Genomic DNA, 56,071 nt, shown 5'->3' on the forward strand with positions numbered 1-56,071 from the left:
CTTGAACTTGGTGTCGTATTTGGACATGAAAAACCCCCAGAGGTTGGATCGATGTCCAACTTCTGGGGGTCAGTTCATCGGGTCGCCTTTTTTTAAGGCGCATCGATACAAACGGCGCCGTTGGGCGGCTGTGATAAAATTTCCGCTTTCCCGTCATCCGTGAATGCGAGAAGCCTCCATGCCGAAGTTTGCCCAGCGCATGAGCCGCGCCAAGCCCAGCGCAATCCTTGCCATTGCCGAGCAGGCCCGCCAGCTCAAGGCGGACGGTCGCGACATCATCAGCTTTTCCATTGGTGTACCCAATTTCCTGCCGGGGCCGCACGTCTATGAGGCCGCGCACAAGGCCATCGACAACGACTCCGGGCAGTACGGCTCCAACCGCGGCGATACCGCGCTGATCGACGCCTTCCTCGGCCACATGGAGCGCCTGGGCCTTTCCGGCTACACGCGCGAAAACGTGAATATCGCTGTCGGCGCCAAGCACATTCTCTACAACCTGGTCGAGGCGCTGATGGACGAGGGCGACGAGATCGCCTTTCCGACGCCGTACTGGACCAGCTACGTCGACATCGCCGAGATGCTCGGCATGCGCATCAAGCTGCTGCCGTGTCCGCCCGAGCAGGACTACAAGCTGACGCCGCAGCAGCTGGACGAAGCACTGGCCAGCAAGCCGAAGATTTTCCTGTTCAACAATCCGTCCAATCCGACCGGCATGGTCTACACCAAGGACGAGATTGCCGCGCTGGCCGACGTGCTGGCCAAGCATCCGGATACCTGGATCGTCACCGACGACATCTACAACCAGATGATCTTCGACGGCGTGGGCTACCACAATTTCGTGCAGGCCCGCCCAGAGCTGGCCGAGCGCCTGATCTTCATCGACTCGCTGTCCAAGACCTATGGCATGCCGAGCTGGCGTGTGGGTTTGATGGCCGGTCCCAAGGACGTGGCGCATGCCTGCCTGGTGCTCAATTCCAACCACATCACCTCGATTCCCGAGGTGGCGTCAGCGGCCGGCGCCGCGGCGCTGTCCGGCCCGCAGGATGTGCCGCAGGCCAAGTGTGCCGAGCTTGCGCAAAAGCGTGAAGTGGTACTGGATGCGCTGGCTGCGATTGATGGGGTTACTTGCCCGCGTCCCAGCGGCGCCTTCTATGCGTTCCCGGATATTTCCTGCGCCTTTGGCAAGTCGCACAACGGCCGCAAGATCGAGAATGACCTCGACCTTTGCGCCGCCCTGCTGGACACCAAGGATGTGGCCTGCGTACCAGGTTCGGCCTTCGGTGAGCCGCGCGCCATCCGTATTTCCTATACCTGCCCGACCGAGCAGCTCAAGCCCGGTCTGGAGCGTATCCAGGCATTTTTCGCCGAGTTGAGCTGATAAGCCAAGGGCATCGGCAACCGCGGATGGCGGCGCGCTGTCATCTGATGCCGAGGCCTCGTTCTCCATCCCCATTCCCATCCCAAGGAGTCACGCCATGAAAGCCCCTGTTCGTGTTGCCGTCACCGGCGCCGCTGGCCAGATCGGTTACGCCCTGCTGTTCCGCATCGCCTCCGGCGACATGCTCGGCAAGGACCAGCCGGTCATCCTGCACCTTCTGGAAATCACCCCGGCTCTGGACGCGCTCAAGGGCGTGGTGATGGAGCTCAACGACTGCGCCTTCCCGCTGGTGCAGGACATCGTTGCCACCGATGATCTGAACGTGGCCTTCAAGGATGTGGACTTCGCGCTGCTGGTCGGGGCCCGTCCGCGCGGCGCCGGCATGGAGCGCAAGGACCTGCTGGAAGCCAATGGCGCCATCTTTGGCCCGCAGGGCAAGGCCATCAATGATCACGCCAAGCGTGACGTGAAGGTGCTGGTGGTCGGTAACCCGGCCAACACCAATGCCCTGATCGCCCAGCAGAACGCGCCGGACCTGGATCCCAAGTGCTTCACCGCCATGGTGCGCCTGGACCACAACCGCGCCATGAGCCAGCTGGCCGAGAAGACCGGCAAGCACTCGACCGACATCAAGCACATGACCATCTGGGGCAACCACAGCTCCACGCAGTATCCGGACCTGCACCACGTCACCGTGGACGGCAAGAAGGCGCTGGATCTGGTCGATCAGTCCTGGTACGAGAGCGATTTCATCCCGACCGTGCAGCAGCGCGGTGCGGCCATCATCAAGGCGCGTGGCGCCTCGTCGGCCGCCTCGGCCGCCTCGGCCGCCATCGACCACATGCGTTCCTGGGCGCTGGGCACCGCCGAGGGCGAGTGGGTGTCGATGGGCATTCCGGCCGACGGTTCCTACGGCATCGAGCCGGGCGTGATCTACGGCTACCCGGTTACCTGCAAGGATGGCAAGTACACCATCGTGCAGAATCTGGACGTGAACACCTTCTCGCGTGAGCGCATGGACGCCACCGACAAGGAGCTGCGTGAAGAGCGCAGTGCCGTGGAGCATCTGTTCGCCAAGTAAGGCTGGCGCAACACTGGCTTCAAGCGAAAAGGGCGGCCCGTCGGGCCGCCCTTTTTGTGTCAGCAGGCGGGCTTGGCGCCGGGGCTGTCGCTTTGGCCCATGCTTTCCAGCGAGGCCCGCACGTAGAGAAGAAGCGGCTGGTCCACTGCCGAGCCGCTGCGAAGGTCCGGTTCGGCGGCATAGGCCTCACGGATGCGGGCATGGGTGGCCGGGTCATGCCCGGCATAGGCGGTAAACAGCGCCATCCAGCGGCGCGCGAGTTGTTGCACGGTTGGATCACTAGCTGGCAGACCAGCGTCGCGAGCCTTGAGCAGAGCCGAGATAAGTGGTGGCCAGGCGTACATTTGCTTGCCGTAGTGCTCGCGCATACGCGCCATCTCGTGTTCGTCCAGATAGCGCGAAAAGATATTCAGCCGCGCCGCCACCACGGCGTTCTCGATGAAGCGTTCCAGAGCAGGTGTGATGCCGTTGCGTCGACGCGCCTGCGGCTCGCGTTGATTGATGGCATGCAGGCGCATCAGAAAGTCCGGGTTGTTGCCGGTGCCCAGGCTGGCCTGACGCATCCAGCGAAGCGCCAGTGCATTCGCTTGGGCGTCTCCGGGATGTAGACCCTGTTCCATGGCCGTTTGTACCTCGGCTATCAGCGCGTCCCAGCCGCTCTTGATCCGCGGATCGGTATGCACGGGCAGGGCATCGAGTTCTTCGGATGAAAAATAGTTCTCATACATAGTCATCAACTCCAGCGTGTCCAGCCAGAAAGCTGGGTCAGGGTGCTGTCCGTTCGCGATATGCTCGCGCAGGTGGCATAGCTGCCGGTGCAGGCGGCGGTCGCGCTGCATACTCGCTTCCAGCGCCTGTATCTGACGCTCGATAACCGCGCCGGGCGAAGTCCGTGGATCGGACAGGGTGATGCCGATATCGGTCAGCGACAGGCCCAGCCGACGCAGTGCGACGATGCGGTACAGTCGCGTCACGTCGCCGGGGGTATAAAGCCGATAGCCGGCGTCCGAGCGCGCCGAGGGCTCGAGCAGGCCAATGCGGTGGTAGTGGTGCAGGGTGCGCACGGTCAGGCCGCTGCGCCGGGCCAGTTCACCTACTTTCAGTTGCATCGCCAACCTCTCGATCGATTCGGACGGGATCACGCTACGGCCTGACGTTGCGTCAGGGTCAAGCACGATCTGCCGACATGCTGAGCGCCGTGAAGGATGGCATGGCCGCCATGGTGCGCCATAGCCCAGCTGTAGCAGACCATGTGGCTTTTGCACGATCATCGCCGCCCGATAAAAGCGTATGCTCGCCGCAGGGGCATGCCGACCCTGACACCTCACGCAACCCTGGGAGAAATGCATATGAAACGCTGGTTACTTTGTCTTCCCGCCCTGATGGCGCTTGTTGCCCTGCCGGCGCTGGCCTCGCTGCCCGATGGCGCCAAGGCGCCCATGTTCACGACCCAGGCTTCACTGGGTGGCAAGGTGTTTTCCTATTCGCTGGCCAACGCGCTCAAGAAAGGGCCGGTGGTGCTGTACTTCTATCCGGCCGCCTTCACCAAGGGCTGCACCATCGAGGCCCATGACTTCGCCGCGGCCACCAGCAAGTACAAGGCGCTGGGGGCGACGGTGATCGGTGTCTCGGCCGACAAGATCGGCACGTTGAAGAAATTCTCCGTCAGCGAGTGCCGCAGCAAGTTTGCCGTGGCCTCCGATGCCGATCAGCACATCATGAAGTCCTACGATGCGGTGCTGCCAGGGCACGACCAGTACGCCAACCGGACCTCGTACGTGATCGCGCCCAACGGCAAGGTGATCTACAGCTACACCAACCTCAATCCAGCCAAGCACGTCGCCAATACCCTGGCAGCGCTCAAGCGCTGGAAGGCGGCTCAGCACTAAAAACGTCTTCAAGTTGTTGCCAAGAAGCCCGGTTCGCCGGGCTTCTTGCGTTAAACGTGACGCATACCGTGGCATGGCTTGTTGTGATCCGATTCACGGTTCAGCCTGAAGTTATGCATTAACTAAAAAAGCTATGTTATTGTCTTGCGGTACTAATTGTTGCAGGACAGGAACATGAACCGTCGGGGGTTTCTCGGGTTGCTGGGTGCGATATCGCTGTTGCCATGCTCGGCGAGCATGGCTGCGGAGCTATCCACCTCCAGACGCCTGAAGGCCTACCGCGTCAGCAAGCAGGCCGATGCCACCAGCCTGGTGCTGGATCTGTTCGGCGATGTGTCCTATCAGGTGTTCACGCTGGACAATCCGCCGCGCGTGGTGATTGATCTGGATGGCGTGGTGCCGCACCTGCCGGTCGAGCACATGGATTTTTCCGGCACGCCGATTGCGGGCATCCGCCATGGCCGTCACGGCAATGGCATGCGGCTGGTGCTGGATATGCGCAAGGCGGTGACGCCGCAGTCGTTCCTGCTCGATGGCGCGCACGCCGGTCAACGTCAGCTGGTGATCAACCTGCCGCATACGCCGGCGGCGGCGATTCCGGCCAGCCAGGTGGCATCGACGCCGGTGCAAACCCACCACGACGCGTCGTCCGGCGGTGATTTCCATCGATCCGGGTCACGGCGGCAAGGATCCTGGCGCGGTCAGTGCCGGCGATCAGTACGAGAAGTATGTGGCCTTCACCATCGCGCACAAGCTGTACGGCCTGCTCGACGCCATGCCGCAGTTCCAGCCGGTGATGACGCGCGACGACGACACTTTCATTGCCCTGCGCGAACGCGTGCTGCTGGCGCACCAGAACAAGGCGGACATGTTCGTGTCCATTCACGCTGACGCCGCGCCCAATCGCAGCGCCCGCGGCGCCTCGGTCTATGTGCTGTCCGAGCATGGTGCCAGTTCGGCGATGGCGCGATTCCTGGCCGAGAGCGAGAACAGCGCCGACCGCTACGATTCGCTGCGCGACAGTGCGCTGTACTCGCACGACAAGCGCCTGTCCGAGGTGCTGGTGGACATGTCCATGCGCACCACCAAGCGCTACAGCCAGGACCTGGGCAAGCTGCTGCTGTCCGATCTCAAGCGCACCTCGCGCATCCACCAGCACCGTGTCGACCACGCCGCCTTCGCCGTGCTCAAGTCGCCGGACATTCCGTCGGTACTGGTCGAAACCGGTTTCATGAGCAATCGCGACGATTGCCGTCTGCTGCACACCGATCACCACCAGCAGGCGCTGGCCGAATCGCTGACCAGCGGCATCAAGCAGTATTTCGACAAGTATCCGCTGGCCTATCGCGCCGCGTAATCGGCCGGCCGCAGTGCATCTGCGTCAGCTCACGTGCTGGCGCAGGCGTGAAACCTCGTCGTGCCGGAAGCAGGTTTGCAGGTGATCGTTGATCATGCCGGTGGCCTGCATCCAGGCATATACGATCACCGGGCCAACGAAGCGAAAGCCGCGCTTTTTCAGGGTGCGTGAAAGCTGCTCGGAGGCCGGTGACTGCGTCGGCGTCTGCGACGGATCGGTCAGTGGCGAGCGTTCGCGCACGCGCATGGCGTGACGCCAGCAGAAGGTGGCAAAATCCTCGCCGTCGGCCTGCATGGCCAGATACGCGCGCGCATTGCCGATGGTGGCCTCGATCTTCGAGCGTGAGCGGATGATGCCGGGATTGGCCAGCAGGCGCTGCACGTCGCGCTCGTCAAATTGCGCCACGCGCACCGGCTCGAAACCGGCGAAGGCGTCGCGAAAGGCTTCGCGCTTTTTCAGCACCGTCAGCCATGACAGCCCAGCCTGAAAGCCGTCCAGCATCAGCTTTTCCCATAGCGCGCGGCTGTCGCGTACCGGCACGCCCCATTCGGTGTCGTGATAGTCGCGCAGCAGCGGGTCGCTCTGCGCCCACGGACAACGATGCAGGCGGCTGGTGTCGGACTCAGTGCTCACGGCGCAGCAGGGCCAGGTAGTGGGAGATGCCTCCATCTTCGCCGGGTACCGGCTCCAGTTCCATGACCACGCTCAAGTCACCGGACATGGCGGTATGCACCGTGACATCGATGTGCAGCACCTGGCCGGCTTCGTGCGTGTCGCCGTCGGAAGCTTCGTCCGGCACCTGCACGAAGCGCGAAAACAGGTGGCCGATCACCTCGTGCTCGTCCAGCCCGGTCAGCCGGGTGAAGGCGGCATTGACGAAGGAAATGGGCATGTCCGGCCATATCGCGCCCGGCGCGGCCTCGACGATCAGCACCGCATCCTGCAGGCGCGACAGCGAGGCGCGCAGCACGCCGGCATCGTTCTGGTGGTGCTTGCGTTCCATCACCTCGATCAGCACGCGCAGTGCCCGCGCCGATTCCAGATGCTGGCGATCCCAGGGCCGCGAGCGGCCGCGAACTTCTTCCTGCCAGGCATCGAAGCTCTTGCGCGGCGACAGGCGGGCGCCGGGAATTTCCTGCAATTTGGAAAGGTGCGGGTTGCCACCCCAGCGCACGTCGCGGATCTGCTCGCGGCGAGTCCACAGCAGGGCGGCGTGGCTGTCACTGCGCAGCGGCATGAAGATGATGCCGGCGGCCAGTTCGGTGACATCGGCCAGTTCCGGCAGTCGCTCACCCAGGGCGTCGGTGTGCAGCACGCCGGCGATGTCGGAGCTGACGTCGGCCCGCGAGCGCTCGATCGCATCGCGGATGCGCAGCAGTTGCTCGTGATCGGGCGTGCGGCCGTGGCTGACCACGTGGTCGCCGTCATAGATGGCCACGCCATCGGCATCGACCGCATCCAGCAGCTCCGGCGCCGAAGCCATCAGCAGATCGGCGCTGATGCGGTCGCTCTCGCTGAAGGCGGTGATCAGTTTTTCGCGCACGGTGAGCAGGGCACTTTCCAGCGTTACCTTGTTGCGCTCTTCCAGCGCGCCGATGCGCAGTGCCAGGCTGCGTGCCACCGCGTCGGCGGCCTCGCGCATGGTGTGGTCGGCAAACAGTGGCATGTAGTGATGACAGGCGATCAGGCCCCACAGCTTGTCGTTGACCACGATGGAAGCGACCAGCGTGGCGCTGACGCCCATGTTGCCCAAGTATTCCAGATGCACGCGCGAGACGCTGCGCAACGAGACGTCGCTCAAGTCGGTGGCGGCATTGGTTTCCGGGTCGGTGGGCGGCATCAGGGGCGAAGGCGTGTACTGCACATCGCTGATCTGACGCACCCGGTTGCGCACATACAGCGCGCGCGCCTGGGCGGGAATGTCGGTGGCCGGATAGTGCAGGCCCAAAAACGGTTCCAGACGATCGGCATGCGCCTCGGCGATCACTTCGCCATTCCAGTCCGAGTCGAAACGGTAGATCATCACGCGGTCGTAACCGAGCAGCTGGCGGATGCCCTTGGCCGCGCGCGCGGCGGCGTGCTCGATACTGGCGTCCTGCTCGATCTTGCGCAGCAGCGGATAGGCATTGCGCGGCCCGTCATCGCGCCCGGGATGCGCGTTGGGCTCGATCTCGATCAGCCAGCGCGTGTCGTAAAGATGCAGCGCCGCGCACCACGGCGAGCGCACGGTCTGGCTGCGTGTGGGCAAACTGACCGGTATGAACGGCAGATGCAGCGGGCGCTCGCTGTCGTCATCCAGCGCCAGCGTATCGGGCAACGTCAGCACGCTGTCCAGCGGCTGGCCCAGCAGCTCGGTCGGTTCGCGCTCGAGTATCGGTTTGGCGGTGCCGCTGACCTGCAGGATGCGCCGGTCGCTCGCGTCGACCACCAGCAACACGCCATGTGGCTGTACCGCACCCGGAATGTGGATCGGCTCGCGCTCGCACGAGCTCAGGTCGGGGGCGTTGGAAAGCGGGTCAGCCATGGGCCTGCCAATGTCTAAACTGGTAATGGAATGCCGCAAACATGGCGTGTGCGCCTTCAATGGCGCGCGCGCGCTGTTGCGGGGCGGTCAATTGTGCATCCAGCACACGTCGGAAGGCGGGCCAGCGGGCCGGCTCGTCTTCGCCCAGTGTGTAGAAGCGAAAATCATCGGAGTGTCCGCCCAACAGTGCGGCCAGTTGCCTGCTCAGCAGGCGCGCACCCAGGGTGGAACCTTCCACCACGTATAGCATGCCCCAGCAAGCGTCGGCATCGTGTGTGGGAAGCCTCGGCACCAGCGGCGCCATGTCCGGCCTGTCGCCCAGATCGGCGGCCAGCGCCGGCAAGCGCGAGCGGTAATGCCAGCCGGCGGCGGGCACGTCATCGTCCAGCCAGCGGCGGGCGGCCTGCTCGAAGTGAAGGAAGATCGGCCACTGCGCGCGCAGCAGCGCGTGATAGCCGGCGCGATCCAGCTGCCCTTCGCTCAGAGCCTGCATGGGCGGCGTGCGTTCGGCGTTCTGGTGGGCCTCGCGTGTGGCCACGCGCAGCGCCAGGGCGGCGCTGTCTCCGGTGTCGGTGGACTTGGGTGTTTCGGCGGTGGCAGGCACCGCGCTCAGAATATCTGCATGGCTTTCAGGCCCATCACCACCAGTGCGGCGAGGACGGCCACAAAGACGATGGTTCGGGCCCGGCGCACCACCGAGCGGCGCTTGTCGGCCGGGCTGACCACGCCCTGTTCGCGAAGGCGCATCGCCTCCAGGATTTCAGCGTGGCGCGTGGCCGGCTCGATGCCGATTTCCTTCAGCAGCTTGCGCGCCGGGGTCAGGTCGGCGGCCTTGACCACCTCCACCACCGGCCAGTCGCTGCGGCTGTCCCAGGCCGCGTTGTAGCTGAAACGGTTGTAGCTCTGGCGCCGGTAGACGGCACGGTTGGCCACCGAGGTTTCGATGCCGTGCTCGTTCATCAACGCGACCACGCGGTCGATGTTGGCGTGACGGGGAGAGGTGTAGATCTGACGCATGCTGACTAGCTTACCTCAGTCGCCTTGCTCATCGCGCAGCCGCACCAGCCCCTCCTGCGCGGTGGACGCCACCAGGCGGCCGTCGCGCGAATAGATGGTGCCGCGGGCCAGGCCGCGGGCGCCCTGGGCGGTGGGGCTGTCGAAGGTGTACAGCAGCCAGTCGTCGATGCGGAACGGGCGATGGAACCACATGGCGTGATCCAGGCTGGCCATCTGCACGTTCTGGCTGAGGTAGGAAATGCCGTGCGGCAGGGTGATGGTGCCGATCAGGTGAAAATCCGAGGCATAGGCCAGCAGCGCGCGCTGCAGCACCGGCGAGTTGGGCACCGGCGCGCGCAGGCGCAGCCAGATGTGCTGATAGGGCGGGCGCTTGGTCGGGTTCAGCTCATCGCGCGGCCAGACCTGGCGAAACTCGAACGGACTGTCGTGGCCGAGCCAGCGCTGCAGCTTGATCGGCAGCTTGGCCAGTTCCTCGTCGGGCATGTGCGGTTGCGGCTCGATGTCTTCCGGCGCCGGCACCTCGGGCATGCTCGACTGGTGCTCGAAGCCGTCTTCCTCGATCTGGAACGACACCGCGCAGTTGAGAATCGGCTGGCCGTGCTGGATGGCCACCACGCGGCGCGAGGAGAAGCTGCGCCCGTCGCGCGCGCGCTCCACCGAGTACACGATGGGCGCGTCGATGTCGCCGGCACGCAGGAAGTAGCCGTGCAGCGAATGCGCCTGGCGATCGGATGGCACGGTCTGCTGCGCCGCCGACAGGGCCTGGCCCAGCACCTGGCCGCCGAACACGTAGCGGGTGCCGATGTCGCGGCTCTGGCCGCGGAACAGGTTGTCTTCCAGGCGCTCGAGTCCGAGCAATTCCACCAGCTCGGCGACGTGGTCTTCGCTCATCGCTTCCATCCAGATAATCGGTCAACCAGTATAGCCGGTGAGGTGACGAAAATCAGGGCGTTAGCGCAGGTTTAGTGCTGTTTGAGGGCTTCCATTAAGGAATGCCAGCCATGCCAGCAGAGGGCGACTTCCGGGTGTCTTGAGAGCTCACTCGGGCAAGCGTGCCAGCGGGCAGCCTGCCAGCACTTCGGGCCAGGGAAATCGCGGGCCAGGATCGCGCTTGCGGCGCACCTGCACGTGGGGATTGTCGCTGGCCGGCACGGATTGGGTATCCAGGTCCTCGTGCCCGGCGATGTTCGTCAGCGTCGGGTGTTCGGCTTTCAGGTACACCAGCAATGCACGCAGCGCATCGAGCTGGGCGTCGGTGTAGGTCTCATCCATGGCCTGGTGGTCGGCGGCCAGCCAGTGCGGGTAACGCCCGGTATTGACCAGCTCAATGCCGATGGCGCGTGCGTTGTAGCCGCGCACGTGGTGCGCGATGCGCGTATCGGGCACGTAGCGCACGGTGCGGCCGTCGCGGTCGATGTAGTAATGGCCGCTGTTGCCGGTGCCGCTGTCATACAGCACTTGCTCGCCGTAACGCCGGGCCTCGGCCAGATCGGGCAGCTCGGTGCAGTGGATCACCACCAGATCGATGTCGGCACTGGTGCGCGTATCGAGCCGGTCGGCATACGGCAGTGGCTGTTCGTGGATGGAGAAATCGCCCATGACCGCGAGTGTGGCACGAGCCGGCGGGAAGCGCGCATGCGCTCGGCGTGCGCCGACAACTGGTACGATGCGCGCCCTTGATATTCAACATGTTTGCCGAGACTGCCATGCCAGGCCACGTCATTCTTTCGCACGGTTCCGATTCCGGGCCGCAGGCGACCAAGGTCAGCGTGCTGGCCGAGGTCGCCCAGTCGCTGGGATACAGCACCGAGCGCCCCGATTACCGTGAGGCCGATGCACTGGGTTACGCCGGTGCGGTGCCGCCCCGCGTGGCGCTGCTGGTCCAGCGCATCAAGGCCGCCCCGCAGCCGCCGATTCTGGTCGGCTCCAGCATGGGCGCCTTCGTCTCCGGGCTGGCCTCGTTGCAGGCACCATGTCGGGCGCTGTTTCTGCTGGCCCTGCCGATCACCATTCCCGGTGTGGCGCAGCGCTTTGACATGGCCGATGTACCGGCCATGCTGATGCACGGCTTTGCCGACGAGTTGTGTCCGGCCGATGCCGCGGTGGGCTTCGCGCGCGAGCGTCACATGCACACACAGTTGCTGGCCGATGGCCATCGCCTGGCCGAGCATGTGGATACCATCGCCCGCCAATTTCGTCTGTTTCTGGAGCACCTTTCGTCGTGATGCGCTTTTTCGCCACTTGCCCGAAGGGCCTGGAATACCTGTTGCGCGACGAGCTGGTCGCGCTGGGCGCCGAGGATGTGCGCGAGGCGCTGGCCGGCGTGCATTTTTCCGGCGCACTGGAAACGGCCTACCGCGCCTGCCTGTGGTCGCGTCTGGCCAGCCGCGTGCTGTTGCCGCTGGCCAGCTTCGATGCCGCCGATGCCGAGGCCTTGTACGAGGGCGTGGCGGCGGTGGATTTTTCCGCGCACATGCACGATGACGGCACGCTGGCGGTCGATGCCACCTGCGCGCAGAGCGAGCTCAATCATTCGGGCTTCATCGCGCTCAAGGTGAAGGATGCGGTGGTCGACCAGTGCCGCCAGCGTTCGGGTCAGCGCCCGGATATCGACACCGAGCAGCCGGACGTGCGGCTTAATCTGCACTTGAAGAAAAACCGCGCCACGCTGTCGCTGGACCTTGCCGGCGAACCGCTGCACCGGCGCGGCTGGCGTGTGGCGCAGGGCGAGGCGCCGCTGAAGGAAAACCTGGCCGCGGCCATGCTGTTGCGCGCCGGCTGGCCGGCCATTCACGCCAAGGGCGGCAGCTTGCTGGACCCGATGTGCGGTTCGGGCAGCCTGCTGATCGAAGGTGCGCTGATGGCGGCCGATGTGGCCCCGGCGCTGCATCGTGAGCATTTCGGCTTTCTTACCTGGCGCGGTCACGACCACGCGCTGTGGCAGCGCTTGCTGGACGAAGCGCAGGCTCGCGCCGACGAAGGCCTGCGTTCGCTGGAGGCGCGCTTTTTCGGTTCCGACGCCGATCCGCACATGATCACCATCGCCAAGCGCAACCTGCAGGCCGCCGGCGTGGCCGGTTTCGTGCGCCTGGACAAGCGTGACGCCATTCACGCCGCGCCGCCCGAAGATGCCGCGCCGGGTCTGGTGATCACCAACCCGCCTTACGGTGAGCGCCTGGGCGAGCGCAGCCAGCTGCCGACCTTGTACCGCGCTTTTGGCGAGGCGCTGAAAACGCGTTTTGTCGGCTGGCAGGTGGCCATTCTGGCCGGCGATGATGACTTAGGTCATGCCACCGGCCTGCGCGCGGCCAAGCGTTACAAGCTTTACAACGGCGCGCTGGAAACGCCGCTGCTGGTGTTCGATCTATCGGAAAAGGCGTTGGCGCCGCGTCCGCAAAAGCCGCTCTCGGCCAGTGGCGAGGCGCTGAAAAACCGTCTGGCCAAGAATGTGCGTCACCTGCGCAAGCGCTTGAAGCGCGAAGAAATCAGCTGTTATCGCGCCTACGACCAGGATCTGCCCGATTACGCGGTGGCCATCGACGTCTACGAGGACTGGCTGCACGTGCAGGAATACCGCGCTCCGGCCAGCGTGCCCGAGCACGAGGCGCGCGATCGCCTGCGCGAGGCGGTGCGCGTGGCCGGTGAGGTGCTGGAGGTTCCGCGCGAACGTATTGCAGTCAAGCAACGCCGTCGCGGCAAGGGTGGCTCCAAATACGGCCAGATGGACGAGCGCGGCCAGTTCATCGAAGTGCATGAAGGCGGCCTGGCGTTCCTGGTCAATCTCACCGACTACCTGGATACCGGGCTGTTCCTGGACCACCGCCTGGTGCGCGCCAAACTGCGCGAACTGGCCTGCGGCCAGCGTTTTCTCAACCTGTTTGCCTACACCGCCACGGCCAGCGTGTACGCCGCAGCCGGCGGTGCCAGCGAGACGGTGAGCGTGGACTTGTCGGCCACTTATCTGGACTGGGCCTCGAAGAATCTGGCGCTGAATGGCTTCAGTGGCCGTGCGCACCGTCTGGTCCAGTCCGACGCCATGGCCTATCTGGCCGCCGATCGCTCCAGGTACGGCCTGATCTACGTCGATCCGCCGACGTTTTCCAATTCCAAGCGCGCCGAGGATTTCGACGTGCAGCGCGATCACGTGCGCCTGCTCGAGGCCTGCGCCGAGCGTCTGACGGCCGACGGCGTGATCGTGTTCTCCAACAACTTCCGTCGTTTCAAGCTCGATCGCCAGGCACTGGAAAAAGCCTTCGCCATCGAGGACTGGAGCGGGCCGAGCATCCCGTTCGATTTCGCGCGGCGACCGGACATCCACGGCTGCTGGCTGCTGCGGCTGCATTCATAAACTCTTCAGTTCAAATTCATGGCTCGATGTATAGAGTTCGTGAAAAGATGGAGGTATTGCCATGAAACTGCCCAACCTGAAAACGCTTGTGTCGCTGGCTGCTGCCGCTTCACTGGCCTTGGCGCCGGCGGCGTTCGCACATGGACATGGCTATCGTGGTGGTTGGCATGGCGGGTACCACGGTTATCATGGCCATTACCGTCACTATCACGGTCACTACGACCGCGCTGGACGCTGGATTGCCGGCGCCATCGTGGCCGGTGCGCTGACCAGTCTGGTGATCGATGCCACCACGCCGCGTACCACCACCTATTACGACAATGGATATGCGCCGTATTACGACGGCTCGTCCACGGTGGTCTACAGCCGGGCGCCGCGCACCGTGGTTTACGAAGATGCGCCAGTGGTGGTTGAGCGTCGGCGTGTGGTCGAAACCACGCGCGTCTATGACGATCATGGCACGCGTTATATCCGGGATGATGGTTGGCGCGACGGCGACTGATGGTCGCCTTCACCAAGGCACGTCATATAAAAAGCCCGGTCGTTTCGACCGGGCTTTTTACTGGTGAAGCGATCATCTCCCTAATGATCGTGGGGCGGCACTGGCTGCATTTGCCTGGCGCCCGAACCGTCGCGCCTGGCATGAGCGCTCAGACGTTGATACTCGGCTTTGCTGATGGGCTTGACCGAGGCGATGGCACAGGGCGGCTGGTCGCGAGAGGCCACCTCGTCGCCGACATCACCGCAGATGCGTGGCAGATCGATGGCCCGCTTGTCCTCGGACGGCCGGAACATCAGGCCACCGCCCTGATGACCCAGTCGTGGACAGGCATACCGCGTCTTGATGAGGAAATAGCGCGGACCATTAGCCACGGTCATGGTGTGATCATCAATGACGTGCCAGTCGTTGATGCGTGTCAGGTCCATGCAGCGGGTCATCGGTCGCATCGGCTGCTGCGGCATCGGCGGTGGTGGTTTGGCCAAGCCCAGCAACGGCAGGCTCAATGCGCCAGCCAGCGCCAGGCGGATCAGTGTGCGAGTGGTGTTCATGGGGCACCTCACCGGCTTGGGACGTTGCCATGATGCAACGCATAGCGTGGCAGAAGCGTTGACCCGGACAGTGAACGTCGCCTGAGGCCACCCGCCCCCGGGATGGCCCCGGTTATGGCGGACCTGCTAGGGTCAAACCCGCACGTGGGGTGCGCCACACACGAAGTGTCCGCATGAATGCCTTGCCGAACCTCTCGGCCACCATGCCTCAGCCTGCCGGGCTGGGCGCCCAGTACACGCAGGTGCGCCAGCGCACGGCGGCGTTGTGCGAGCCGTTGTCTCCTGAAGACACCGTGGTGCAGTCGATGCCCGATGCCTCGCCGGCAAAGTGGCATCTGGCCCATACCACGTGGTTTTTCGAGCAGTTCATCCTGTCCCGGCGCGAGGGCTTCAAGCCATTCCGGCCGCGGTGGGATTTTCTGTTCAACTCCTACTATCAGTCGGTCGGACCAATGCATGCGCGCCCGCAACGCGGCCTGCTGTCGCGGCCCAGTCTGCGCGAGGTGATGGCCTACCGCGCACACGTCGATGCGGCCATGGCCGAGGCGCTGGCCGGCGAGGTGTCACCGGAGGTGGCGTTTCTGGTCACGCTGGGTCTCAACCACGAGCAGCAGCATCAGGAGTTGCTGCTGACCGACATCAAGCACCTTTTGTCGATCAACCCGCTGCAGCCGGCCTACCGCGACGATCTTGCGCAGCGCCGCGCCACCGCCTCGCCGCTGTCGTTTGTCGACGGTCACGCGGGCGTGATTGAAGCCGGGCACGCGGGCGTCGGCTTTGCCTACGACAATGAAGGCCCGCGTCATCCGAGCTTGCTGCATCCGCACCAGATAGCGCAGCGCCCGGTTACCAATGCCGAATATCGTCAGTTCATCGACGAGGGCGGCTATCGCACGCCGACGCTGTGGATGGCCGAAGGCTGGGATGTCGTGCAGCGTCAGGATTGGGCGCATCCGCTGTACTGGTCCGACGACCTGCAAAGCGAATTCACGCTAGGGGGGCGTCGTGACATCGATCCGCACGCGCCGGTGTGCCACGTTTCCTATTTCGAGGCCGATGCCTTTGCCCGTTGGGCTGGCGCGCGGTTGCCGCGCGAGGATGAGTGGGAACACCTGGCCAGCGCACAGGCCGCGATCAGCGGCAATTTTCAGGACGATGATCTGCTGCAGCCGATGCCCGCCGATGAGCCTTCCGAGGGCGTCAGCCAGTTGTTCGGTGATGTCTGGGAATGGACCTCAAGCCCTTATGTCAGCTATCCCGGCTTCAAGCCGCTGGAAGGCGCGCTGGGCGAATACAACGGCAAGTTCATGTGCGGCCAGTGGGTGTTGCGGGGTGGCTCGTGCGCCACGCCGGTCAGTCACATCCGCGCCACCTACCGCAACTTTTTCTACCCTGCCGATCGCTGGCAGTTCATGGGTATCCGCCTAGGGAGAGACGTGTCATGAGTTCACCAGCGTACGCCGTTCGCCTGCACGACCTGCATCCCAGTCCCGATGACATCCGCGGCGACGTGCTGGATGGGCTGTCACGCCAGCCCAAGCGGCTTTCTTCCAAGTATTTCTACGATGCCCATGGCTCGGCGCTGTTCGAGCAGATCTGCGAGCAGCCCGAGTACTACCTGACCCGCACCGAGCTTGCCATCATGCGCGCGCACATCGGCGATATTGCGCGGGCGCTGGGGCCGCGTGTGGAGCTGGTCGAATACGGCAGCGGCAGCGGCATCAAGACGCGCATGCTGCTGCAGCATTTGGACGATCCGGTCGGTTACGTGCCGGTGGAGATTTCGCGCAGCGCGCTGATGGCCTCGGTCGAGCGCCTCGGGCAGATGTTTGCCAATGTGGAAATGCTGCCGGTGTGTGCCGACTTCACCGAAGCGATGACGTTGCCGCGCCCCAGTCGCGCGCGCGAACGCGCCGTGATCTACTTTCCCGGCTCGACCATCGGCAATTTCGATGCGCGCGATGCCGCCGCGCTGTTGCGCATCATGCGCGCCGAGATGGGTGAGGATGGCGCGGCGCTGATCGGTGTGGATCTGGTCAAGGAGCCGGCGGTGATCGAGGCCGCCTACAACGACAAGGCGGGCATCACGGCGGCGTTCACCCTGAATATGCTGCGTCGTTTCAACGACGAGCTGGGTGCCGATTTCGACCTGGATGGTTTCCGCCATCGCGCGCAGTTCAACCCGATGGCCGAGCGCATCGAGACGCATATCGTCAGTCAGCGTTTCCAGGACGTGCACATCGACGGGCGCACGTTCCATTTCGAGCCCAACGAAGCGATGCTGGTCGAGTACAGCTGCAAGTACTCGCAGGCCTCGTTCGCACGGCTGGCCGCCCGCGCTAGCCTGCGCGTCACCCATTCCTGGACCGACCCCGAGCGCATGTTCGCGCTGCAGTGCCTGGAGCGCGCGCCGGAGTAGAGCGCCGGCCAGTCATCCCGGATCTTAAAAAAGCCCTCGCCGTGAACCACGGCGAGGGCTTTTTGTTTTGGGCTTCAATGCCATCGGCCTACTCGGCGGAATCGGGCACCTCGCCATCGAGCAGCTCGTGGCGGCGATGCCAGGCGGCCAGCGATTCGTCCGGATAATGCTCGAAGTGGTATTCGTGCTCGCCCTCGGGCACCGGCACCCAGTTGGCCTTGGAGTCCAGCAGGATATGGTTGCGCTCGGGTGCTTCGGGCAGCGGCGTATCGATGGCCGAGGCATGCGGATGCACCAGCTCGGGCCAGTTGGGATCGAAAAGCCACAGCGCGCTGCCGCAGTGACGACAGAAGTGGCGCTGGCCGCTGCTGGTGCGGGTGTCGCCGTTCTCGGTGATCTGCGCGCGATACACCGAAAGGTGTTCGCGGCCGTTTACTTGCAGCGTGTCGGCGCGGGCGCCCAGGTTGATGGCGTAGCCGCCACCACCGGCCGTTTTGCGACAAATCGAGCAGTAGCAGCGCATGTACGGCACCGGCGCGTAGGCCTCGCAGGAAAACGTGACGCGCTGGCAATGACAGGAGCCTTCAAGATGCATGATGGACCTCCGGGAGAGCGGGTGAGGGGCTTACATCGCTTCCTTGATGCCGCGGCGAATCAACCAGGCGTTGACCGGTGAAGCGGTGGCGAAGCCGGCCAGCATGGCAATCTGCATCATGAACCAGAACACCGGTCCGGTCTTGGGCAGGTGGTGATCGAAAATGGCGAAGATGGCGATGGCCATCCAGCCGTACATGCCGACCTGCCAGGCCGTCAGCGACAGCGTATCGGCCTTGATCGCCTGCTTGAGCACGCTGCCGGCCGAGTCGTCGCTCATCGGCTTGATGGAGAAGTACTGAAAGGCAATGCCGATAGCGAAGGCGACGATGTAGTCCAGCGTCCAGCTGGCGGCGACGTCGCTGCCGAACAGCGTCAGCGGCACCGCGATCAGGAACGATTCCACGATCAGGTCACCCAGTGAGCAGCCGCTGCCACAATGGGTGGCGCCCAGCATCACGCTTTGCCAGAAGGGTTTGTCCTTCCCCGGTGGTTCCTCGCCACGCTCTTTGGCCGCGTTCATCACCGGATGGGATTTCAGCCGGCCAATCCGGAAATACGCCCACAGCGCCAGCGGGCCGGCATATAGCGCGGTCACCGGCCACACCACGTTCATGATGCTCATGTGCTGGCGATAACCACGGGCAATGTCGATGGCGATGATGGCCGCGCACAGCACCGCGACCACCAAGGAAAGTTCGGCCAATACAGTAAGCCACTCGGGCATCTCGGGCCTCCAGCTGCGTTCCACTACAGCAACGAGGCTAGTGGTGCCACGGTCAACCAGGCGTCAATACGCGGCGGGCGCCCAAGCGCCTATTCAGCTGCGAGCTGCATGATGGGGGCTCCACGCGGATGATGGAGGGACCGTGAGCCATAGCGATTCGGACAGCTCAGCGCGCGCCGCGCCCTGGGTGCGCTGGACAGCGCGTACCGGTTTGACGGCCAAGGGCGCGGTGTACCTGATGCTGGGGACGCTGGCGCTCAACGGTGCGCTCAATCCATCCAAGCCGCCGTCCGATTCCAGCGGCGCGATGGCGCGACTGCAGCACTTTGTGGCCGGGCCCGCTCTGTTGGTGCCGCTGGCGGTTGGCCTTGGCGCCTACGCCGCCTGGCGTGTGTTGCAGGCGCTTTTCGACCCCGAGCATCGCGACGAACCGGCGCTGCGATTCTTGCAGCGCGTGGTGTATTTCTTCAGCGGCGCGTTCTACGCGGTGCTGGCCTGCGATGCGCTGGCGCATGCATTTGGCATCCACCCCAACGACACCCACGGCCGCGCGCAGGCGCACTGGACCCAGGCGGTGATGCATTGGCCGATGGGGCGCTGGATGATTGGCGGCGTCGGGCTGGGTATCGGCATCTTCGCCATCAGCGAGTTGATCCGCATGTTCTCGGGCAATCTGAGCGAGCGCCTGGGCGTGGCCGAGGGGCGCTGGCGGCCTCTGGTCTGGATCGGCGGCTTTGGCATCATCGCCCGCGCGCTGACTTTCGGTACCGCCAGTGGCCTGCTCATTCATGCGGCCTGGACCGCTCACGATAACCACGCCCAGGGCCTGGCCGGTGCGCTGAAAACGCTGCGGCATCAACCCTATGGCCCCTGGCTGTTGGGTGCCACGGCGCTGGGCTTGACCGCGTTCGGCATCTTCCAGCTCATCCAGGTATTCATTCGCCCGATTGACCCGCTTTGATGACGTCTGGGCGGTTCGCACAGCGCTGAACCCAACCGAGCTCCGCTCTCTGGAGCATGGCAAGGCCCGTGGCGCCATCTGGAAACGCTGCATGCGCTGAACAAAGCGCCTCAAGACATCCCTGTCCATCGGCTACTGCCCTTTTTGAATCGGCTCAAGTGGCGTTTTCGAGCACGCCAATGGTCTTGAGCCAGGTTTTCATCAGCGTGGGCCAATGCGTGATCGGGTCTTTGGTGGGGCGCAGGCCGAAGGCGTGACCGCCGTGGGCGTAGATGTGAAGCTCGGTGGGTACCTTGGCCTTTTTCAGCGCGTCGAAGTAGGTCAGCGCCTGCTGCACGCCATCCACATCGTCATCTTCGGCCTGCACGATGAAGGTCGGCGGCGTGTCGCGGGTGACCGGCACATTGGGGTTGAGCGTGCCGTCCTTGTCCAGATGGCCGGGGTAGATGGCGGCGGCAAAGTCCGGCCGCATGCTGACCTTGTCGGCCGCATCCACCGGCTTGTAGAGGCGATGCGTGTAGCGCGTGCTGGCTTCGGCCACCAGATAGCCGCCGGCAGAAAAGCCGATCACGCCGATTTTGTGCGGATCGATATGCCACTTTTGGGCGTGATAACGCACCAGGCTGAGCGTGCGCTGGGCATCATCCAGCGCCAGCGTGGGGGTCTGAAAATTGTGCGGGCGACAATCGCAGTGCCAGTCGTAAGTGGGGCCGGGCACGCGATACTTGAGCAGCACGCAGGTGATGCCGTTGTGCGTGAGCCAGTGGCAGATTTCGCTGCCTTCCAGGTCGATGGCCAGAATCTGAAAGCCCCCGCCGGGAAACACCACCATGGCCGCTCCAGTGTTGTGTCCGCTGGGGCGATAGACCGTCATCGTTGGGCGGGTCACGTTGGTGATCCAGGTGTAAGGCTTGCCACCGACTGTGCCCTTGCTGACCGCCATTTTCTCCGGCCCCGGCACGGCTTGCGCATCGGGAGGCGTACCCGGCCATATGGGTATCTGCACATGATGGCCTTCCGGTTGCCATACCTTTGGGCTGGCATGCACGGTGGCCGTGGCCAGCAGTGCGCACAGCATCACCCACAGTACTTTCATCGTCAGTTTCCCCTCTTTGTGTGATCGGTGTTTGGCAAGGCCATCATGCCTCGCGGCCAAGCGCGTGCGTGCCGGCTGCCACGTGTGGCCGCGCACGGGCGCAAGCGTCATGGTGGCGCGACACGCCGCCACCTTGATGACGTAAAACGGGCGAAACGCGGGCAGGGGCCTAAAAGGGCGAACACTTCGCAGCCTGTGACAAGGCGCTGGCGCAAGTGTGTGACGTTGCGCGTTGAGGCGTTGGATGCCAGCTTTCGCTAGCATGACGGGGAGGGTAGAGGGCACTTGATATCCGTGCCCCCGCCACCCTCGGCTCGCCAGTAGCCAGTAGCCAGTAGCCAGTAGCCAGTAGCCAGTAGCCAGTAGCCAGTAGCCAGTAGCCAGTAGCCAGTAGCCAGTAGCCAGTAGCCAGTAGCCAGTAGCCAGTCGTCAGTCGTCAGTCGTCAGTCGTCGAAGCCGAAGCCGAACCCGCTGAGCACCAAGCTGCCGTCATCCCTGCGAAAGCAGGGGTCCAGCGACGTGCAGCACCAAGTGCCCTGAGCGCGGTCAACGCCTCAGGTCGCCCGGCGCTTGCGGCCGGACAGCTGGTCGAGCAGTTCGTGCGCGGTGCGGATGCGCTCGGCCGGCTCTTCCAGCTCCATCTGGATCTTGAGCTTTTCCTGCCCCTCCAGCTGGAAGATGCGCGGTTGGCTTTGCACCAGGCGGATGATCGCCATCGGATCGATCTCTGGCTGCTCGCGGAACAGCACGCGTCCGCCAGCGGGGCCAAATTCCAGCTTGCGAATCCCCAAGGGGGTAGCGCGCAGCTTCAGCTCGGTGACCGCAAACAGGTGTCGCACGGCATCGGGCAGCAGGCCGAAGCGGTCGATCATCTCCACCTGCAGGTCGCGCAGGCCCTGATCATCGCGCGCGCTGGCAATGCGCTTGTACAGCGTCAGGCGCGTGTGCACATCGGGCAGGTAGTCGTCCGGAATCAGTGCCGGCATGTGCAGCACCACTTCGGTTTCGTGCTCGGAGGTCAGGTCGAAGTCGGGCAGCTTGCCACTCTTGAGCGCGCGCACGGCGCGGTCCAGCAGCTCGTTGTAAAGGCCAAAACCCACTTCCTGGATCTGCCCGGACTGTTCGTCGCCCAGCAGCTCGCCGGCGCCGCGGATTTCCAGATCGTGCGTGGCCAGGGTGAAGCCCGAGCCCAGCTCCTCCAGCGAAGCCAGTGCCTCCAAACGCTTGCCGGCGTCGGCAGTCATGGCGCGCTTGTCCGGCACGATCAGGTAGGCATAGGCGCGGTGATGCGAGCGACCGACGCGGCCACGCAGCTGATGCAGCTGGGCCAGACCGAAACGGTCGGCGCGGTCGATGATGATGGTGTTGGCGGTGGGGATGTCGATGCCGGTTTCGATGATGGTGGTACACACCAGCACGTTGAAGCGCTGGCGGTGGAAGTCCAGCATCACCTGTTCCAGCTCGCGCTCGGGCATCTGGCCGTGCGCGATGCGCACGCGCGCCTCGGGCATCAGCTCCTCCAGCTCGCGCGCACTGCGCTCGATGGAGCTGACTTCGTTGTGCAGGAAATATACCTGGCCACCACGCGCCAGTTCGCGCTGGATGGCTTCGCGGATCAGCGCCGGGTCGTGCTGGGCGATCAAGGTTTTCACTGCCATGCGATGGGCCGGCGGCGTGGCGATGATGGACAGATCGCGCAGGCCGTTCATCGACATGTTGAGCGTGCGCGGGATCGGCGTCGCGGTCATGGTCAGAAGATCGACCTCGGCGCGCAGCTTTTTCAGCTGTTCCTTCTGGCGCACGCCAAAGCGCTGCTCTTCGTCGACGATGACCAGCCCCAAATCCTTGAACTTCACATCGCCCTGCAACAGCTTGTGGGTGCCGACGATGACGTCGATCTGGCCCTCGGCCAGCTTTTCCATGGCCCTGGTGATGTCTTTTTTCGACTTGAAGCGCGACATCACTTCGACGCGGATCGGCCAGTCGGCAAAGCGGTCGGCAAAGTTCTGGAAGTGCTGCTGGGCGAGCAGGGTGGTGGGTACCAGCACGGCGACCTGCTTGCCGGCCAGCGCGGTAACGAACGCCGCGCGCAGCGCGACCTCCGTCTTGCCGAAGCCGACGTCACCACAGATCACGCGGTCCATCGGCTGCGGTCGTGCCAGGTCGGCCAGCACCGACTCGATGGCCAGCTGCTGATCGGGCGTTTCCTCAAAGGGAAAGCGCGAGGCAAAATCGGCGTACATGGCCTTGTCCGACTCCACCGACACGCCCTGGCGCGCCTCGCGCTGGGCATAGATGGCCAGCAGTTCGGCGGCCACATCGCGCACCTTCTCGGCGGCCTTTTTGCGCGCCTTTTCCCAAGCGTCGCCACCCAGCGAGTGCAGCGGCGCCAGTTCCGGTGCGGTGCCGGTGTAGCGGCTGACCAAGCCCAATTGCGCGACGGGCACGTAGAGCTTGTCGCCCTTGGTGTATTCGATGGCCAGAAATTCGGCCGGCTCGTCGCCGACATCCAGCGCCACCAGCCCTTGGTAGCGGCCCACGCCGTGGTCGATATGCACGATCGGCGCGCCGATGGAAAGCTCGGTGAGATCGCGGATGATGGTGTCCGGATCGCGCGCGGCCGCGCCACGGCGTCGGCGCCGATCCTGACGCACACGCTCGCCATAAAGCTCGCGTTCGGTAAGCACCGTCAGCGCCGGATCGGTGATCGCAAAGCCCTGGTCCAGCGGCTCGACGGTGATGGCCAGCTTTTCCTTGCCGGCGACGAAGTCGGCCCAGGATTCGACGGGACGCGGGCGCAGATCGATTTCGGCCAGCTGGTCGGCCAGCGCCTCGCGGCGGCCGGCCGAATCGGCGGCAATCAACACGCGACCACTGTAGGCGCCGACAAAGCGCTTCAGGCCGGTGCCGGCATCCTCGCCCTTGGCGTTGAGCGGTACCTGTGGCGCCGGTTGCGAGCCCAGGTCCACGGCGTGCTCGCGTCCGGCCGGCACCATCTCGGCGCGCAGCTGCTGGTTCAGCGCCTCGCGCAGGGCTTCCGGCGGCAGGTAGATATCGGCCGGCGGCAGGATCGGGCGTTCGATATCGTGCGCGCGCTGATCGTAGCGATCGGCGGTCTGCTTCCAGAAGTGCTCGGCCGACTCCAGCGCCTCCTCGCCGAGTACGATCAGGCTTTGCGCGTCCAGGTAATCGAACAGCGTTTCGGTGTGCTCGAAAAACAGCGGCAGGTAGTACTCGATGCCGCCCGGCGTGACGCCTTCCTTCATGTCCTGGTAGATCGGGCAGCGCCGCGGGTCGATCGGAAAGCGCGCGCGCAGGTTGTTGCGAAAATCCTTGGCCGCCGCATCGGTCAGCGGGAATTCGCGCGCCGGCAGAAGCTCGACAACGTCCACCTTGTCGGCCGAGCGTTGGGTTTCCGGATCGAAGGTGCGGATCGATTCGATCTCATCGTCGAACAGCTCGACGCGATACGGCTCGGCCACGCCCATCGGGAAAATGTCGATCAGCGAGCCGCGCACGGCGAAGTCGCCCGGCTCGGCCACCTGCGGCACGTGCCGGTAGCCGGCCGATTCCAGGCGCCGCTGCTCGGCCTGAAGGTCAAGCGTCTGGCCCAGTTGAAGCGAGAGGCCGGAGCCGGCGATATAGCTGCGCGGCGCCAGGCGCTGCATCAACGTGGCGACCGGCACCACCAGCACGCCGCGCTTGACGCTGGGCAGGCGATGCAGGGTGGCCACGCGCTGCGAGACGATTTCCGGGTGCGGGCTGAAAAGATCGTACGGCAGCGTCTCCCAGTCCGGAAAATGCAGCACCGGCAGATCGCCGGCAAACACGGCCAGTTCATCCTCCAGCTGATGCGCGCGCAGGTTGTCGCGGGTCACCGCCACTACCAGGCCATTGTGGGCGCGGGCGGCCTCGATCACGGCCAGCGCCTTGGCCGAGCCGTGCGGCGTCACCCAGAAGGCGCGCTGTTTGGGCGAGGAAGGAAGCGTGGGGGCAATCAGCGAGGCTGGCATCTGGATCCGATCGTGACGGGGGCGCATGCGCCCTCGTGGATATGCGCGCACGGCCCGGAAAGACAAGACCGCCCATTCTAGCAGGCGTGTGTAAACACGCTGTCGGTGTGCCGGCGCTGTCGGCGTGCCGGGTGGCCTGAGCGAGCGCTAACGCACACCGATCCGGTGCGACTGGCTACGCTTGTGCTGTCTCGTCCAGTGCCAGCGCGATCAGCGTGGTGCCCGGCTCGTTCACCGCCGGTCGGCGCTTGAAGCCCAGATGGCGGCAAAGATCGAGCATGGGGCGGTTTTCCAGCAGCACGTAGCCCCAGATTTCATCGACGCCGCGGCGGCGGCATTCATCGACCAGGTGCTGCATCAGCAGCGCGCCCAGGCCGCGTCCGGTCCAGCCATGCTCGACCAGCACTGCGAACTCGGCGCCGTTGGTGGCCTCGTCGATATAGATGCGCCCCACGCCACGCATTTCCTCCTGCGGACCGCTGGGGTCCATCAGTACGAAGGCGGCTTCGAAGGCATCGTCCAGTTCGCACAGGCGCCTTGCCATGGGCTCGGGCAGCTGCGACATCGGATGCAGGAAACGCAGGCGGATTTCCTCCGCGGAAAGGCGCTGGAAGCAGCGCTGCAACGCGGCCACATCCTGCGGCGCAATGGGGCGCAGTGTCAGTTGGCGACCATCGGGCAGGCTTACCGATTCGCCGCGCGGCAGCGGCGCCACCTGCACCTTGGCAAAGCGGCGCGATGCCGGGGGCGGCAGCGGCGCCTTGTCCAGCGGCGCGGCCGCTGGCATGTCCTGGCGCAGCGTGCGAACCGTACTCATGCGTATATTGTGCGATGCAACATTCGCGGCGTCCAGATCTTTTGGTCCTCAGTGTGGACTGGGCCATCAGGCAACCCAAGACGCGGCGCACCACTACTTCACGCCAGCACAGCGCGAGCCTAGACTCGGGGGACTTCGATCCGCTGCCGGGTCGATCCCATGGGGAAAGCACTACCGCATGTCCGGACACAGCTCATCGCTGCGCGCGATCTTTCTGGCGCTGGGCGCCAATCTGGCCATTTTCATCGCCAAATTGGTGGCCGCCATTTTCACCGGCTCCGGCGCCATGCTGGCCGAAGCCGTGCACTCGTTGGCCGATTGCGGCAATCAGGGGTTGCTGTTGCTGGGCCTGCGTCAGGCGGCCAAGCCACCATCGAGCGCCTATCCGCTGGGCTGGGGGCGGGCGCTGTATTTCTGGTCGTTCCTGGTCGCGTTGCTGCTGTTTTCGGTGGGCGGCGTGTTTTCCATCTACGAAGGCATTCACAAGCTCTCGCATCCGGAGGCCCTGCGCTGGCCTTGGCTGGCGCTGGGTGTATTGCTGTTTGGTGTGCTCGCCGAAGGCACCTCATTGGCCGGCTGCCTGGGCGAAATCAACAAGCAGCGCCACGGCCGTAGCCTGTGGCGCTGGTTTCGCGAAACCCGTTCCAGCGAGTTGCTGGTGGTGTTCGGTGAGGATCTGGCGGCCTTGATCGGCCTGAGCCTGGCGTTGATCGCCGTGGGCCTGACCATGCTGACCGGCAACCTGCTGTTCGATGCGCTGGGCACCATCGCCATCGGCGTGTTGCTGGTGGTGGTTGCCATCGCCGTGGCGATCGAGGTGAAAGCCTTGCTGATTGGTCAGGGAATCGAGCCACAACGGCGCGCCGAACTGGAGCGCTTTCTCGCCGCGCGCGAGGAAATTGCCGAGGTGTTCAACCTGCTCACGCTGCAAATGGGGCCGGACGTGATGGTGGCGGTGAAGGCGCGCATGGCGCCGGCGGACTCGCCACGCGCGATGATCGAAGCCATCAACCGCGTCGAGGCGCAGATGAAAGCCTCCTTCCCGGACATTCGCTGGAGCTTCTTCGAACCGGACGTACGTGATTGATGATCGGCCTCTGCCCGGTGTGCCAGCAGGCCGTCTGGTTTTGCTGGTAGGGGACCCAAGCCACACTCGGCGTCATGTAGCCATATATGGTCGGGCGCGCGGCGGGGCGCCTGAATCATCGATTCGCTAGCCGGTGATGGACGAGTGCATGCGAGCGCGTTCTTCGGGGCTATGCTTTGATGGATGTGCGGCCACCTGCAACAAGTAGCCATAGACACGCGCCGATCTCGCCCAGCTCGGCTGGCACCATGATGCCACCGGCCAGCCAGGTGCCTGGGTAGGTGGGGAACAACACGGTTCCGGCCAGATCCACCAGGTAGCCCAAGCCACCCAGCATCAATAATGCGCACAGCACGCGTGGCAACAGACCAGTGCGCATGGCGAGCCATCCCAGCGGGATCAACCACAAACCCCAGAATAGACCTGCCAGCCACAGGCTGTGTCGCGCACTGGCTAGCGCCATGCGCACCAAGGCTTCGTCCAGCCGCGACGGTATCGGCATGGCCTTGACCGCCCAGTGCACGGCATCCAACTGGTGAACCACTGCCATGAGCGATATCGGAATACTCATCCAGGCCAGGGCAACCATGAGTGTCGCGGTACCCCGGCCGGCGCGTGCCAATAATTTGAACAAGATCCAGGGCAGCAACAGAAAGGCCAACTGCTCGACGACAAATACCACCATCGATAACCGGCGCCATACCGCGGTTACGGCCACGTGTTGCGCCAGCGATTGATGCGTTTGGTCCAGCCCTGAAAGATGGGCCGGAACGTACATCAGGCTGAACAAGCCGGTCAGCACCACCACCAGATACAACACACCGGCCCAGTGGCCCTGCGCCTTGTTCGATATCATGCCGCGCTCCTTGGACTTTCCTTGGCAGGCGCCCAGCATACGACGTCGGTGCAGCGCTCGCCGCTTCCGCCAAACGAGCCTTCAGTGAATACCGACGCCCACGCCGATGCCGAAGTGCACATTGTGACCTTGCCGCAGTTCCTTGGCGGTCCATACGTGGGCGCCGCTGACCTTCACCAGCGGAAACACGTAGGGCGCCTGGCCGACATGACCTGAGCGCACGCCAAGGATGCTCCCCTGTACCGTGACCAGGGCGCCGTCTGGGTAGTCCAGTGGCTCGGCAAAGCCGGGCAGCTGCGCGATGAAGCGGCCGCCGTCCATGTCGCCCGGTTGCGGGCGCTGAGAGCCATCCAGCGGGTAACCGAGGATTTCCACCTCAGTGTGGTCGCTCATGTTGTGCACATCGATCACACGGCCGCCCCAGATCACGCTCTGGCCGTGAAACTGTTCAGGCGTATGCGCCACCTGGGCGGGGGTCACCATCGGTGCGTTGCCTGACGACTTGTAGATGGGCGCCGGGGTGCAGGCAGTCAACGCCAGCGCAAGCATGCCGGCGAGCGCGGCAGGCAGGGAACGGGCAAGGTGCGAACGGGGCAGCTTCATGGGCGTGGCGTGATCGGCGGACATGGCGCCGAGCTTAGCCGGCGATGCATGAACCTGTCACAGCGGCGCGGTGCTCAGGCGTCGCCTTCCTGACGCAGCCAGTTGAGCTTGTAACGCGCCGCGGTGCCATCCACACCGAGCAGCCGGCCCAGCGTCGGCAGCGCGTTGTGCAGCACGGTGTCAAAGCGCCAGGGCGGATTGAGAATGGCAATACCGGTGCCATTGAGGCGCAGCGGGGTGTCGTCCGGATACAGCAGCAGTTCGACATCCAATACGTTCTTGGCCGGGCACTGGGCCAGCCAGCGCCGGAAAGGCTGTACCACGCGCCCTTGCTTGATGGGATACCACACGGCGTAAGTGGCGTTGGGCCAGCGAGCCAGTGCTGTGTCCAGCGCGGCGCGGATCACGCGGAACTCTTCTTCCTGGGCCTCGAAAGGCGGGTCGATCAGCACCAGACCGCGCTTTTGCTTTGGCGGCAGCAGGGCTTTCATGGCCGCATAGCCATCGCGTTGGTGCACGTGGATGTGCGCATCATCGGCAAACAGTGCGCGCAACTGGGCAAATTCGGCATCCTGCACTTCGCAAAGCTCGGCGCCGTCGTCTTCGCGCAGCAGTCGTGCGGCCAGCAGCGGCGAACCCGGGTAGAAGCCGGCCTCCAGCACCGGGTTCACTTCTTCCAGATAACGGCGCAGCAGCGGCGGCAGATCGGTGGCGCCTTGCAGGCGTGCGATGCCGGCTTCGGACTCGCCGGTTTTGCGTGCCTCTTGGCTTTTCAGGTCATAGCGTCCGGCGCCGGCATGCGTATCGACGTAGCAGAACGGCTTGGACTTGGCCTTGAGCGCGTCGATCAAGCCGACCAGAACGGCGTGCTTGAGCACATCGGCGAAATTGCCGGCGTGGAAGGCGTGACGGTAATTCATGAAAGGCTCGGCCGCGGTTAGGCGGCCAAGTATAGGCGCTTGTGCCGGTTCAGTCGGCAGCCAGCGCGTAGGGCTTGTACTCGGCGCGCCACATGCAGGCGTCGATCATGGCCTCCAGGTCGTGATCGTCGAAGCGCTCGCAGTGCTTTTCCTTGCGCGCGCGCTTGGCCACGGCGATGGCCACGGTGCGTGCGGTGTCGCGCAGCTTGTCGATGGGCGGCAGCAGCGTGGCCGGACCATCCGGATCGACATCGGCTGCGTGCGCCAGCGCCTGCGCGGCGGCGGCAAACATGCCATCGCTGACGTAGGTGGCCTTGACGGCCATCAAGCCGAGCCCGACGCCGGGAAAAACGTAGGCATTGTTGACCTGATCGACGGTGTACTCCTGACCATCGACCTTGACCGGGTCGAATGGGCTGCCGGTGCCGACCAGCGCCTTGCCATCGGTCCAGTCCAATACATCCTGCGGCGCCGCCTCGCTATTGGCGACGGGGTTGGACAGCGGCAGCACGATCGGCTGCTCGGCATGCTTGGCCATGGCGCGGATCACTTCCTCGTTGAAGGCGCCACCCTGGCCGGACAGGCCCAGCAGTACGCTCGGCTTGGCGTGCTTGACCACGTCGATCAGCGCCACGCGGTCCTTGTCCTTGACCTTCCAGCCCTTGATGTCATCACGGCGGCGCGCGAACGGTTGCTTGAAGTCGGGCAGATCCTGATCGTCCAGCAGCAGGCCCTGCGAGTCGATGGCGTAGAAGCGATCCCAGGCCTGGTCCTCGGACAAGCCTTCTTCCATCATCATGTGCACCAGCAGGCGGCCGATACCGCACCCGGCCGAACCGGCGCCGTAGATGACGATGGTCTGCGATTTGAGATCCGAGCCGGTGGCGCGTGCGGCGGCCAGCAGGGTGCCGGCGGCGACGGCGGCGGTGCCCTGGATGTCGTCGTTGAAGGTGCAAAGCTGCTCGCGGTAGCGATCGAGCAGGCGCTGCGCGTTGGAGCGGGCGAAGTCTTCCCATTGCAGCAGCACGTGCGGCCAGCGTTTCTTGACCGCCTGCACGAAGGCCTCGACGAAATCGTCATAATCCTCACCGCGCTTGCGGCGGTGGCGCCAGCCGATATAGAGCGGGTCATCCAGGCGCTCTTGATTGTCGGTGCCCGGATCGAGCAGCACCGGCAGGGTGGTGGCCGGGTCGATGCCGGCGCAGGCGGTATACAGCGACAGTTTGCCGATGGGAATGCCCATGCCGCCGGCGCCCTGGTCACCCAGGCCCAGAATGCGCTCACCGTCGCTGACCACGATCACGCGCACATTGTCAAAACGCGGATGCGCCAGCATGGCGTCGATGCGGTCGCGCTGCGGGTAGCCGATGAACAGCCCGCGCGGGTAATGGAAATAACGCGAAAAGGTCTGGCAGCCCTTGCCCACCGTCGGCGTGTACACCAGCGGCAGCATCTCGGTCAGATGCCGCTCCAGCAGCGCGTAGAACAGCGTTTCGTTGGAGTCCTGCAGGTTGCGCAGCTGCAGGTATTTGTCCAGATCACGCTTTAGCTCGCGAATGGCCGCCAGGCGCCGCTCGATCTGCTCTTCCATGTCGCCAATGTGCGGCGGCAGCAGACCGTGCAGGGCAAAGGTGTCGCGCTCACTTTCGGTGAACGCCGTGCCCTTGTTGAGCAGCGGGTCGGTAAGCAGTTCGGTGCCTTGCTTGTGCACCACCAGATGATCGGAGCTATCGCGTGGGCTGGTCATGGCCCCTAGGGTGCGCCGGCGCGCGTTGATGTCATGTCAAAGGGATGTTTCGGCGGCCATCCGTTTCAATGACGCAAGGCGTCGGTGACCGTGCCGCGGTCGGGCTTGCCGCTGCAGCCCATCTGCTGCCACACCTGTTGCAGGTGGGATGGGTTATATCGGCCGACGTTCATTTCGCGCATGAACACCTTGCTGCAGTTCATGAACTGGCCGATCTGCTGCAGTGCGTGCTTCACCGGGGCACGGGCTCGTACATGGAAATTTCCCGCCAGGGGTGTGGCAGCCATGCCCGGCAGGCGTGAGGACGCTGTGTTTTCCGAGGCATGGAGCGCGGTGTTCAGCGGGCTGTGGTAGGCCCCAGTGGCCTGCGCGCGCGCCGGAACGGGGGTTGATAGCTGTAGATTCAGTGCGTTGCGTCGTGGTGACGAAAAGCTTCGCTGGCGGGGCTTTGCGACCGCCTTGGTCGTGTTCGTTACGTGTCTGTGTGATGGGGGGACATGGCGTGGCGCACGGATCGGTTCAGCCGTGCGCGTGGGAGGCGCCGGTGCTTTGCGTGGCCGAATCATGCGCACCAGCAGGGCACGATCCGGGCCAGGTGGCGTGTGTGGGCGTGTGCCCTGGGTGAAGGCGGGGCCAGCAGGAGCAGCAGCAACTGGCCGTGCAGCCATAAGGTGGCGCCGAGAGCGGCGCCACGCCGCAAGGGCGCGGCGAGCGTGCGTCTGGTGATTTGCCGTTCCATGGTCCACCTTGTTGGGGGGCCTTTTGTGTTGGGAACTCGGGACGGACACCAAGTTCCACCGCCGCGTGGAAGGCGGACGCAACCGGGATGCAGAGCCACCTGTGCTATCGGTCATTTCGCCGCCGACGATGCGGTGGCCACGCTTTGCGTAGCGCCTTTCACGCAGTCGGCTTTGCGCCACGTTTTTTCCTTTCGCCCGCGCCTAGCGGCGCTTGGCCAGCATGCGCTTGGTGTCGGCTATGGCCTCGGCCGGGTTCAGGCCCTTCGGGCAGGCGCTGGTGCAGTTCATGATGGTGTGGCAGCGGTACAGGCGGTAGCTGTCGTCAAGTTGGTCCAATCGCTCGCCGGTGTGGTCATCGCGGCTGTCGACCAGCCAGCGGTGGGCCTGCAACAGGATGGCAGGCCCCAGATATTTGTCGCCGGTCCACCAGTAGCTGGGGCAGGCGGTGGCGCAGCAAAAGCACAGGATGCATTCGGAATTGCCATCGAGCTTGTCGCGATCCTCGGGCAATTGCAGGCGTTCACGCTCGGGCGGCGCCTCGTCGCTTTTCAGCCACGGCTGGATCATCTCGTATTGCGCATACAGGCGGCTGAGCGAGCCGACCAGGTCCTTGATTACCTCAAGGTGCGGCAGGGGCGACAGGCGAATGCTGCCGCGCGGCAGGTCGTCGACATGGGTCAGGCAGGCCAGGCCGTTCTTGCCGTTGATGTTCATGGCGCACGAGCCGCACACGCCTTCGCGGCAGGAACGGCGCACCGCCAGCGACGGGTCGGTCTCGTCGATGATCTTCAGCAGCACATCCAGCACCATCGGTCCGCAGTCGTCCATGTCCACCTCGAAGGTGTCCAGCCGCGGCAGCGCGTCGCGCGCCGGGTCGAAGCGGTAGATCTCGAACTTGCGCAGGTGCTTTGCCTTGCCTTCGTGCTTCCAGGTCTTGCCCTTCTGCACGCGCGAGTTGGTGGGCAGGGTCAGTTCGGCCATGGGAGCACTCCTAGATCTTGCGTTCGGTGGGCGGGAAGGTGTCGGCATCGTCACGGCCGGTATCCAGCCGCACGGGGCGATCACCGAGGCGCACGCTGCCGTCGCGGTCACGCCAGGCGGTGGTGTGCTTGAGCCAGTGATCGTCGTCGCGGTCTTCGTAGTCGTCGCGGATGTGGCCGCCGCGTGATTCGGTGCGATTGAGGGCGGAATGGGCCAGCACCGAGGCCTGTTCGAACAGGTTCTGCACTTCCAGCGCGGTGACCAGTTCCATGTTCCAGGTCATGTCCGGCGAGGTGCAGCCGATGTTGTCGACCTCGCCGTGCATCTCGTCCAGATCGTCCAGCCCCTCCTGCATGGTGTCCTGCTTGCGGAACACGCCGAAGTTGGTCTGCATGATGTGCTGCATCCTGGCGCGTACCTGGCCGGCCTTTTCGCCGCCAGCGTTGTGGCGCAGCGCGTCGAAGCGATCCAGAATGCGTTCCTCGCAATCCTTCGGTGCCTTGGGCACGTCGGCGTCGGCGTCGACCACCTCGGCCGCGCGCATCGCCGCGGCGCGGCCGAAGACGATGATGTCGAGCAGGCTGTTGGTGCCCAGCCGGTTGGCGCCGTGCACCGAGACGCAGGCGGTTTCGCCGACGGCCATCAGGCCTGGCACGGTGGCGTTCTTGTCGTTGCCGCGAGGGTTGACCACCTCACCGTGCAGATTGGTGGGGATGCCGCCCATGCAGTAATGCGCGGTGGGCACCACCGGAATCGGCTCCTTGCGCGCATCGATGCCCTTGAAGATACGCACCGTCTCCAGGATGCCGGGCAGCTTTTTCTCCAGTGTCTGGTCGTCGATCTCTTCCAGGTGCAGCAGGATGTGATCGCCGTTCTCGCCGCAGCCGCGGCCTTCGCGCATCTCCACGCCCTCGGCATGGCTGACAATGTCGCGGCTGGCCAGGTCTTTCTCGTGCGGCGCGTACTTGGGCATGAAGCGCTCGCCTTCGGAGTTGGTCAGGTAGCCGCCTTCGCCGCGCGCACCTTCGGTAATCAGGCAGCCCGGGCCGTGCAGGCCGGTGGGGTGGAACTGCACAAATTCCATGTCCTGCAGCGCCAGCCCCGCGCGCAGCGCCATGGCATTGCCATCGCCGGTGCAGGTGTGCGCAGACGTGCACGATTCGAACACGCGTCCGCCGCCGCCCGTGGCCAGCACCGTCTGCTTGGCGCGGAAGCGGTGCAGGGTGCCGTCTTCCAGACTGAAGGCCATCAACCCGCAGCACTGGCCGTCATCGTCCATCAGCAGATCGATGGCGAAGTATTCGATGAAGAACTGCGCCTTGTGCTTCAGGCATTGCTGATACAGCGTGTGCAGGATCGAATGCCCGGTGCGGTCGGCCGCCGCGCACGAGCGTGCAGCCATCTCGCCTTCCGCGCAGTGCGTGGTGTGGCCGCCGAACTTGCGCTGGTAGATGCGCCCGTCGTCGGTACGCGAGAACGGCACGCCCATGTGTTCGAGCTCGATCACCGCCGGAATGGCCTCGTGGCACAGGTAGGCGATGGCGTCCTGATCGCCCAGCCAGACCGAGCCGGCCACGGTGTCGTACATGTGCCAGTGCCAGTCGTCTTCCATGATGTTGCCCAGCGCCGCGGCGATGCCACCCTGCGCGGCAGTGGTGTGCGAGCGGGTCGGGAACACCTTGCTGATGCAGGCGGTTTTCAGGCCGGTGGCGGCCATGCCCAGGGTGGCGCGCAGACCGCCGCCGCCGGCGCCGAGCACGATGACGTCGAAGGCGTGGTCAACGATGTGATAAGGCCTTGCCATGATGGTGGGGTCCTTCAGGCGAAAGTGAGGTGGATCAGCGCGGCGATCACCGCGGCGGCAATGACCAGGGCCGCACCCTTGAGCACCAGGACGCAGGCGGTACGCAGGGCGTAGCCGCGCACATAGTCTTCAAGAATGATGGTCAGGCCGATCACGGCATGGCGCAGCGCGATGACGATGAACAGCGCCAGCAGTACCGCACGCACCGGCGAGGCCAGCCAGTGCACGGCATCGGTGTGCGAGGCGTGGGTGAGCAGCACCACGCTGACGGCAAACCAGATCGCCAGCGGAATCAGCGCCAGCGCGGTCAGACGCTGCACGCTCCAGATGGCTGCGCCCGTGCGGCCCGAGCCCAGGCCCTTGGCGTGGCGAAACTGCTGGCTGTGCTTGAGCTGCGAGAGCAGCGATGGATCGGTCGGCGTGCGCGCGACCTTGATGACGTCGTCGTCGTCGCTCCCGCCGCTGTCGTCATCATTGCCGTCACTGCCGTCGTCATCCTTGTTGCCGGCGTCTTTCCGGGACGAGTGGTCCGAATCGTCGTCCTTGTTCGATGCCTCTTTATCCTGATTGCCATCCTTGTCGGACGAGGCGTCGTTATCCTTTTGGCCGCTTTGCTTGGCATCCTTGCCCTGCTGCTTGGTTTCCTTGGAAGCGCCGCTTTCCTGGCCGGAATGGCCTTTGCCTTCTTCCTTGTCGTCGTCGTCTTTCGTGTCGCGTTCGCTCATGGGGTGGCTCCTCTCAGACCAGCAGCACGAACACCCAGACCAGGGCGGTGAGAATCACGGTCATGGCCAGAGTCAGCCAGCCGCTGGAGCGTACCTGGCGCATCTGAAAACCCCAGCCGGCGTCCCAGCACAGGTGACGGATGCCGTTGGACATATGAAAGGCCAGTGCCAGCGTCCATAGCGCCAGTACTATCTGGCCGATCACGGACGTATAGACGGCCGTGGTGCCGGTGAACACCTCGCCGCCGATGGCCACGGCCACCACCCACCAGGCCAGTGCCAGGGCACCGGCGGCCAGGGCGATGCCGGTGAAGCGGTGCATGATCGACAGCACCGAAGTGATTTGCGGCTTGTACCAGGTCAGGTGCGGTGAAATCGGTCGACTCATCACTTGTCTCCGTGAAGCGGCGACCGTCTCAGCGGCCGCATGCCGTTGAACCCTCAGGCGCCGCCAACGCCGTTGCCCGTCATGCGCGCCGGGTCGGCGATGGCGTCGAAACGTTCTGCGTCCAGGTAGCCCAGTGCCAGCGTGGCCTCGCGCAGCGTGCTGCCGTCCTCGGCCGCCTTGTGGGCGATTTCGGCCGCCTTGTCATAGCCGATCTCCGGGCTCAGTGCGGTGACCAGCATCAGCGAGCGCTGCAGGTGGTGATCGATGCGCTCGTCGGCCAGTTCCGTGCCGGCCACGGCATAGCGGCGGAAGCTGTCGCAGCCGTCGGCCAGCGTGTCGATGCTATTGAGCACATTGGCGGTGAGAATCGGGCGCATGGCGTTGAGCTCGAAATTGCCTTGGCTGCCGGCAAACGCCACCGCGTTGTCCAGGCCGATTACCTGGATGCAGATCATCACCATGGCCTCGCACTGCGTGGGATTGACCTTGCCTGGCATGATCGACGAGCCCGGCTCGGTGGCCGGAAGCTCCAGCTCGCCAATGCCGCAGCGCGGACCTGACGCCAGCCAGCGCAGGTCGTTGGCGATCTTCATCAGCACCACGGCCAGGCCGCGCAGCGAGGCCATCACCGCCACCATCGGGTCAAGCGAGGCCTGCGCGGCAAACTTGTTGGGCGCGGTTTCGAACGGGCGCCCGGTGAGCGTGGCCAGTTGCTCGGCCATGTCGCGGCTGAAGCCCTCGGGGGCATTGAGACCGGTGCCGACCGCGGTACCGCCTGCTGCCAGCCGGAACAGCCCGTCCCGGGCCTGCTCCATGCGCGTGATGGCATCGCGCAGTTGCGCGGCGAAGCCCGACCATTCCTGACCCACCGTCAGCGGTACCGCGTCCTGAAGGTGGGTGCGTCCAATCTTGGGCCGATCCATCCAGCCACCAGCTTTTTTCTCGATGGTTTCGGCCAGCGCCTCCACCTGGGGAAACAGGCTCTCTTCCAGCGCCTGCACCGTGGCGATGTGCATGGCGGTGGGAAAGCTGTCGTTGGACGATTGCCCCATGTTGACGTGATCGTTGGGGTGCACCGGCTGCTTGCTGCCCAGCTGGCCGTCCAGCAACTGGATGGCGCGGTTGGACACCACCTCGTTCACGTTCATGTTGGTCTGCGTGCCCGAGCCGGTCTGCCACACGTACAGCGGATAGCTGTCGTCGAGCTGGCCGGCGATGGTTTCTTCGCATGCCTGGACAATGGCATCGGCCACTTTGGCCTCCATGCGCCCGGCCTTGCGGTGTAGCTGGGCGGCGGCCTTCTTTACGTAGCCGTAGGCGTGGTAGACGGCCTTGGGCATGCGGTCCTGGCCGATGGAAAAGTGCACCAGTGAACGCTGCGTCTGCGCGCCCCAGTAGACATCGGCCGGCACCTCGATCTCGCCCATGGAATCGGTCTCGGTGCGCGTGCCGTCGGCGTCGATGCCGATGGGTAAGTCGCGGAACGATGCGGATGGGTGCGATGTCATGCCTGGCCTCCGATGTGGCTGGGTGCGTGATGGCAAGCGGCGCGTATTCGGTTTGAGGACGTTTGCGCGCGCAGAAAGGCCTTCGGTGAGCGGAAATGGCACGGCGTGGCCGCTGTCCGATGGTCTTGCTTGCAAGCGCTGCCGCGCCGGCAAAGGCAGCGGGGCAACGCCTTCATGCTGCGCCTGGCGGTGTGGTCAAAGCGTATGCAGCACGGGGGTGGATTTGTTCACACAATCTTGAGCTACAGCACGCGCACGCCTATGCTTTTGGCCATGCTCTACCGCACGCGCCAACGCCATCGCCTGCTTGCCGGCCTGTTTGTGCTGGCGATAGTGGCGTGGCTGGGCATGGCTACTCACGCGCTGGCGCATGTACCGGCCATGGTGTCGGCCGGCCACGATTCGTCGGCGCAGATGGCCATGCAGGCGCCGCACCATCACGCTCATGCCATGAGCGCCAGTTGCTGCCAGTGTCTTGGTGTGTGTTCGGGGGTGCTGTTTTGCTCACCGCCGGTGCTGGCTTTTGTCGCCGCGCCGGCTCTGGTGACGCGCTCGGCCATGCCGGGCATCCCTCCGGTGTCGCGGGCACCGCCGTTGCGACCGCCGCGCTATGAATCCGTCGATTTTTAAGGGCCTTTAGCCCCAAGGCCGCCTGTGCGCTGCGTGCAGGTGGAATGGGTGCGCCAGGTGATGCGCGCCTGTTTTGACGGAGACCAGTGATGAACCGTTTTGTTGATCGCCCGCGCCTGTCGCGGCGGCGATTCGTGCAGGGTGTGGCGGCCGCGTCCGCCATCGCCAGTTTGGGTGTGGCGCGCAGCGTGCGCGCCATGAGCGCCACCGCCCCCGACCCATCGGTGCTCAGCGGCACCGAGTTTCATCTGAGCATCGGCATGCAGCCGGTCGATTTCACCGGTCATCGCGCCTTCGCCACCGCGGTGAACGGCCAGGTGCCGGCGCCGCTGCTGCGTTGGCGCCAGGGCGACGCCGTGACTTTGCATGTGCGCAATGCGCTGGATGTGCCCAGCTCCATGCACTGGCACGGCATTATCGTGCCGGCCGACATGGACGGCGTGCCGGGGCTTAGCTATCGCGGCATCGCGCCGGGTGGCAGCTACACCTATCGCTTTACCGTGAACCAGCGCGGCACCTACTGGTATCACAGCCACTCGCGCTTTCAGGAGCAGACCGGCACCTACGGCCCCATCGTGATCGAGCCGCGTGACGGCGAGCGCGTTGCCGCCGACCGCGAACACGTGATCGTGCTTTCGGACTGGAGTGACACCAGCCCGGAGGCGATCTACGCCACGCTCAAGAAGCAGGCCGACTACTACAACTTCGGCCAGCCCACGGCGGGTGAGTTTCTGGCCGATGTCGGCAAGCGCGGACTGGACCAGGCGCTGGCGCGTCGCCGCATGTGGCAACGCATGCGCATGACCACCGGTGACCTGGCCGACGTATCGGGCTACACCTACACCTATCTGATGAATGGCACCGCGCCGGCGGCCAACTGGACCGGGCTGTTCCAACCGGGCGAGCGTGTGCGTCTGCGCTTCATCAATGGCTCGGCGATGAGCTTCTTCGATGTGCGCATTCCGGGCCTGAAGATGACGGTGGTCGCCGCCGACGGCCAGGATGTGGAACCGGTCAGCGTGGACGAGTTCCGCATGGGTGTGGCCGAGTGCTACGACGTGCTGGTGGAACCGGGCGACGGCGCCTACACGGTGTTCGCGCAATCGATGGACCGCTCCGGCTTTGCGCGTGGCACGCTGGCGCCGCGCGCCGGCATGCAGGCCGAGGTGCCGCCGATGGACCCGCGCCCGGTGCTGACCATGGTCGACATGATGGGCGATAGGCCGATGGCCGGCATGTCCTCCATGCACGGCATGGACCACGGCAAGATGTCGATGCCGCACGCCATGCCTGGCGGCGGGCACGACAACATGGCCATGGCGCACGACGGCCACATGCAGCCCATCGCCATGGGCGACATGCCCGGTGGTCAGGCCAAGCCGCCGGTGGTGGCGCCATCCGATCCGGTGAAGGCCGGACCGGGCGTGGCCATGCGTGTGCGCCGGCCGCGCACCAATCTGGACGATCCCGGTGCCGGCTTGCGTCACAACGGCCGGCGCGTGCTCAGTTATGCCGACTTGCACACGCTTGGCGGCCCGGTCGATGCGCGCGAACCCGGTCGCGAGATCCGCCTGTACCTGACCGGCAACATGGATCGCTACATGTGGTCGTTCAACGGTACGCCGTTTGTCGACGCACAGCCGCTGCGGCTAAAGCATGGCGAGCAGGTACGCATCACCCTGGTCAACGACACCATGATGGCGCACCCGATCCACCTGCACGGCATGTGGAGCGAGCTGGAATCGCCACGGCACCAGTTCCAGTTGCGCAAGCACACCATCAGCGTGCAGCCGGCGCAGCAGGTCAGCTATCGCGTCAGCGCGGATGCTGTGGGGCGCTGGGCCTATCACTGCCACCTGCTTTATCACATGGAGGCGGGCATGTTCCGCGAGGTGGTGGTGGCATGAGGCAAGTACTCACATTCACCGTCGCGCTGGGGCTTGCCGCCGGCGCACATGCGCAGATGCAGATGGCCATGCCCGATGCGCATGCTCACGACCACCACGCCAAGGCAACCTCGACGTCTTCCAACTCGTCCACCACCGCCAAGGGCAAGACGGCGGCCACCGACCCCGATCATGTGCCGCCACCGCCGCCGCAGCACCCCATGCCACCGCTGACGCATCAGGAGATGAGCGATGTCATGCATATGGACGGCGATCCGCTGCTGAGCATGGTCAAGTTCGACGAACTGGAGCAGACCGGGGGCGCCGGTTCGCATGGGCAAAGCTGGGATGGCGAAGCCTGGATCGGGCACGATCTCAACAAACTCTGGTTGCGCAGCGAGGGCGAGCGCAGCGACGGCAAGCTTGAAGATGCCAGCGTCGAGGTGCTTTACGACCATGCCTACGCGCCGTTCTGGGACGCGCAGGTGGGTGTGCGCCACGATCTGGGCGAAGGCCCGTCGCGCACCTGGGCCGCCGTGGGTGTGCAGGGGCTGGCGCCGTACTGGTTTGAAACCACGGCCACTTTCTATGCCGGCCAGAACGGGCGCACGGCGGCAAGGGTGAAGTTCGAATACGAACTGTTGTTCACACAACGCCTGGTGTTGACACCAGAAATCCAGTTGAACGCCTATGGCAAGGCCGATGCTGCCCGGCACCTGGGGGCTGGGCTGGCCAACGCCGAGTTTGGTCTGCGACTGCGTTACGAAATCACCCGGCGTTTTGCGCCCTACATCGGCGCCAGCTATAAGCGGCGTTTTGCTGGTACGGCGGCCCTGGCGCGCGCCGATGGCCAGTCGCCAGGGCAGTGGCGCTGGGTGGCGGGTGTAAGGTGGTGGTACTGAGCCATCACGCTGGATGGTTCTTGTATGCTGGTCGCGCATGTGCGCGGCCGGCATCCGGGCGAGACAAGGGGACAACCCATGCGTGTGCTGACGAAGTGGCTATCGATCGTGGTGCTGGTACTGGTGGCTGGATTGGCGTTCGTGTTTTCCGGCCTCTACGACATCGGTGCCGATGCGCCGCACTGGAATGTGACTCGCGCACTGATCACCCAACTGCGCGAGCGTTCCATCGACCATCGCCTGGATAGCGTGACGGTGCCGGCCGATCTGAACGACCCGGCGCGGCTGCATGAGGGCGCCGAGCACTACATTGCCATGTGCACCGGCTGTCATCTGGCGCCGGGCGTGCATGACAGTGAAATGCGCAAGGGCCTTTATCCGACGCCGCCGGATTTTGCCGCCATGGATCACGCCATCGATCCGCGCAAGGCGTTCTGGGTGATCAAGCACGGCATCAAGCTCACCGCCATGCCGGCCTGGGGCAAGACCCATTCGGACGAAAAAATCTGGGACATGGTGGCCTTCGTGCGCCAGTTGCCGTTGATGTCGCCGCAGGTCTATCAGCAGTGGGTGGCCAAGGTGGGCGGTCATCATGACGACGACGATGATGCGCCGGCGGCCGCCTCCACCGCACCTGCCGCAACCCCCGCTGTCACCCCGGCCCCGGCGACGTCGACACGCTGATGCCGCGATCGCCAACACGCGCTACACGCGCCGCCCGCTAGCGTCTTGCGCTAAGCGCTGGCATCAACGGCCGGCGATATCGAGAGCGATGATGATGGGCAACGTGCGAGGCAAGGCGTGACTGGGCGACTGCGCGCCCTGGGCCGTTGGCTGGCGGCCGAGCCGGTGCTGTGCGCGGTGCTGGTGCTCACATTGGCGGTGGGTGTTTACGACCCGCGACCGCTGTCGGACTGGTGGCGCTGGGCGCAGCCAGGCTCGCTGGCCTCGTTGCTGGCGTTGTTGGCCGTGGCGCAGGGCGTGCGCCTAAGCGGTTACGTGCAGGCGTTTGCACGACGGATGGCGGCGCGGCTTTCCACACAGCGTGCGATCGCCGCGGTGCTGGTATCGCTGGCGGCGCTGACGTCCATGCTGCTGACCAACGACATCAGCCTGTTCCTGCTGGTGCCGCTGACATTGGCGCTGGCCGACATGGTGCATCTGCCGCGCCAGCGACTGGTGATTTTCGAAGCCTTGGCGGTCAATACCGGTTCGGCGCTCAGCCCGGTGGGCAATCCGCAGAACCTGCTGCTGTGGAAGCAATCGGGGCTGTCCATGCCCGGATTTGTCGCCGCAATGGCGCCGGCCGTGGCGCTGATGGCGCTGGTGTTGGTGTTGGCGACCTGGTTTGCGTTTCCCGCCAAACCCTTGCTGCGTCATGAGCAGGCGCCCGCGCATGAAATCTGCCGACCGCGCCTGGGCGCGATCTCCGCGCTGGCGCTGATCGCGGTGCTGGTGCTGATGGAGTGCGGCTTGCCGTATCTGGCGGCGCTGCTTGCCGTGGTGCTTTATCTGCTGCTGGAACGGCGCGTGCTGGCACAGGTGGACTGGGCGCTGCTGGCGACCATCGCCGGCATGTTGCTGGGGTTGGGGCATCTGGCGCAGGTGCCCATGGTGACGCAGGCGCTGCACCGGCTGGACTGGTCGCAAGCGCTGACCACGCTGCTGGCGGGCATGGGTCTGTCGCAGGTGATTTCCAATGTGCCGGCCACGGTGGCCTTGAAGGGCGTGGCCTCGCACACGCTGTGGCTGGCGGTGGCGGTGAATGTGGGCGGCTTCGGGCTGGTGGTGGGTTCGCTGGCCAATTTCATCGCGCTGCGCCTGGAAGGCAGCCGGGCGGTGTGGTGGAAGTTTCATCTGTGGTCGCTGCCATTTCTGGCGGTGGTGGGCGGCGGCGTGGTGGCCTTTGTTTGCTTGAGGTCTTGACTCTGGACCTGGGTCAAGGGTTTAGGCTTATGCTCATGAAAACCACGAATGAAACCGGGTTCAGCATCGGCACGGTGGCGCGTCGCGCCGGTGTGGGTGTGGACACCATCCGCTATTACGAGCGCGAAGGGCTGTTGCCGGCGCCGGCACGCCGCGCCTCGGGTTATCGCGTTTACGGCGATCAGGCCATCGAGCAGCTTCGCTTCATCCGCCGCGCCAAGGAGCTGGGCTTCAGCCTGGACGAGGTGCGCGAGCTGATGGCGTTGTCGGCCGACCGCGAGCGTGGCGTCACCGGCGTCAAACAGCGGGCGCAGCAGCGGCTGGCGGCGGTGGAGCAGCGCATGGCCGAACTTGAGCGCATTCGTGGCGGTTTGCAGACACTGATCGATGCCTGCCCGGGCCATGGCGATCTGGACACCTGTCCGATCCTGAAAGCGCTGGGCAGCGAGGAGGACGCATGAGCGAGCACGATTCCGGACACTGCTGCGGCGGCCACAAGGCCGATTCCGCGGCCACGGCCACCGATCCCAACTGTGGCATGCAGGTGAGCATCGATGGCGCCAAGCACCGCGCCGATCACGACGGGCGCACGTATTATTTCTGCTGCGATGGCTGCAAACAGGCGTTTCTGGCCCATCCCGAGGCGGTGCTGGCCAAGGCTGCCGATAGGGATGCCGAAGCGGCCTCGTGCTGCGGTGGGGCGTCATCGCGCCATGAAGGCGGTTGCTGCGGTGGCGCGGGCAAGGAAGAAGCGTCGGCTGAAACGGCCACCGACCCCAATTGCGGCATGCAGGTGGCCATCGCCGGCGCCAAGCACACCGCCGAGTACGAGGGGCGCACGTATTACTTCTGCAATCCGGGCTGCAAGCAGACGTTCCAGGACGACCCCAAGGCGATTCTGGCCAAGGCGCGCCATCGCGAGATCAATGCCGGCCGGCTGGACCCGGTGTGCGGCATGAAGACCGATCCGGAGCATCCCAAGCATCGCACCGAGGTCGACGGCCAGGCCTACCACTTCTGCTCGGCACGCTGCCGCGAGAAGTTCGAGGCCGATCCGCAAGCCTATCTGGGCGATGCGCCGCCGCAACCCAAGGCCGACCCCGGTGCGGTCTATACCTGCCCGATGCATCCGGAGATCGAACAGATCGGCCCCGGCGACTGCCCCAAGTGCGGCATGGCGCTGGAGCCGGCCATGCCCAGTCTGGACGATGACGGCGACGCCGAAGTGCGCGCCATGGGGCGGCGTTTCTGGACGTTGTGCGCGGCCACGCTGCCGGTGTTCGTGTGGGCGATGTGGCCGCATGTCAGTGGACAGGCCTGGCCGCCCGGCGTGGCGCGTGTCGGTGGCTGGCTGGAAGCACTGCTGGCCAGCGTGGTGGTGCTGTGGGGCGGGGCGCCGTTCTTCCTTCGCGGCGCGCGTTCGCTCAAGCCGTGGTCGCCGAACATGTACACGCTGATCGCGCTGGGTACCGGCGTGGCCTTTGTCTACAGCGTGGTCGCGCTGCTGGCGCCGGGCATCTTCCCGCCCAGCTTCCACGACGCCAACGGGCGCGTCGGGGTGTATTTCGAGTCGGCGGCGGTGATCGTCACCCTGGTCACACTGGGCGATTTCCTCGAATCACGCGCGCGCCGACGTACCGGCGCCGCCTTGCGCGCACTGCTCGGGCTGGCCCCGAAAACGGCCCGGCGCATCGACGCCGACGGCAGCGAGCACGATGTGGCGCTGGACGAGTTGGCCGAGGGCGACATTCTGCGCGTACGACCGGGCGAAAAGGTGCCGGTCGACGGCGAGGTCACCGAGGGCCGCAGTCACGTCGACGAATCCATGCTCACCGGCGAGCCGTTGCCGGTGGCGCGAAGCGTCGGCGACAAGGTCACCGGCGGCACGGTCAACCAGGATGGCGCGCTGACCATGCGCGCGACCCAGGTCGGCGCCGACACCATGCTGTCGCAGATCGTTTCGCTGGTGGCCTCGGCTCAGCGTTCCAAGGCGCCGCTGCAACGGGTGGCCGATCGCGTCGCGGCGTGGTTCGTGCCGATCGTTGTGGCCTGCGCGGTGCTGGCCTTTGTGCTGTGGATGGCGTTTGGGCCCTCGCCGGCACTGGCGCATGCGCTGATTGCCGGCGTCTCGGTGCTGATCATCGCCTGCCCGTGTGCGCTGGGTCTGGCCACGCCGATCTCGATCATGGTCGCCAGCGGTCGCGGCGCGCAGAACGGCGTGTTGTTCCGTGATGCCTCGGCCATCGAGGCGTTGCGTGAAGTCGACACGTTGCTGGTGGACAAGACCGGCACGCTGACCGAGGGCAAGCCGGCGCTTTCGTCCATCGTCTGCGTGGGCCGCTTCGAGCGCGAGCGGGCGCTGGCGCTGGCCGCGGCGCTGGAGAAGCCCAGCGAGCATCCGCTGGCGCGCACCATCGTGCAGGCGGCCACGGACGACGGGCTGGATGTGCCGCCGGTGGCCGATTTCGAGGTCGTCGCCGGCCAGGGCGTGCGCGGTCAGGTCGAAGGCCATGCCGTGGCGCTGGGCAACCCGGCGCTGATGCAAGCGGTGTCCGCGCCGCTTGGCGAGCAGGTCAGCTGCAATGCCGAAGACCTTCGCAGCCGCGGCGCCACGGCCATGTTCCTGGCCGTCGATGGCGACGTGGTGGCGGTGCTGGCCGTGGCCGACAAGTTGAAGACCAGCACGCCCGAGGCGCTGGAAACGCTGCGCCGTACCGGCCTGCACGTGGTCATGCTCACCGGCGACAGCGCCACCACCGCGCGACACGTGGCCGAGGCGCTGGATATCGAGGACGTGCGTGCGGAAGTCTCGCCTGCCGACAAGGCCGAGGTGGTGCGCGAGTTCCAGTCGCAAGGCCGGCGCGTGGCGATGGCCGGTGACGGCATCAACGATGCACCGGCGTTGGCCGCAGCCGATGTCGGCATGGCCATGGGCGGTGGCACCGACGTGGCCATGGAGAGCGCGCAGGTCACGCTGGTGCGTGGCGATCTGGGTGCCATCGCCCGCGCCCGCACGTTGTCGCAGGCCACGGTGCGCAACATCCACCAGAACCTGTTCTTCGCCTTCTGCTACAACGCCGTCGGTGTACCGGTGGCCGCCGGCATTCTGTATCCGTTCTTCGGCATTGTGCTGTCGCCGATGATGGCCGCGCTGGCCATGAGCCTGTCCTCGGTGTCGGTGGTCAGCAACGCGCTGCGCCTGCGCAAGGCGCCGCTTGATTGAGCGTCAAGGTGACAGTCGTCAGCGGCGATGGCTGATGTTTGCCGCTGCCGGCCACGCGCCGGCGGCGGCAAGATGGTGTGCATCGGCCTTCGGGCCCTGCCGGGGACACCATCATGAACGTGCACAACAGCTCGGAACGTACGCTGGACAAGTGGATGCCCTGGCTGCTGGGCCTGGCCACGGTATGGTTGCTGGGGCGTGGCCTGCGCAAGACGTTCTGGAGCCTGTTCGGGATGGCCTGGGCGCTTTACTGGGTGTTCGGCCGCCACTGAACCGGCCGCTGGCGGCGTGGCGTGTTGCGGGTAAACGCGACCGCGGTCATCATGCGCGCCTTTCCCCTGCGAGCGAGAAGGCGCGCGGTCCGTGAAGACTCTCGAGCAATGGCTGGACTATCAGCTTGGCGTGCATGCCCGTGGCATTGATCTCGGGCTGGAGCGCGTGGCCGAGGTCTGGCGCCGCCTGGGACAGCCGCAGGGCCCGCTCAACATCATTGTCGGCGGCACCAACGGCAAGGGTTCCACGGTGGCCTTTCTCGAGGCCATGCTGCGCGCCGCCGGCTACCGCACCGGTGCCTATACCTCGCCGCATATCGATCGCTACAACGAGCGTGTGCGCATCGATGGCGCCATGGCCGACGATGCCATGCTGTGCGCGGCGTTCGAGCGCATCGAACAGGCCCGCGGCGAGCTGCCGCTGACCTATTTCGAATTCGGCACACTGGCCGCGCTGCTGTGTTTCGAACAGACGCAGGTGGATGTGGCGCTGATCGAAGTGGGGTTGGGCGGGCGTCTGGATGCGGCCAATATCGTCGATGCCGATGTGGCCATCGTTACCACGGTGGACCTGGATCACATGGACTGGCTGGGCAACGATCGCGACCAGATTGGCCGCGAAAAGGCCGGCATTGCCCGCGCCGGCCGACCGGTGGTGATTGGCGAGGCCGAGCCACCGCAAGGGCTGCTTACCGCGCTGGCCGAGCGTCAGGCCATGGTGCTGCGGGCCGGTGTCGACTTTCACGCCGAGCCGGCGACGCAGGGCTGGGTTTTCCAGGGCGTGGACGGCGCCCGCCTGTGCTTGCCGGCGCCTCATATGCAGGCGCCATGTCAGCGCGCCAACGCGGCCGCGGCGATCACCGCGCTGCAGGCGCTGGCGCCACGGCTGGCCTGCTCGCCGACAGCCCTGGCCGAAGGCGTGCGCAGTGCGCAGGTGGTCGGGCGTCTACAGCCGTTGCCCGGTGAACTGGCACAGGTGGTGGACGTGGCGCACAACCCGCAGGCGGCCCGAGCGCTGGCGCAATGGTTGGATGCGCGCGCCACGCGGGGCCGGGTGCTGGCGGTGTTTGGTGCATTGGCCGACAAGGACGTACCCGGCGTGGTGCAGGCGTTGGGTGAGCGCATCGACCGCTGGTACCTGGCCGATCTGGCCCAGGCCACCGCGCGCGGCATGGCCGTGGACAACCTGAACCGTGCGCTGCTGCGGGCCTTGCCCGATGCCCGTGCCAGCTGCTTTTCTGATGTGATATCCGCCCGTGAGGCGGCGCTGGCCGCGGCGCAGAACGATGATCTGGTGCTGATCTTCGGTTCGTTCTTCGTTGCCTCGCAGGTGCTGGCTTCGCCCGCGTGAGGATTGTTGCCAGCGCGCCCCGATCTCATTGACGCGCGCGCTATAATCGCCGCCGAATGCCACCTTGAGGATGCTCATGGAGCCTGCCCTGAAAACCCGCCTGATCGGTGCCGGAGTGCTGATCGCCATTGCCGTGATCGTGGTGCCCATGCTGTTTCCCGGTGCGCCGCCCAAGGAGGGCAAGGAGCAGTCGCTGGATCTGAACATTCCGCCGCCGCCGGACAGCCAGATGCAGAGCCGCACGCTCAGCGTGGCGCCGGCCGGCAGCACCGCCGGCAACGGCCAGTCCGGCGATACGGGTGGCGTGCAGGTGCAGCCCGGTCAGAGCGGTCACCTGGCGACGGTGAACATTCCGTCGCGCCGCCCGCAGGACGTGCACCCGGAAAACAGTCCAGCGCCGCAGGCCGGCGCGGGCGATAACGCCCCGGCCCAGGCGCAGGAGGCCACCCAGGGCGCCTCGGACGATGCCGCCAGCGCGCCGGCGCCGAGCGAGCAGGCGCCCAGGAGCGCGCCGCAGCCGGCGCCACCCAAGCCGGCTCCGAAGCCGCCCGAGCCCAAGGCCAAACCGGCCAGCACGCCACCCAAACCGACCCAGCCGGCACCGTCCAGCGCGCCGGGCACGGCGGCGCAGGGCCATTACACCATCAGCCTGGGCGCCTACGCGGACAAGTCGAACGCGCAGAAGCTGCTGCGCCGCGTGCGGGCGCTGGGCTATCCGGTCAACGTGAGTGAAGTGCACATCGGCGGCAAACCGGCGGCCAAGGTGGAGGCCGGCCCTTTCGGCACCCGTGCCGAGGCCGAAAAGGCGCGACTCAAGCTCAAATCCTCCATCCCCAGCGCGCCCGTGGCGTTGCAGGAAGATGCCGCCAATCAGGGCCACGACGCACCCGCGCATGCGCTGGGCAAGAAGGCCGGTGGCTGGGCCGTGCAGTTGGCCGCCTACAGCACCCGCGCCGACGCCATCAAATTGCGCGACAGCTTGCGTGCGCAGGGCTTTGACGGCTTTGTCGACGATGTGAAATCCGGCGGCCGCACGCTGTGGCGGGTGCGCGCCGGTCCCGAGACCAGCCGCGCCGATGCCGTGCAACTGCGCAGCCGCATCCAGGCCAAGCTGCACAAGAACGGCGTTGTGGTGACCGTGCCCTGAGCGCGCGCGGACAAGCAACCACGGGGGCGAGACGGCGTTGAACTGGGCCGATTACACCATTCTGGCGATATTGGCCGTATCCGTGCTGATGGGCCTTTGGCGCGGTTTTGTCGCCGAGGTGCTGGCGCTGCTGATCTGGATTGCCGCCTTCTGGGTGGCCTGGAGCTTTGGCGATCGCGTGGCGCGGTTTTTCGATGGCCTGATTTCGCTGCCCTCGGCACGCATGCTGGTCGGCTACGGCCTGTGTTTCCTGGGCGTGCTGCTGCTGGGCGCGCTGCTGCGCTTTGTGATGGCACGGCTGATCGAGGGCACCGGGCTGACCGGCTCCGATCGCATGCTGGGCATGCTTTTCGGCCTGGCGCGCGGCGCGCTGGTGGTGACGCTGGCGGTGTTCTTGCTGGGTTTCACGCCGGTCACGCGCGACCCTTGGTGGCACCAGTCGCAGTTGATGCCCACCTTCGAGGGCGCGGCGGGGTGGCTGTCGGACCGTCTGCCTGATACCGTGCGCCGCTATCTGCACCCGGTGACCGAGGCCGCGGCCCGGTTGCCGGCCTCGCTGCCCTTGCGTCAGGGCACACCCGACACCATGTATGCGCCCGCAGCAGGCGCCTCTTCCCCCGCGCCGGCACGTCCGGCCACGACGAACTCGCAGTAGAGCAGGCTTCCATCATGTGCGGAATCATCGGTATCGTCGGCACCACCAATGTGGCGTCGTCGCTTTACGACGGACTCACGGTGCTCCAGCACCGCGGCCAGGATGCGGCCGGCATTGCCACGGTGGACGGCAACCACCTGCGTCTGCACACCGGCTCGGGCCTGGTGCGCGACGTGTTCAACCAGAAGGCGATGGACAAGCTGCTGGGCAGCACCGGTATCGGCCACTGCCGCTATCCCACCGCCGGTGGTGAAGAGGCCGCCGAGGCGCAGCCGCTGTACGTGAACTCGCCCTACGGCATCGCCTTTGCCCACAACGGCAACCTGGTCAACACCGAGGCGCTGCGCAAGCAGATGTTCGAGGAGGATCGGCGCCACATCAACACCGATTCGGACTCGGAAATCCTGCTCAACGTGCTGGCGCACGAGCTGCAGATCCAGGGCCGCATGGCGTTGACGCCCGATCACATCTTCAAGGCCGTGGCCGGTGTGCACGAGCGCGCTCGTGGCGGTTATGCGTGCATTAGCCTGATCCTGGGCTATGGCCTGGTGGCGTTCCGCGATCCGAACGGCATCCGCCCGCTGGTGCTGGGCCATCGCCAGACCGCCGAGGGCCGCGAATATGCGGTGGCCTCCGAGTCGGTGGCGCTGGATATCCTGGGTTACGAGCGCCTGCGCGATGTCGAGCCGGGCGAGGCGGTGTTCATTTCCGAGACCGGCCAGATGCACTCGCGCCAGTGTGCCGAGTCGCCCAAGCATTCGCCGTGCATTTTCGAATACGTGTACCTGGCCCGCCCCGACTCGATGATCGAGGATGTGTCGGTGTACAAGGCGCGTCTGCGCATGGGCGAGAAGCTGGGTGAGAAGATCCTGCGCGATTGGCCCGACCACGACATCGACGCGGTGATTCCGATTCCGGACACCTCGCGCACGGCCGCCAGTGCGCTGGCCGCGGTGCTGGGCGTGCCGTTCCGCGAAGGCTTCGTCAAGAACCGCTACATCGGCCGCACCTTCATCATGCCGGGGCAGGGCGAGCGCGTGAAATCGGTGCGCCGCAAGCTCAACGCCATCGATCTGGAATTTCGCAAGAAAAACGTGCTGCTGGTGGACGACTCCATCGTGCGCGGTACCACCTCGCGCCAGATCATCCAGATGGCGCGCGAGGCCGGTGCCAAGAACGTGTATTTTGCCTCTGCGGCGCCGCCGGTGCGCTTCCCGAACGTGTACGGCATCGACATGCCTGCCGCCTCCGAGCTGATTGCCGCCGGCCGCAGCGTGGAAGACGTGCAGCGTCTGCTCGGCGCCGACTGGCTGATCTATCAGGATCTGGACGATCTGATCTGGGCGGTGGCCGACGGCAACGACGACCTGACCCAGTTCGATACCTCCTGCTTCTCGGGCGAGTACGTTACCGGCATCGACCCGGCCTATCTGGCGCAAATCGAAATGTTGCGCTCGGATGATGCCAAGTCCGAGCGTCGCAGCGCCTGAGGTCTGATCCGGGCCCGACCTGCGCCGATAGCGCACGCCGGGTGCGCGCCGCCTTGACCCGAACAAGCGCCTTGCGCCGGACATGTGCGGCGGCTCAGCCGGGTCGTTAGACTTGGGTTTCATCATGACCGACGACCTTTTCGCCGTAGCCAAGCGCTGCCTGGACTGTGCCGATCCGGCGCAGAAGGTGGCGTTGACCTTTCAGGCCTGGGAACGCCTGCTGGCCGGCGAGCTGGCTCCATCGACCGGGGCGTCGCCGCCGGAGCCGATCGGCGAGCCGGGCCGGCCGCCGCGTCCGCGTCTGGTGCACCCGCGCCAATTGCCGCAGCGCGGCCTGGGTACCGAAGCCGGTCGCGTGGCGCTGGTGCACGCGGTGGCGCATATCGAGTTCAACGCCATCAACCTGGCCTGGGATGCGGTGTATCGCTTCCGTGGCATGCCGGCCCAGTTCTATCGCGACTGGGCCAGCGTGGCCCATGACGAGGCGCGCCACTTCAACCTGCTGTCGGTGCGGCTGGCCGAGCTGGGCCATGCCTATGGCGACTTCGACGCCCACAACGGCCTGTGGGACATGACGGTGAAAACCGCGCACAGCGATACCGCGCGCATGGCACTGGTGCCGCGGGTGCTGGAAGCGCGCGGGCTGGATGTCACGCCGGGCATGATCGAGCGCCTTACGCGTGCCGGCGACGAGCGCACGGTGGCGGCGCTGGAAATCATTCTTCGCGAGGAAGTGGCGCACGTGGCCTACGGTACGCACTGGTTCCGCTGGTGTTGCGAGCGCGATGGCCTGGCGTCGCGCGCCACCTTCCGCGCCCTGCTGGACGAGCATATGCGCGGCAAGCTGAAAGGCCCGTTCAATACCCAGGCCCGCCGCGAGGCTGGTTTCACCGATGAGGAGCTGGCCGAGCTGGAAGCGGGGCTGTAACGGCGCCGATGAAGACGAGGGTGTGACACCAGGCCCAAGGGCACGGCCGTACCCTTGGGCTGTTTTGTGCGCAGACCCGAGCCTGCCCGTGAGTGCTCGGGCGGCCAAGCCTCAGGGCACGGTCAGCGCGATCGGGTTGGCCTTCTGGCTTGAGCTCAGGGACGGGAACGGGTCCACGCCCGACAGGTCGGCGATTTCCTGCACCGACACCACCTGGCACATTTCCGCGCTGTCATTGGTGCAAAGGTAGGCTGCGGCACCTTCGCCCGGCACGTAGATGGCCTTCCAGGTGTAGTCGGGGATGGCGACCTGGTCGCTGCCGATGGTGCGCACCGGCGTGCGTGTGAACAGCGGGCCGGTCACCACATCCACGTAGCCGTTGGCGGTGGCCAGGCTGCGCGTTTGCTTTTCGATCTTTTCCCACTCGCCACGATTCAGGCCCGGATACTGCGGCACCACGTTGGCCATGGAAAAGGTTTCGCGCTCGGCATCGGGTGAGCCCGGATCGCCGGCCGGCGTCATGTGGCCGCGGTCATAGCCGCTGTTGGTGTAATCGGAACTGGAAGCGCGATCGGCATCGGGAATGTAGGCATCCTGGTGCCACGAGCCGGTGCGGCTGAAAGTGGCGTTGGCCGCCACTTCGGCGGCGGTCAGGTGTTCGGCCGAATACAGGTTTTCCTTGGTGACTCCCGAGGCCATCAGCACGTAATCCTGATAGCACACCTGCGTGGTGCGCGAGCTTTCGCTAGCACTCACCGTGGGCTGTTGCCCGTTCAAAAAGAACTGCGGGCAGGCCGTGCCGGCTACCGCCAGTGGCGAAAAAGCCAGGGCGGCCGTGGCCAGCCAGCCGAACACGTGTTTTTTCATGATGCTCACTCTCTTTGATTAAGAGCGAGCGATGCTGGCGCTGGAATGTGACAGCGCATGGAGTGGGACACCGATGTCCTCAGGCAGTGTCTAGAACCGTGATGGCGGTATCACTGCCGACTCGAGGGCATGAGGCGAGGAAGGGTTTATGGACTGATTCTCGCTGCCACCTTTTCAGATGATGTTGGTGTGTATCTGACTCGGGTGTCCCGCCGCCGCCTTAGCGTGGCGCGATATGGATATCATCGGGGCCATGCACATAAAGCCAGGTCTGAAAGTAATGCCGGCCTTGCGGCGTGTGGCCTGGGCTGTTGACGAACTCAATGCGCTTGCGCCGTGCCCAGCCGTCGATCAGCAGGGTCTGGCCGATGAGCATCTGGTCCGAGGACAGATGCAGCGCCTGGCGAACGGCTTGAGCCTGCTGCCGGCGCAGCGTCAGCGTCACGTTTTCCGGGTCGCGGTAATCTGTCATCGAGTCGATGAACAGCGTCCCTCTTTTATGACCCACGGAACGGACGGTGAATTCAAAGCGGCCAATCACGGTGGCTGGTGCCCTGGCGCGGACCTGGGCAATGATCTGCACCGGTGACAGCGGCGGTGTCACCGATCGGCCGGCATAAACAGGTCTCACGACGGCGACTGATACCACCGCCATGGCGGCGCAGCGGATGTAACGGCTGATCATGAGTTTTCCTTTGGGGGTGACCCTGGGGGATTCAGCAGTTTTCGTATTTCCAATGTCGCTTCTTGCCCTCGACCAGCCATTCGATCGTGGTGGCGAGTCGCTTGGCGCGGGTAGTTTCGCGCTTGGCCTCGGTGATCCATTCGATGTACTCGCGTCGCTGGCCGGGAGCAAATGCCTGGAAGTTTGCCGCTGCCTTGGGGTGAGCCTTGAGGGCCGCTGACAGGTCATCGAGAACGCTCGCCTCGGGCTTTGGTGTGCGCTTGGGGGTGTGGCGTTGGCCTGATTCAAGCTGCGCGATACGCGCATCGACATAGGCATGCAGCGTCGTCTGGTCGGGCAAATCGTCTAGATGTTGCAGATGCTGATGGTCGTCGATCAGGTGGCGTGCACTGGCGGGCAGCTGCTCGGACTGGAACAGACGCAACCGACAGTGCTGCTTGAAAGCAGCAAAGCCGGCCACGAGCTTGCCCTGATGGAGATAGGCTGGCGCGCCCCATTTGATGGCTTCGGTCAGTCCCGCCGGATGCGCCAGCAGCGTGGCTCGAAGTTTCGTGAGTAGCGGGCGCGCAAAACTGTCGGCCTGGTCGATATAGGCATCGACGCGCCGATTGTGCGATGTCATGGCGATAAACCCTCCCCGGCATATCCACGCCCATCATCATGCAATGACCCGCAGGTCGGCGCCAGCGCTCGCCGGGCATGCGTCATTTGATCAGCGCAGGTGATGAGCCCGTAGCTCGGCGCGGCACGTTTGAAACCGGCCTTTTCAGGTCTTGCGCTTGCGCGGCTTGGGTTTGGCGCGCTTGCGTGGGCTGCCCGGGCCGACGATGTCATTGGCCGGTTTGGGGTCCTTGGCGCCGGTGAGCGCGGCCATCCAGGACAGCGCGTCCACGTAGGCCAGGAAGTGCTGCAAATAATCGGGCGAGGTATCGCGCATCAGCGCCACGGCGCGGTGCACCAGTGCATTGGAATTGAGCGGCCCGGCGTTTTCCGGTGCCTCCTGCAGCGATTGGCGCATCTGGCTTTCGCTGCGCACTTGCGACCACAAATGGCGGAACTCGTCCAGCGCCGGCATCTCCGGAAATGCGCTGGCCGGTGAATGAGGTGAGGCGGCCTCGGCCGGCGCATCGCCGTGGTGCCGGGCGATATGGGTCAGCAAGGCGCCCAGTGCGCTGGGCGTGGGGTCCTGCGGCGGCTGGCGTTGTGCGGAGGCCTGCTTCAAGTCGCGCGCGTGGGCTTCGATCAGCGCGGTAAGGCGCTCATCCAGCAGCGCGCGCACGGCACCGCTGGCGGCATCGGCGCGCTGCGCCAGCGCGTCGATGAATTGCAGGCGCACGGGTAGCGGGTGCCCGTGATGTTCGGCGCGCCAGGCATCGAGCAGCGCGCGGGCGCGGGCGGTGCGATCACTCACGGGGACTCGCTCTTGCCGGTGGTGGACGAGCGCGGAATCGGCGCGATTTCCACACGGCGGTTGGCGGCACGGCCCTTGGCGCTGGCGTTGGAACTGACCGGCTGCTGTGCACCGAAGGCGGCGGCGAACACCGATGACGGCGCCATGCCATCGGCGATCAGCTCGCGCGTGACGGTGAGCGCGCGTTCGGCCGACAGTTCCCAGTTGTCAGCGTAGCGACGGTTGTCCTGGTGCACCGGGCGATCATCGGTGAAGCCGCTGACCATCAGGATTTCATCGTGATGCTGCAAATAGGTCGACAGCGGGCCGGCCAGGCTTTTCAGCAGCTTCTGGCCCTCCGGCTGCAAGGTGTCGGAGTTGATCGCGAACAGCACGTTGCCGCGGATGCCGATGCGCCCGTTGACCAGGGTGACGCGGCCACTGGCGATCGGCGCGGCCAGGCTTTTTTGCAGCGCGGCGCGGCGCTGCATCTCGGCCTTGTGGCGGGCCATTTCCTGGTCGAGCTTGTGAGAAAGCTGTGCCTGCACGGCGATGACACCGACCAGAATCAGCACGAACGTACCCACCAGCACCGACATCAGGTCGCCGAAGGCGGCCCAGATCGGCGTGTTGCTGGCCTGGTCGATTTCCAGCTCGTCGCTCATGCCGCGTCACCGCTGGCGCGTGGTGTCTTCAGACGGGCCAGGTCGTCGATGATCTGCTTTTGCGAAAGTACGCTCAGGTCCACCACTTCGCGCGCCTGGGCCACGTAATAGGCCAGCTGCTCGTCGCTGCGCGAGAGCGAGGCATCCAGTGCCTGCGCAATCTGCTGCAGACGCTCAGTGAGCGCCTGGTTGGACTGGCCAAACTGCGCCACGGCGTGATTGAGGGTGTCGCCCAATGCGCCCATTTCCGCGGTGCCACCGGCAACCTGGGTGCCGATGGCTTCCAGCTTGCCGGTCTCGGCGGCGATGTGATCGGTAAAGCGCGCGCCGACACGTTCGAGCAGATCCGAGGCCGTGCTGACCAATCCATCGACGGCGGCGCGTTGCTCGGTGGAGGCGTGATTGACCGCATCGAGCAGGGTTTGCAGCGTTTCCAGCAGGCGGCTGCGCTCTTCCAGCATGGCGGTGTCGCGCACCATGCTCTCGGACAGCATCTGGCGCATTTCGGCGACCACGTCGGCGGCGGCCTTGGGCGCCTCGGAGGCCGACTGCACCAGCTGCGAGATTTCGGCGATGGTATCGGCCGCGTGCGCCTTGCTCTGTGCGCCGATGTCCTGCGCGGTGCGCTGCAAGGTGTCGCAGATCGCCTGCTGCTGCGTGGCCGCCTGCGTGCTGGCGTCGGTCCAGTGCTGGCTGAGCGTTTGTGTGAGGCCGGCAAATGCCTCGGAGACGGCGGCCGGCGCGGCCTGCGCCGACTCGACCAGACGCGACAGCTCGGCCAGGGTCTGGCTGGCGTGCTCGCGCGTTTGCGTGCTGATGTCGCGGGCGCTGCCCTCAAGCGTTTCGCACACCGCTTGTTGATGCTGTGCGGCCGCTTCGCCGGCCTTGGCCCATTCCCGGCTCAACGCCTGCGTGCTGTCGGTGAAGGCCTGATGCCAGGCTGTCAGGCGCGCTTCATCCTGCGCGGCCAGCGCTTGCTGCAAGTCTTGCTGCGTGCTGTGCAGACCATCGAGCAGGCCGGCGATGCGGCTTTCGAAGCCGATGGCGGCTTCGCTCCAGGCTTGTTGCTGCGCGCTGGCCGCCGCCGCGTTCGCGCTTTCCTGCCGGGACAACGCGGTATCCCAGGCCTCGGCGTGGCGTTCGGCCGAGGCGTCCAGGCGCTCGCTGATGGCGTCAAGCAACGTGCCGGTGCGCGTGGCGCTGGTGTCGGCAAAGCGGGTCAGGCTTTGCTCCAGTTGCTTGGCCAGGGACTGGTTGGCGCGCTGTTGCTCGGTGAGTGCCTGATCCCAGCGCATGGAGATCTGTTCCCCGGTGGCATCGAGCTGCTGCGACATGCCATCGAGCTGGCGCTGCATGGTGTCCTGCAGCGTTTGGTGCAGCTGGCCGGTGTGTTCGGCGATACCGTGCAGGGTGGTTTCCATCAT

The 56,071-nt window shown here is 65.3% G+C and carries 54 protein-coding genes (1 of these 54 cut by a window edge); 24 read left to right on the forward strand and 30 right to left on the reverse strand.

Annotated elements, in window-relative coordinates; all coding sequences use genetic code 11:
• Positions 1 to 178 precede the first annotated feature (178 nt).
• Both HBF24_RS00005 and HBF24_RS00010 read left to right on the forward strand, forming a co-directional pair.
• Positions 179 to 1,378, forward strand: a complete 1,200-nt coding sequence (locus HBF24_RS00005) for an aminotransferase class I/II-fold pyridoxal phosphate-dependent enzyme (protein WP_167167093.1) — start codon at positions 179 to 181, stop codon at positions 1,376 to 1,378.
• A gap of 97 nt (positions 1,379 to 1,475) precedes the next feature.
• Positions 1,476 to 2,459, forward strand: coding sequence for a malate dehydrogenase (locus HBF24_RS00010; RefSeq protein ID WP_167167095.1), 984 nt, complete (start codon positions 1,476 to 1,478; stop codon positions 2,457 to 2,459).
• 59 nt (positions 2,460 to 2,518) lie between these two features.
• Here the strand turns inward: HBF24_RS00010 and HBF24_RS00015 are convergent, their stop codons facing one another.
• Positions 2,519 to 3,568, reverse strand: a complete 1,050-nt coding sequence (locus HBF24_RS00015; protein WP_167167098.1) for a MerR family transcriptional regulator — start codon at positions 3,566 to 3,568, stop codon at positions 2,519 to 2,521.
• Positions 3,569 to 3,808: 240 nt separating this feature from the next.
• Here HBF24_RS00015 and HBF24_RS00020 point away from each other — a divergent pair, with 240 nt between their 5' ends.
• A complete protein-coding gene (locus tag HBF24_RS00020) occupies positions 3,809 to 4,348 on the forward strand; it encodes a peroxiredoxin (RefSeq protein ID WP_167167101.1) in 540 nt (179 codons plus the stop codon).
• A gap of 249 nt (positions 4,349 to 4,597) precedes the next feature.
• Here the strand turns inward: HBF24_RS00020 and HBF24_RS00025 are convergent, their stop codons facing one another.
• Positions 4,598 to 5,014, reverse strand: coding sequence for a hypothetical protein (locus HBF24_RS00025; protein WP_167167088.1), 417 nt, complete (start codon positions 5,012 to 5,014; stop codon positions 4,598 to 4,600).
• On the opposite strand from HBF24_RS00025, the gene HBF24_RS00030 reads away from it, so the two are divergent.
• Complete coding sequence (locus HBF24_RS00030) at positions 5,004 to 5,705, forward strand: N-acetylmuramoyl-L-alanine amidase (RefSeq protein WP_167167103.1); 702 nt, start codon at positions 5,004 to 5,006, stop codon at positions 5,703 to 5,705. The genes HBF24_RS00025 and HBF24_RS00030 overlap by 11 nt on opposite strands.
• Positions 5,706 to 5,729: 24 nt before the next feature.
• Here HBF24_RS00030 and HBF24_RS00035 read toward each other — a convergent pair whose 3' ends face one another.
• From HBF24_RS00035 to HBF24_RS00060, 6 genes are all read right to left on the reverse strand, one after another.
• A complete protein-coding gene (locus HBF24_RS00035) occupies positions 5,730 to 6,338 on the reverse strand; it encodes a DNA-3-methyladenine glycosylase I (RefSeq protein WP_343162674.1) in 609 nt (202 codons plus the stop codon).
• On the reverse strand, positions 6,328 to 8,229 hold the full coding sequence (locus HBF24_RS00040; protein ID WP_167167109.1) for a GAF domain-containing protein: 1,902 nt from the start codon (positions 8,227 to 8,229) through the stop codon (positions 6,328 to 6,330). Before HBF24_RS00040 ends, HBF24_RS00035 begins: the two co-directional genes overlap by 11 nt.
• Complete coding sequence (locus tag HBF24_RS00045) at positions 8,222 to 8,833, reverse strand: biliverdin-producing heme oxygenase (RefSeq protein ID WP_167167112.1); 612 nt, start codon at positions 8,831 to 8,833, stop codon at positions 8,222 to 8,224. Before HBF24_RS00045 ends, HBF24_RS00040 begins: the two co-directional genes overlap by 8 nt.
• A 5-nt stretch (positions 8,834 to 8,838) precedes the next feature.
• Positions 8,839 to 9,246, reverse strand: a complete 408-nt coding sequence (locus tag HBF24_RS00050; RefSeq protein WP_167167115.1) for a hypothetical protein — start codon at positions 9,244 to 9,246, stop codon at positions 8,839 to 8,841.
• A 15-nt stretch (positions 9,247 to 9,261) separates the two neighbouring features.
• Positions 9,262 to 10,146: an acyl-CoA thioesterase II gene (gene tesB, locus HBF24_RS00055; RefSeq protein ID WP_206064105.1), complete on the reverse strand. Its 885-nt coding sequence runs from the start codon at positions 10,144 to 10,146 to the stop codon at positions 9,262 to 9,264.
• A gap of 138 nt (positions 10,147 to 10,284) precedes the next feature.
• A complete protein-coding gene (locus HBF24_RS00060; RefSeq protein ID WP_167167121.1) occupies positions 10,285 to 10,845 on the reverse strand; it encodes an N-acetylmuramoyl-L-alanine amidase in 561 nt (186 codons plus the stop codon).
• Positions 10,846 to 10,934: 89 nt separating this feature from the next.
• Here HBF24_RS00060 and HBF24_RS00065 point away from each other — a divergent pair, with 89 nt between their 5' ends.
• The 3 genes from HBF24_RS00065 (at position 10,935) to HBF24_RS00075 (ending at position 14,096) form a co-directional block, all read left to right on the forward strand.
• Positions 10,935 to 11,471, forward strand: a complete 537-nt coding sequence (locus HBF24_RS00065; protein ID WP_240922017.1) for an alpha/beta hydrolase — start codon at positions 10,935 to 10,937, stop codon at positions 11,469 to 11,471.
• Entirely contained in the window at positions 11,468 to 13,594 is a 2,127-nt protein-coding gene (gene rlmKL / locus HBF24_RS00070; protein WP_167167124.1) for a bifunctional 23S rRNA (guanine(2069)-N(7))-methyltransferase RlmK/23S rRNA (guanine(2445)-N(2))-methyltransferase RlmL, read from the forward strand. Before HBF24_RS00065 ends, rlmKL begins: the two co-directional genes overlap by 4 nt.
• A 61-nt stretch (positions 13,595 to 13,655) precedes the next feature.
• On the forward strand, positions 13,656 to 14,096 hold the full coding sequence (locus HBF24_RS00075; RefSeq protein ID WP_167167127.1) for a hypothetical protein: 441 nt from the start codon (positions 13,656 to 13,658) through the stop codon (positions 14,094 to 14,096).
• Between the two features lie 80 nt (positions 14,097 to 14,176).
• Here the strand turns inward: HBF24_RS00075 and HBF24_RS00080 are convergent, their stop codons facing one another.
• Positions 14,177 to 14,644 carry a DUF6491 family protein gene (locus tag HBF24_RS00080; RefSeq protein ID WP_167167130.1) on the reverse strand — a complete coding sequence of 156 codons (468 nt, stop codon included), beginning with the start codon at positions 14,642 to 14,644 and terminating at the stop codon, positions 14,177 to 14,179.
• Between the two features lie 173 nt (positions 14,645 to 14,817).
• On the opposite strand from HBF24_RS00080, the gene egtB reads away from it, so the two are divergent.
• Positions 14,818 to 16,089, forward strand: coding sequence for an ergothioneine biosynthesis protein EgtB (gene egtB / locus HBF24_RS00085; RefSeq protein ID WP_167167133.1), 1,272 nt, complete (start codon positions 14,818 to 14,820; stop codon positions 16,087 to 16,089).
• Positions 16,086 to 17,063 carry an L-histidine N(alpha)-methyltransferase gene (gene egtD / locus HBF24_RS00090; protein WP_167167135.1) on the forward strand — a complete coding sequence of 326 codons (978 nt, stop codon included), beginning with the start codon at positions 16,086 to 16,088 and terminating at the stop codon, positions 17,061 to 17,063. Before egtB ends, egtD begins: the two co-directional genes overlap by 4 nt.
• An 88-nt stretch (positions 17,064 to 17,151) precedes the next feature.
• On the opposite strand, the gene HBF24_RS00095 is transcribed toward egtD, so the two are convergent.
• Both HBF24_RS00095 and HBF24_RS00100 read right to left on the reverse strand, forming a co-directional pair.
• The gene (locus HBF24_RS00095) at positions 17,152 to 17,658 is read right to left on the reverse strand and encodes a GFA family protein (RefSeq protein ID WP_167167138.1); all 507 of its coding nucleotides are present in this window, start codon (positions 17,656 to 17,658) and stop codon (positions 17,152 to 17,154) included.
• Positions 17,659 to 17,688: 30 nt separating this feature from the next.
• Positions 17,689 to 18,384 (reverse strand): DUF4396 domain-containing protein, encoded by a 696-nt coding sequence (locus HBF24_RS00100; RefSeq protein WP_167167141.1) that lies wholly within the window; start codon positions 18,382 to 18,384, stop codon positions 17,689 to 17,691.
• Positions 18,385 to 18,526: 142 nt separating this feature from the next.
• Here HBF24_RS00100 and HBF24_RS00105 point away from each other — a divergent pair, with 142 nt between their 5' ends.
• Positions 18,527 to 19,345 (forward strand): DUF1206 domain-containing protein, encoded by an 819-nt coding sequence (locus tag HBF24_RS00105; RefSeq protein WP_167167145.1) that lies wholly within the window; start codon positions 18,527 to 18,529, stop codon positions 19,343 to 19,345.
• Between the two features lie 154 nt (positions 19,346 to 19,499).
• Here the strand turns inward: HBF24_RS00105 and HBF24_RS00110 are convergent, their stop codons facing one another.
• From HBF24_RS00110 to HBF24_RS00120, 3 genes are all read right to left on the reverse strand, one after another.
• Positions 19,500 to 20,441, reverse strand: coding sequence for an alpha/beta hydrolase (locus HBF24_RS00110; protein ID WP_167167148.1), 942 nt, complete (start codon positions 20,439 to 20,441; stop codon positions 19,500 to 19,502).
• A 554-nt stretch (positions 20,442 to 20,995) separates the two neighbouring features.
• On the reverse strand, positions 20,996 to 24,454 hold the full coding sequence (gene mfd, locus HBF24_RS00115; RefSeq protein ID WP_167168640.1) for a transcription-repair coupling factor: 3,459 nt from the start codon (positions 24,452 to 24,454) through the stop codon (positions 20,996 to 20,998).
• 175 nt (positions 24,455 to 24,629) lie between these two features.
• A complete protein-coding gene (locus HBF24_RS00120) occupies positions 24,630 to 25,271 on the reverse strand; it encodes a GNAT family N-acetyltransferase (RefSeq protein ID WP_240922019.1) in 642 nt (213 codons plus the stop codon).
• 178 nt (positions 25,272 to 25,449) lie between these two features.
• Here HBF24_RS00120 and HBF24_RS00125 point away from each other — a divergent pair, with 178 nt between their 5' ends.
• Complete coding sequence (locus HBF24_RS00125) at positions 25,450 to 26,358, forward strand: cation diffusion facilitator family transporter (protein WP_167167151.1); 909 nt, start codon at positions 25,450 to 25,452, stop codon at positions 26,356 to 26,358.
• A gap of 169 nt (positions 26,359 to 26,527) precedes the next feature.
• Here the strand turns inward: HBF24_RS00125 and HBF24_RS00130 are convergent, their stop codons facing one another.
• The 10 genes from HBF24_RS00130 to fumC form a co-directional block, all read right to left on the reverse strand.
• Positions 26,528 to 27,214, reverse strand: a complete 687-nt coding sequence (locus tag HBF24_RS00130; protein ID WP_167167153.1) for a DUF4386 domain-containing protein — start codon at positions 27,212 to 27,214, stop codon at positions 26,528 to 26,530.
• An 81-nt stretch (positions 27,215 to 27,295) separates the two neighbouring features.
• Positions 27,296 to 27,841 (reverse strand): Slp family lipoprotein, encoded by a 546-nt coding sequence (locus tag HBF24_RS00135; protein WP_240922021.1) that lies wholly within the window; start codon positions 27,839 to 27,841, stop codon positions 27,296 to 27,298.
• A gap of 50 nt (positions 27,842 to 27,891) precedes the next feature.
• Positions 27,892 to 28,737: a 23S rRNA (adenine(2030)-N(6))-methyltransferase RlmJ gene (rlmJ, locus tag HBF24_RS00140; protein ID WP_167167156.1), complete on the reverse strand. Its 846-nt coding sequence runs from the start codon at positions 28,735 to 28,737 to the stop codon at positions 27,892 to 27,894.
• A 49-nt stretch (positions 28,738 to 28,786) separates the two neighbouring features.
• Positions 28,787 to 30,484 (reverse strand): NAD-dependent malic enzyme, encoded by a 1,698-nt coding sequence (locus HBF24_RS00145; RefSeq protein WP_167167159.1) that lies wholly within the window; start codon positions 30,482 to 30,484, stop codon positions 28,787 to 28,789.
• 65 nt (positions 30,485 to 30,549) lie between these two features.
• Entirely contained in the window at positions 30,550 to 30,771 is a 222-nt protein-coding gene (locus HBF24_RS00150; protein WP_167167162.1) for a hypothetical protein, read from the reverse strand.
• A 654-nt stretch (positions 30,772 to 31,425) separates the two neighbouring features.
• The gene (locus HBF24_RS00155; protein ID WP_167167165.1) at positions 31,426 to 32,205 is read right to left on the reverse strand and encodes a succinate dehydrogenase iron-sulfur subunit; all 780 of its coding nucleotides are present in this window, start codon (positions 32,203 to 32,205) and stop codon (positions 31,426 to 31,428) included.
• A 10-nt stretch (positions 32,206 to 32,215) separates the two neighbouring features.
• Positions 32,216 to 34,009 (reverse strand): succinate dehydrogenase flavoprotein subunit, encoded by a 1,794-nt coding sequence (sdhA, locus tag HBF24_RS00160; protein WP_167167167.1) that lies wholly within the window; start codon positions 34,007 to 34,009, stop codon positions 32,216 to 32,218.
• Positions 34,010 to 34,023: 14 nt separating this feature from the next.
• Positions 34,024 to 34,734, reverse strand: a complete 711-nt coding sequence (sdhD, locus tag HBF24_RS00165) for a succinate dehydrogenase, hydrophobic membrane anchor protein (protein WP_167167170.1) — start codon at positions 34,732 to 34,734, stop codon at positions 34,024 to 34,026.
• Positions 34,735 to 34,747: 13 nt separating this feature from the next.
• Positions 34,748 to 35,122: a succinate dehydrogenase, cytochrome b556 subunit gene (sdhC, locus tag HBF24_RS00170; protein ID WP_167167173.1), complete on the reverse strand. Its 375-nt coding sequence runs from the start codon at positions 35,120 to 35,122 to the stop codon at positions 34,748 to 34,750.
• A 53-nt stretch (positions 35,123 to 35,175) separates the two neighbouring features.
• On the reverse strand, positions 35,176 to 36,630 hold the full coding sequence (fumC, locus tag HBF24_RS00175; RefSeq protein ID WP_167167176.1) for a class II fumarate hydratase: 1,455 nt from the start codon (positions 36,628 to 36,630) through the stop codon (positions 35,176 to 35,178).
• A 273-nt stretch (positions 36,631 to 36,903) separates the two neighbouring features.
• Between fumC and HBF24_RS00180 the strand changes: the two genes are divergently transcribed.
• From HBF24_RS00180 to HBF24_RS00240, 13 genes are all read left to right on the forward strand, one after another.
• Complete coding sequence (locus tag HBF24_RS00180; protein WP_167167179.1) at positions 36,904 to 37,260, forward strand: hypothetical protein; 357 nt, start codon at positions 36,904 to 36,906, stop codon at positions 37,258 to 37,260.
• 89 nt (positions 37,261 to 37,349) lie between these two features.
• Positions 37,350 to 39,167, forward strand: coding sequence for a copper resistance system multicopper oxidase (locus HBF24_RS00185; protein ID WP_167167182.1), 1,818 nt, complete (start codon positions 37,350 to 37,352; stop codon positions 39,165 to 39,167).
• The gene (locus tag HBF24_RS00190) at positions 39,164 to 40,048 is read left to right on the forward strand and encodes a copper resistance protein B (RefSeq protein ID WP_167167185.1); all 885 of its coding nucleotides are present in this window, start codon (positions 39,164 to 39,166) and stop codon (positions 40,046 to 40,048) included. The genes HBF24_RS00185 and HBF24_RS00190 overlap by 4 nt, the downstream gene beginning before the upstream one ends.
• A gap of 78 nt (positions 40,049 to 40,126) precedes the next feature.
• On the forward strand, positions 40,127 to 40,732 hold the full coding sequence (locus tag HBF24_RS00195; RefSeq protein WP_167167188.1) for a cytochrome c: 606 nt from the start codon (positions 40,127 to 40,129) through the stop codon (positions 40,730 to 40,732).
• 117 nt (positions 40,733 to 40,849) lie between these two features.
• Positions 40,850 to 41,974 (forward strand): SLC13 family permease, encoded by a 1,125-nt coding sequence (locus HBF24_RS00200; RefSeq protein ID WP_167167191.1) that lies wholly within the window; start codon positions 40,850 to 40,852, stop codon positions 41,972 to 41,974.
• Positions 41,975 to 42,009: 35 nt separating this feature from the next.
• The gene (locus HBF24_RS00205; RefSeq protein WP_167167194.1) at positions 42,010 to 42,435 is read left to right on the forward strand and encodes a heavy metal-responsive transcriptional regulator; all 426 of its coding nucleotides are present in this window, start codon (positions 42,010 to 42,012) and stop codon (positions 42,433 to 42,435) included.
• The gene (locus HBF24_RS00210; protein ID WP_167167197.1) at positions 42,432 to 45,197 is read left to right on the forward strand and encodes a heavy metal translocating P-type ATPase; all 2,766 of its coding nucleotides are present in this window, start codon (positions 42,432 to 42,434) and stop codon (positions 45,195 to 45,197) included. The genes HBF24_RS00205 and HBF24_RS00210 overlap by 4 nt, the downstream gene beginning before the upstream one ends.
• A gap of 113 nt (positions 45,198 to 45,310) precedes the next feature.
• Positions 45,311 to 45,469 (forward strand): hypothetical protein, encoded by a 159-nt coding sequence (locus tag HBF24_RS00215; protein ID WP_167167200.1) that lies wholly within the window; start codon positions 45,311 to 45,313, stop codon positions 45,467 to 45,469.
• A 91-nt stretch (positions 45,470 to 45,560) separates the two neighbouring features.
• Positions 45,561 to 46,820, forward strand: coding sequence for a bifunctional tetrahydrofolate synthase/dihydrofolate synthase (gene folC / locus HBF24_RS00220; protein ID WP_167167203.1), 1,260 nt, complete (start codon positions 45,561 to 45,563; stop codon positions 46,818 to 46,820).
• Positions 46,821 to 46,896: 76 nt separating this feature from the next.
• Positions 46,897 to 47,967 carry an SPOR domain-containing protein gene (locus HBF24_RS00225; protein ID WP_240922023.1) on the forward strand — a complete coding sequence of 357 codons (1,071 nt, stop codon included), beginning with the start codon at positions 46,897 to 46,899 and terminating at the stop codon, positions 47,965 to 47,967.
• A gap of 37 nt (positions 47,968 to 48,004) precedes the next feature.
• Positions 48,005 to 48,622, forward strand: coding sequence for a CvpA family protein (locus HBF24_RS00230; RefSeq protein ID WP_167167206.1), 618 nt, complete (start codon positions 48,005 to 48,007; stop codon positions 48,620 to 48,622).
• A gap of 14 nt (positions 48,623 to 48,636) precedes the next feature.
• Positions 48,637 to 50,112: an amidophosphoribosyltransferase gene (gene purF / locus HBF24_RS00235; RefSeq protein ID WP_167167209.1), complete on the forward strand. Its 1,476-nt coding sequence runs from the start codon at positions 48,637 to 48,639 to the stop codon at positions 50,110 to 50,112.
• Positions 50,113 to 50,236: 124 nt separating this feature from the next.
• Complete coding sequence (locus HBF24_RS00240) at positions 50,237 to 51,040, forward strand: ferritin-like domain-containing protein (RefSeq protein ID WP_167167212.1); 804 nt, start codon at positions 50,237 to 50,239, stop codon at positions 51,038 to 51,040.
• A gap of 111 nt (positions 51,041 to 51,151) precedes the next feature.
• Here HBF24_RS00240 and HBF24_RS00245 read toward each other — a convergent pair whose 3' ends face one another.
• From HBF24_RS00245 to HBF24_RS00270, 6 genes are all read right to left on the reverse strand, one after another.
• Positions 51,152 to 51,907, reverse strand: a complete 756-nt coding sequence (locus HBF24_RS00245; protein ID WP_167167215.1) for a DNA/RNA non-specific endonuclease — start codon at positions 51,905 to 51,907, stop codon at positions 51,152 to 51,154.
• Positions 51,908 to 52,127: 220 nt separating this feature from the next.
• Positions 52,128 to 52,592, reverse strand: coding sequence for a hypothetical protein (locus HBF24_RS00250; RefSeq protein WP_167167218.1), 465 nt, complete (start codon positions 52,590 to 52,592; stop codon positions 52,128 to 52,130).
• 31 nt (positions 52,593 to 52,623) lie between these two features.
• On the reverse strand, positions 52,624 to 53,214 hold the full coding sequence (locus tag HBF24_RS00255) for a YdeI/OmpD-associated family protein (protein ID WP_167167221.1): 591 nt from the start codon (positions 53,212 to 53,214) through the stop codon (positions 52,624 to 52,626).
• A 144-nt stretch (positions 53,215 to 53,358) separates the two neighbouring features.
• Entirely contained in the window at positions 53,359 to 54,003 is a 645-nt protein-coding gene (locus HBF24_RS00260) for a DUF2894 domain-containing protein (RefSeq protein ID WP_167167224.1), read from the reverse strand.
• On the reverse strand, positions 54,000 to 54,647 hold the full coding sequence (locus HBF24_RS00265; protein WP_167167227.1) for an OmpA family protein: 648 nt from the start codon (positions 54,645 to 54,647) through the stop codon (positions 54,000 to 54,002). Before HBF24_RS00265 ends, HBF24_RS00260 begins: the two co-directional genes overlap by 4 nt.
• Positions 54,644 to 56,071 carry the 3' portion of a DUF802 domain-containing protein gene (locus HBF24_RS00270; protein ID WP_167167230.1) on the reverse strand. It continues 870 nt past the right edge of the window, so 1,428 of the gene's 2,298 nt are visible here — the last part of the coding sequence; its start codon lies off the right edge, out of view — the gene reads right to left on this strand; the stop codon is at positions 54,644 to 54,646. The genes HBF24_RS00265 and HBF24_RS00270 overlap by 4 nt, the downstream gene beginning before the upstream one ends.

The organism is Oleiagrimonas sp. C23AA (assembly GCF_011759385.1).
Taxonomy (GTDB): Bacteria; Pseudomonadota; Gammaproteobacteria; order Xanthomonadales; family Rhodanobacteraceae; genus Oleiagrimonas.

Bases quoted from the DNA above. Each gene is read 5' to 3' on its own strand.
- HBF24_RS00005 (WP_167167093.1), top strand. From the start codon at position 179: ATGCCGAAGTTTGCCCAGCGCATGAGCCGCGCCAAGCCCAGCGCAATC.
- HBF24_RS00010 (WP_167167095.1), top strand. From the start codon at position 1,476: ATGAAAGCCCCTGTTCGTGTTGCCGTCACCGGCGCCGCTGGCCAGATC.
- HBF24_RS00015 (WP_167167098.1), bottom strand. From the start codon at position 3,568: ATGCAACTGAAAGTAGGTGAACTGGCCCGGCGCAGCGGCCTGACCGTG.
- HBF24_RS00020 (WP_167167101.1), top strand. From the start codon at position 3,809: ATGAAACGCTGGTTACTTTGTCTTCCCGCCCTGATGGCGCTTGTTGCC.
- HBF24_RS00025 (WP_167167088.1), bottom strand. From the start codon at position 5,014: ATGGAAATCACCGCCGGACGACGCGTCGTGGTGGGTTTGCACCGGCGT.
- HBF24_RS00040 (WP_167167109.1), bottom strand. From the start codon at position 8,229: ATGGCTGACCCGCTTTCCAACGCCCCCGACCTGAGCTCGTGCGAGCGC.
- HBF24_RS00050 (WP_167167115.1), bottom strand. From the start codon at position 9,246: ATGCGTCAGATCTACACCTCTCCCCGTCACGCCAACATCGACCGCGTG.
- tesB (WP_206064105.1), bottom strand. From the start codon at position 10,146: ATGGAAGCGATGAGCGAAGACCACGTCGCCGAGCTGGTGGAATTGCTC.
- HBF24_RS00060 (WP_167167121.1), bottom strand. From the start codon at position 10,845: ATGGGCGATTTCTCCATCCACGAACAGCCACTGCCGTATGCCGACCGG.
- HBF24_RS00065 (WP_240922017.1), top strand. From the start codon at position 10,935: ATGTTTGCCGAGACTGCCATGCCAGGCCACGTCATTCTTTCGCACGGT.
- HBF24_RS00075 (WP_167167127.1), top strand. From the start codon at position 13,656: ATGAAACTGCCCAACCTGAAAACGCTTGTGTCGCTGGCTGCTGCCGCT.
- HBF24_RS00080 (WP_167167130.1), bottom strand. From the start codon at position 14,644: ATGAACACCACTCGCACACTGATCCGCCTGGCGCTGGCTGGCGCATTG.
- egtB (WP_167167133.1), top strand. From the start codon at position 14,818: ATGAATGCCTTGCCGAACCTCTCGGCCACCATGCCTCAGCCTGCCGGG.
- egtD (WP_167167135.1), top strand. From the start codon at position 16,086: ATGAGTTCACCAGCGTACGCCGTTCGCCTGCACGACCTGCATCCCAGT.
- HBF24_RS00095 (WP_167167138.1), bottom strand. From the start codon at position 17,658: ATGCATCTTGAAGGCTCCTGTCATTGCCAGCGCGTCACGTTTTCCTGC.
- HBF24_RS00100 (WP_167167141.1), bottom strand. From the start codon at position 18,384: ATGCCCGAGTGGCTTACTGTATTGGCCGAACTTTCCTTGGTGGTCGCG.
- HBF24_RS00110 (WP_167167148.1), bottom strand. From the start codon at position 20,441: ATGAAAGTACTGTGGGTGATGCTGTGCGCACTGCTGGCCACGGCCACC.
- mfd (WP_167168640.1), bottom strand. From the start codon at position 24,454: ATGCCAGCCTCGCTGATTGCCCCCACGCTTCCTTCCTCGCCCAAACAG.
- HBF24_RS00120 (WP_240922019.1), bottom strand. From the start codon at position 25,271: ATGAGTACGGTTCGCACGCTGCGCCAGGACATGCCAGCGGCCGCGCCG.
- HBF24_RS00125 (WP_167167151.1), top strand. From the start codon at position 25,450: ATGTCCGGACACAGCTCATCGCTGCGCGCGATCTTTCTGGCGCTGGGC.
- HBF24_RS00130 (WP_167167153.1), bottom strand. From the start codon at position 27,214: ATGATATCGAACAAGGCGCAGGGCCACTGGGCCGGTGTGTTGTATCTG.
- HBF24_RS00135 (WP_240922021.1), bottom strand. From the start codon at position 27,841: ATGTCCGCCGATCACGCCACGCCCATGAAGCTGCCCCGTTCGCACCTT.
- rlmJ (WP_167167156.1), bottom strand. From the start codon at position 28,737: ATGAATTACCGTCACGCCTTCCACGCCGGCAATTTCGCCGATGTGCTC.
- HBF24_RS00145 (WP_167167159.1), bottom strand. From the start codon at position 30,484: ATGACCAGCCCACGCGATAGCTCCGATCATCTGGTGGTGCACAAGCAA.
- HBF24_RS00150 (WP_167167162.1), bottom strand. From the start codon at position 30,771: ATGGCTGCCACACCCCTGGCGGGAAATTTCCATGTACGAGCCCGTGCC.
- HBF24_RS00155 (WP_167167165.1), bottom strand. From the start codon at position 32,205: ATGGCCGAACTGACCCTGCCCACCAACTCGCGCGTGCAGAAGGGCAAG.
- sdhA (WP_167167167.1), bottom strand. From the start codon at position 34,009: ATGGCAAGGCCTTATCACATCGTTGACCACGCCTTCGACGTCATCGTG.
- sdhD (WP_167167170.1), bottom strand. From the start codon at position 34,734: ATGAGCGAACGCGACACGAAAGACGACGACGACAAGGAAGAAGGCAAA.
- sdhC (WP_167167173.1), bottom strand. From the start codon at position 35,122: ATGAGTCGACCGATTTCACCGCACCTGACCTGGTACAAGCCGCAAATC.
- fumC (WP_167167176.1), bottom strand. From the start codon at position 36,630: ATGACATCGCACCCATCCGCATCGTTCCGCGACTTACCCATCGGCATC.
- HBF24_RS00180 (WP_167167179.1), top strand. From the start codon at position 36,904: ATGCTCTACCGCACGCGCCAACGCCATCGCCTGCTTGCCGGCCTGTTT.
- HBF24_RS00185 (WP_167167182.1), top strand. From the start codon at position 37,350: ATGAACCGTTTTGTTGATCGCCCGCGCCTGTCGCGGCGGCGATTCGTG.
- HBF24_RS00190 (WP_167167185.1), top strand. From the start codon at position 39,164: ATGAGGCAAGTACTCACATTCACCGTCGCGCTGGGGCTTGCCGCCGGC.
- HBF24_RS00195 (WP_167167188.1), top strand. From the start codon at position 40,127: ATGCGTGTGCTGACGAAGTGGCTATCGATCGTGGTGCTGGTACTGGTG.
- HBF24_RS00205 (WP_167167194.1), top strand. From the start codon at position 42,010: ATGAAAACCACGAATGAAACCGGGTTCAGCATCGGCACGGTGGCGCGT.
- HBF24_RS00210 (WP_167167197.1), top strand. From the start codon at position 42,432: ATGAGCGAGCACGATTCCGGACACTGCTGCGGCGGCCACAAGGCCGAT.
- HBF24_RS00215 (WP_167167200.1), top strand. From the start codon at position 45,311: ATGAACGTGCACAACAGCTCGGAACGTACGCTGGACAAGTGGATGCCC.
- HBF24_RS00225 (WP_240922023.1), top strand. From the start codon at position 46,897: ATGGAGCCTGCCCTGAAAACCCGCCTGATCGGTGCCGGAGTGCTGATC.
- purF (WP_167167209.1), top strand. From the start codon at position 48,637: ATGTGCGGAATCATCGGTATCGTCGGCACCACCAATGTGGCGTCGTCG.
- HBF24_RS00240 (WP_167167212.1), top strand. From the start codon at position 50,237: ATGACCGACGACCTTTTCGCCGTAGCCAAGCGCTGCCTGGACTGTGCC.
- HBF24_RS00245 (WP_167167215.1), bottom strand. From the start codon at position 51,907: ATGAAAAAACACGTGTTCGGCTGGCTGGCCACGGCCGCCCTGGCTTTT.
- HBF24_RS00250 (WP_167167218.1), bottom strand. From the start codon at position 52,592: ATGATCAGCCGTTACATCCGCTGCGCCGCCATGGCGGTGGTATCAGTC.
- HBF24_RS00255 (WP_167167221.1), bottom strand. From the start codon at position 53,214: ATGACATCGCACAATCGGCGCGTCGATGCCTATATCGACCAGGCCGAC.
- HBF24_RS00265 (WP_167167227.1), bottom strand. From the start codon at position 54,647: ATGAGCGACGAGCTGGAAATCGACCAGGCCAGCAACACGCCGATCTGG.